At 44.4% G+C, this 57671-nt stretch carries 56 protein-coding genes (2 of these 56 running past the window's edge); 44 read left to right on the forward strand and 12 right to left on the reverse strand.

The window, feature by feature from the left end; all coding sequences use genetic code 11:
- The 14 genes from PAN94_RS08140 to PAN94_RS08205 all read left to right on the forward strand — a co-directional run.
- Nucleotides 1–668, forward strand: partial view of a helix-turn-helix transcriptional regulator gene (locus tag PAN94_RS08140; RefSeq protein WP_285875441.1) — the 3' portion only. 232 nt of this gene lie to the left of the window's left edge; only the last 668 of its 900 coding nucleotides appear in the window; the start codon falls outside the window, past its left edge; the stop codon is at nt 666–668.
- Nucleotides 669–728: 60 nt separating this feature from the next.
- On the forward strand, nt 729–1343 hold the full coding sequence (locus PAN94_RS08145; protein WP_285875442.1) for a GyrI-like domain-containing protein: 615 nt from the start codon (nt 729–731) through the stop codon (nt 1341–1343).
- Nucleotides 1344–1355: 12 nt separating this feature from the next.
- Nucleotides 1356–1904: a ClbS/DfsB family four-helix bundle protein gene (locus PAN94_RS08150; RefSeq protein WP_285875443.1), complete on the forward strand. Its 549-nt coding sequence runs from the start codon at nt 1356–1358 to the stop codon at nt 1902–1904.
- A gap of 196 nt (nt 1905–2100) precedes the next feature.
- On the forward strand, nt 2101–3135 hold the full coding sequence (hrcA, locus tag PAN94_RS08155) for a heat-inducible transcriptional repressor HrcA (RefSeq protein WP_061910670.1): 1035 nt from the start codon (nt 2101–2103) through the stop codon (nt 3133–3135).
- Between the two features lie 38 nt (nt 3136–3173).
- The gene (gene grpE / locus PAN94_RS08160; protein WP_285875444.1) at nt 3174–3740 is read left to right on the forward strand and encodes a nucleotide exchange factor GrpE; all 567 of its coding nucleotides are present in this window, start codon (nt 3174–3176) and stop codon (nt 3738–3740) included.
- 338 nt (nt 3741–4078) lie between these two features.
- A complete protein-coding gene (gene dnaK / locus PAN94_RS08165) occupies nt 4079–5902 on the forward strand; it encodes a molecular chaperone DnaK (protein WP_285875445.1) in 1824 nt (607 codons plus the stop codon).
- A gap of 23 nt (nt 5903–5925) precedes the next feature.
- A complete protein-coding gene (locus tag PAN94_RS08170) occupies nt 5926–6144 on the forward strand; it encodes a hypothetical protein (protein ID WP_285875446.1) in 219 nt (72 codons plus the stop codon).
- Between the two features lie 270 nt (nt 6145–6414).
- A complete protein-coding gene (dnaJ, locus tag PAN94_RS08175) occupies nt 6415–7548 on the forward strand; it encodes a molecular chaperone DnaJ (protein ID WP_045497925.1) in 1134 nt (377 codons plus the stop codon).
- Nucleotides 7549–7783: 235 nt separating this feature from the next.
- Nucleotides 7784–12544, forward strand: a complete 4761-nt coding sequence (locus PAN94_RS08180; protein ID WP_285875447.1) for an endo-beta-N-acetylglucosaminidase — start codon at nt 7784–7786, stop codon at nt 12542–12544.
- A gap of 401 nt (nt 12545–12945) precedes the next feature.
- The gene (strH, locus tag PAN94_RS08185; protein ID WP_285875492.1) at nt 12946–16542 is read left to right on the forward strand and encodes an LPXTG-anchored beta-N-acetylhexosaminidase StrH; all 3597 of its coding nucleotides are present in this window, start codon (nt 12946–12948) and stop codon (nt 16540–16542) included.
- A gap of 140 nt (nt 16543–16682) precedes the next feature.
- Entirely contained in the window at nt 16683–17087 is a 405-nt protein-coding gene (locus PAN94_RS08190; protein ID WP_187421753.1) for a GNAT family N-acetyltransferase, read from the forward strand.
- A 103-nt stretch (nt 17088–17190) separates the two neighbouring features.
- A complete protein-coding gene (locus tag PAN94_RS08195) occupies nt 17191–17610 on the forward strand; it encodes a VOC family protein (RefSeq protein ID WP_187421752.1) in 420 nt (139 codons plus the stop codon).
- Complete coding sequence (locus PAN94_RS08200; protein WP_187421751.1) at nt 17603–18190, forward strand: TetR/AcrR family transcriptional regulator; 588 nt, start codon at nt 17603–17605, stop codon at nt 18188–18190. Before PAN94_RS08195 ends, PAN94_RS08200 begins: the two co-directional genes overlap by 8 nt.
- Entirely contained in the window at nt 18174–18920 is a 747-nt protein-coding gene (locus PAN94_RS08205; protein WP_239192584.1) for a DNA alkylation repair protein, read from the forward strand. The genes PAN94_RS08200 and PAN94_RS08205 overlap by 17 nt, the downstream gene beginning before the upstream one ends.
- 28 nt (nt 18921–18948) lie before the next feature.
- Here the strand turns inward: PAN94_RS08205 and rnjA are convergent, their stop codons facing one another.
- Both rnjA and PAN94_RS08215 read right to left on the reverse strand, forming a co-directional pair.
- Nucleotides 18949–20631, reverse strand: a complete 1683-nt coding sequence (rnjA, locus tag PAN94_RS08210) for a ribonuclease J1 (RefSeq protein ID WP_125371596.1) — start codon at nt 20629–20631, stop codon at nt 18949–18951.
- A 3-nt stretch (nt 20632–20634) separates the two neighbouring features.
- Nucleotides 20635–20865 (reverse strand): DNA-dependent RNA polymerase subunit epsilon, encoded by a 231-nt coding sequence (locus PAN94_RS08215; protein WP_285875448.1) that lies wholly within the window; start codon nt 20863–20865, stop codon nt 20635–20637.
- Between the two features lie 287 nt (nt 20866–21152).
- On the opposite strand from PAN94_RS08215, the gene tsaB reads away from it, so the two are divergent.
- The 7 genes from tsaB (at nt 21153) to PAN94_RS08250 (ending at nt 26038) form a co-directional block, all read left to right on the forward strand.
- Nucleotides 21153–21839, forward strand: coding sequence for a tRNA (adenosine(37)-N6)-threonylcarbamoyltransferase complex dimerization subunit type 1 TsaB (gene tsaB / locus PAN94_RS08220; RefSeq protein ID WP_285875494.1), 687 nt, complete (start codon nt 21153–21155; stop codon nt 21837–21839).
- The gene (rimI, locus tag PAN94_RS08225; protein WP_285875449.1) at nt 21836–22288 is read left to right on the forward strand and encodes a ribosomal protein S18-alanine N-acetyltransferase; all 453 of its coding nucleotides are present in this window, start codon (nt 21836–21838) and stop codon (nt 22286–22288) included. The genes tsaB and rimI overlap by 4 nt, the downstream gene beginning before the upstream one ends.
- Nucleotides 22278–23288 carry a tRNA (adenosine(37)-N6)-threonylcarbamoyltransferase complex transferase subunit TsaD gene (tsaD, locus tag PAN94_RS08230; RefSeq protein WP_285875450.1) on the forward strand — a complete coding sequence of 337 codons (1011 nt, stop codon included), beginning with the start codon at nt 22278–22280 and terminating at the stop codon, nt 23286–23288. Before rimI ends, tsaD begins: the two co-directional genes overlap by 11 nt.
- Before the next feature lie 9 nt (nt 23289–23297).
- The gene (locus PAN94_RS08235; RefSeq protein WP_285875451.1) at nt 23298–23993 is read left to right on the forward strand and encodes an AzlC family ABC transporter permease; all 696 of its coding nucleotides are present in this window, start codon (nt 23298–23300) and stop codon (nt 23991–23993) included.
- A complete protein-coding gene (locus PAN94_RS08240; RefSeq protein ID WP_285875452.1) occupies nt 23983–24321 on the forward strand; it encodes an AzlD domain-containing protein in 339 nt (112 codons plus the stop codon). The genes PAN94_RS08235 and PAN94_RS08240 overlap by 11 nt, the downstream gene beginning before the upstream one ends.
- Nucleotides 24322–24446: 125 nt before the next feature.
- Complete coding sequence (locus PAN94_RS08245; RefSeq protein WP_285875453.1) at nt 24447–25193, forward strand: class I SAM-dependent methyltransferase; 747 nt, start codon at nt 24447–24449, stop codon at nt 25191–25193.
- Nucleotides 25194–25297: 104 nt separating this feature from the next.
- Nucleotides 25298–26038 carry a MerR family transcriptional regulator gene (locus PAN94_RS08250; protein WP_285875454.1) on the forward strand — a complete coding sequence of 247 codons (741 nt, stop codon included), beginning with the start codon at nt 25298–25300 and terminating at the stop codon, nt 26036–26038.
- A 182-nt stretch (nt 26039–26220) separates the two neighbouring features.
- Here PAN94_RS08250 and PAN94_RS08255 read toward each other — a convergent pair whose 3' ends face one another.
- From PAN94_RS08255 to PAN94_RS08270, 4 genes are all read right to left on the reverse strand, one after another.
- On the reverse strand, nt 26221–26676 hold the full coding sequence (locus PAN94_RS08255) for an 8-oxo-dGTP diphosphatase (protein WP_285875455.1): 456 nt from the start codon (nt 26674–26676) through the stop codon (nt 26221–26223).
- A gap of 9 nt (nt 26677–26685) precedes the next feature.
- Nucleotides 26686–27207, reverse strand: a complete 522-nt coding sequence (locus PAN94_RS08260; RefSeq protein WP_149556213.1) for a DUF1697 domain-containing protein — start codon at nt 27205–27207, stop codon at nt 26686–26688.
- A gap of 13 nt (nt 27208–27220) precedes the next feature.
- Entirely contained in the window at nt 27221–28402 is a 1182-nt protein-coding gene (gene aao / locus PAN94_RS08265) for an aminoacetone oxidase (protein WP_285875456.1), read from the reverse strand.
- A gap of 161 nt (nt 28403–28563) precedes the next feature.
- Complete coding sequence (locus PAN94_RS08270; RefSeq protein ID WP_285875457.1) at nt 28564–29490, reverse strand: aldo/keto reductase; 927 nt, start codon at nt 29488–29490, stop codon at nt 28564–28566.
- A 274-nt stretch (nt 29491–29764) separates the two neighbouring features.
- On the opposite strand from PAN94_RS08270, the gene rpsO reads away from it, so the two are divergent.
- The 10 genes from rpsO (at nt 29765) to PAN94_RS08320 (ending at nt 40999) form a co-directional block, all read left to right on the forward strand.
- Entirely contained in the window at nt 29765–30034 is a 270-nt protein-coding gene (gene rpsO / locus PAN94_RS08275; RefSeq protein ID WP_001018251.1) for a 30S ribosomal protein S15, read from the forward strand.
- A 389-nt stretch (nt 30035–30423) separates the two neighbouring features.
- The gene (locus PAN94_RS08280) at nt 30424–30837 is read left to right on the forward strand and encodes a YjdF family protein (protein ID WP_285875458.1); all 414 of its coding nucleotides are present in this window, start codon (nt 30424–30426) and stop codon (nt 30835–30837) included.
- Nucleotides 30838–31058: 221 nt separating this feature from the next.
- The gene (glmS, locus tag PAN94_RS08285) at nt 31059–32870 is read left to right on the forward strand and encodes a glutamine--fructose-6-phosphate transaminase (isomerizing) (RefSeq protein ID WP_285875460.1); all 1812 of its coding nucleotides are present in this window, start codon (nt 31059–31061) and stop codon (nt 32868–32870) included.
- Nucleotides 32871–33082: 212 nt separating this feature from the next.
- A complete protein-coding gene (locus tag PAN94_RS08290) occupies nt 33083–34132 on the forward strand; it encodes an LLM class flavin-dependent oxidoreductase (RefSeq protein ID WP_285875461.1) in 1050 nt (349 codons plus the stop codon).
- Between the two features lie 251 nt (nt 34133–34383).
- Nucleotides 34384–35382 (forward strand): uroporphyrinogen decarboxylase family protein, encoded by a 999-nt coding sequence (locus PAN94_RS08295; protein WP_285875463.1) that lies wholly within the window; start codon nt 34384–34386, stop codon nt 35380–35382.
- 15 nt (nt 35383–35397) lie between these two features.
- Entirely contained in the window at nt 35398–36282 is an 885-nt protein-coding gene (locus PAN94_RS08300) for a transporter substrate-binding domain-containing protein (protein ID WP_285875464.1), read from the forward strand.
- Nucleotides 36283–36303: 21 nt separating this feature from the next.
- Complete coding sequence (locus tag PAN94_RS08305) at nt 36304–36996, forward strand: amino acid ABC transporter permease (RefSeq protein WP_285875465.1); 693 nt, start codon at nt 36304–36306, stop codon at nt 36994–36996.
- Nucleotides 36997–36999: 3 nt separating this feature from the next.
- Nucleotides 37000–37686, forward strand: a complete 687-nt coding sequence (locus PAN94_RS08310) for an amino acid ABC transporter permease (protein WP_285875466.1) — start codon at nt 37000–37002, stop codon at nt 37684–37686.
- Between the two features lie 12 nt (nt 37687–37698).
- Complete coding sequence (locus PAN94_RS08315; RefSeq protein ID WP_285875467.1) at nt 37699–38463, forward strand: amino acid ABC transporter ATP-binding protein; 765 nt, start codon at nt 37699–37701, stop codon at nt 38461–38463.
- 424 nt (nt 38464–38887) lie between these two features.
- Nucleotides 38888–40999, forward strand: a complete 2112-nt coding sequence (locus tag PAN94_RS08320) for an ATP-dependent Clp protease ATP-binding subunit (RefSeq protein WP_285875496.1) — start codon at nt 38888–38890, stop codon at nt 40997–40999.
- Between the two features lie 109 nt (nt 41000–41108).
- Here the strand turns inward: PAN94_RS08320 and PAN94_RS08325 are convergent, their stop codons facing one another.
- Both PAN94_RS08325 and PAN94_RS08330 read right to left on the reverse strand, forming a co-directional pair.
- The gene (locus PAN94_RS08325; protein ID WP_285875468.1) at nt 41109–41981 is read right to left on the reverse strand and encodes an AraC family transcriptional regulator; all 873 of its coding nucleotides are present in this window, start codon (nt 41979–41981) and stop codon (nt 41109–41111) included.
- A gap of 266 nt (nt 41982–42247) precedes the next feature.
- Nucleotides 42248–42598 (reverse strand): hypothetical protein, encoded by a 351-nt coding sequence (locus PAN94_RS08330; RefSeq protein ID WP_062005058.1) that lies wholly within the window; start codon nt 42596–42598, stop codon nt 42248–42250.
- Nucleotides 42599–42886: 288 nt separating this feature from the next.
- Here PAN94_RS08330 and PAN94_RS08335 point away from each other — a divergent pair, with 288 nt between their 5' ends.
- From PAN94_RS08335 to PAN94_RS08375, 9 genes are all read left to right on the forward strand, one after another.
- On the forward strand, nt 42887–43345 hold the full coding sequence (locus PAN94_RS08335) for a CtsR family transcriptional regulator (RefSeq protein ID WP_148887242.1): 459 nt from the start codon (nt 42887–42889) through the stop codon (nt 43343–43345).
- A 4-nt stretch (nt 43346–43349) separates the two neighbouring features.
- Nucleotides 43350–45779 carry an ATP-dependent Clp protease ATP-binding subunit gene (locus PAN94_RS08340; RefSeq protein WP_148887241.1) on the forward strand — a complete coding sequence of 810 codons (2430 nt, stop codon included), beginning with the start codon at nt 43350–43352 and terminating at the stop codon, nt 45777–45779.
- Nucleotides 45780–45793: 14 nt separating this feature from the next.
- Nucleotides 45794–46234, forward strand: a complete 441-nt coding sequence (locus tag PAN94_RS08345; RefSeq protein WP_005591148.1) for a GNAT family N-acetyltransferase — start codon at nt 45794–45796, stop codon at nt 46232–46234.
- A gap of 84 nt (nt 46235–46318) precedes the next feature.
- Complete coding sequence (locus PAN94_RS08350) at nt 46319–46801, forward strand: ECF transporter S component (RefSeq protein WP_148887240.1); 483 nt, start codon at nt 46319–46321, stop codon at nt 46799–46801.
- The gene (locus PAN94_RS08355; protein WP_285875473.1) at nt 46785–47186 is read left to right on the forward strand and encodes a DUF4430 domain-containing protein; all 402 of its coding nucleotides are present in this window, start codon (nt 46785–46787) and stop codon (nt 47184–47186) included. Before PAN94_RS08350 ends, PAN94_RS08355 begins: the two co-directional genes overlap by 17 nt.
- A gap of 178 nt (nt 47187–47364) precedes the next feature.
- On the forward strand, nt 47365–48423 hold the full coding sequence (locus PAN94_RS08360) for an AAA family ATPase (RefSeq protein ID WP_005591145.1): 1059 nt from the start codon (nt 47365–47367) through the stop codon (nt 48421–48423).
- Nucleotides 48424–48444: 21 nt separating this feature from the next.
- Nucleotides 48445–49260, forward strand: coding sequence for a nicotinamide riboside transporter PnuC (gene pnuC / locus PAN94_RS08365; protein WP_005591144.1), 816 nt, complete (start codon nt 48445–48447; stop codon nt 49258–49260).
- A gap of 57 nt (nt 49261–49317) precedes the next feature.
- Nucleotides 49318–50106: an NUDIX domain-containing protein gene (locus PAN94_RS08370; RefSeq protein ID WP_125383460.1), complete on the forward strand. Its 789-nt coding sequence runs from the start codon at nt 49318–49320 to the stop codon at nt 50104–50106.
- Between the two features lie 235 nt (nt 50107–50341).
- A complete protein-coding gene (locus PAN94_RS08375) occupies nt 50342–51103 on the forward strand; it encodes a hypothetical protein (protein ID WP_125383459.1) in 762 nt (253 codons plus the stop codon).
- 55 nt (nt 51104–51158) lie between these two features.
- On the opposite strand, the gene dusB is transcribed toward PAN94_RS08375, so the two are convergent.
- The gene (gene dusB, locus PAN94_RS08380) at nt 51159–52136 is read right to left on the reverse strand and encodes a tRNA dihydrouridine synthase DusB (RefSeq protein WP_148887239.1); all 978 of its coding nucleotides are present in this window, start codon (nt 52134–52136) and stop codon (nt 51159–51161) included.
- Nucleotides 52123–52995 (reverse strand): Hsp33 family molecular chaperone HslO, encoded by an 873-nt coding sequence (gene hslO, locus PAN94_RS08385; RefSeq protein WP_285875476.1) that lies wholly within the window; start codon nt 52993–52995, stop codon nt 52123–52125. Before hslO ends, dusB begins: the two co-directional genes overlap by 14 nt.
- A 236-nt stretch (nt 52996–53231) precedes the next feature.
- Between hslO and PAN94_RS08390 the strand changes: the two genes are divergently transcribed.
- Together PAN94_RS08390 and trxA are read left to right on the forward strand one after the other, a co-directional pair.
- The gene (locus PAN94_RS08390; RefSeq protein ID WP_045497807.1) at nt 53232–53453 is read left to right on the forward strand and encodes a DUF4649 family protein; all 222 of its coding nucleotides are present in this window, start codon (nt 53232–53234) and stop codon (nt 53451–53453) included.
- 14 nt (nt 53454–53467) lie between these two features.
- Nucleotides 53468–53782, forward strand: coding sequence for a thioredoxin (gene trxA, locus PAN94_RS08395; RefSeq protein ID WP_001029581.1), 315 nt, complete (start codon nt 53468–53470; stop codon nt 53780–53782).
- Between the two features lie 89 nt (nt 53783–53871).
- On the opposite strand, the gene PAN94_RS08400 is transcribed toward trxA, so the two are convergent.
- The gene (locus tag PAN94_RS08400; RefSeq protein ID WP_285875477.1) at nt 53872–54540 is read right to left on the reverse strand and encodes an MIP/aquaporin family protein; all 669 of its coding nucleotides are present in this window, start codon (nt 54538–54540) and stop codon (nt 53872–53874) included.
- 220 nt (nt 54541–54760) lie between these two features.
- Between PAN94_RS08400 and PAN94_RS08405 the strand changes: the two genes are divergently transcribed.
- On the forward strand, nt 54761–55105 hold the full coding sequence (locus PAN94_RS08405) for a hypothetical protein (protein WP_148887237.1): 345 nt from the start codon (nt 54761–54763) through the stop codon (nt 55103–55105).
- A gap of 86 nt (nt 55106–55191) precedes the next feature.
- Here PAN94_RS08405 and pepF read toward each other — a convergent pair whose 3' ends face one another.
- Nucleotides 55192–56988 carry an oligoendopeptidase F gene (pepF, locus tag PAN94_RS08410; protein WP_285875479.1) on the reverse strand — a complete coding sequence of 599 codons (1797 nt, stop codon included), beginning with the start codon at nt 56986–56988 and terminating at the stop codon, nt 55192–55194.
- 436 nt (nt 56989–57424) lie between these two features.
- On the opposite strand from pepF, the gene pnp reads away from it, so the two are divergent.
- On the forward strand, nt 57425–57671 hold the 5' end (the start) of the coding sequence (gene pnp, locus PAN94_RS08415; RefSeq protein ID WP_285875480.1) for a polyribonucleotide nucleotidyltransferase. Its footprint extends 1952 nt past the window's final position; 247 of the gene's 2199 nt are visible here — the first part of the coding sequence; the start codon lies at nt 57425–57427; the stop codon falls past the right edge of the window.

Here is a 57671-nt window from a genome sequence, read left to right on the forward strand (position 1 = left end):
AGCAGATCATGGCTGCCCTGCAAGGCCTGGAGAGCACCAGCCAGCTTTACCAGAGTGACCTACTTACAAAGCTTTCGGCACTTTTTCAAATTAAAAATCCCAACTGGATCGAAATCGATTTTAATCACTGGCAAAATGATACAGCATATGAAGAAACCTTTCATCAATTGAAAACTGCAATTCTAGGCAAGCACCTTGTTTCTTTTTCTTACTTTGCTAGTGATGAGCGGGAGACAAATCGCCGTGTCAAGCCTGTACGCTTGTTCTTTAAAAGTCAGAATTGGTATCTTTATGCTTTCTGCCTCTTGCGACAGGAATTCAGGTATTTTAAGCTATCTCGGATGAAAAATTTGGAGCGGCTGGAGGAGAGATTTGAGGACAGCTTTGAAGATGTCGTCTTGGAAAAAGAACTGACCTATGAAAATACCATTAAACTGACAGTCAAGTTTGATCGCAAAGTAGCCTTCAGGGTTTATGATGAACTAAGCGGAGACATTCGGGCAGATGCGGAAGGAAATCTGTACACAGAAATCGACATTCCCAATGACCACCGTCTATATAGTTACATCCTATCCTTTGGAGACGCTGTGGAGGTCTTAGATCCTTCTGAAATCCGAGTGAAAATGAAAGAAATGATTCATCAGCTGGCAGAAAAATATAAAACTTGACATAGGGTGTCAGGTATCTTCTTGTATACTAATGGTAAGAAGAGAAAAGGAGGCAGCAAGATGAAATATGAATGGAGAAAGGGCGAGAAAGGCCTTTATGGAGCCAAGCAAAAGCCAGAGCTAGTAGAGGTGCCGAGTCAACAGTTCATTGTAATCGAAGGAGCGGGTGACCCCAATGAAGCGGATTTCTCTGAGCGGGTATCTGACCTTTATTCACTGGCCTATTCCATAAAAATGCTCTTTAAATCCATGATGAAAGATGAGGCGGAGGATAAGGTGACGGATTTCACGGTTTATCCTTTGGAAGGTATCTGGGAAAAAGCTGCTGGGGAAGGCTTCGATAAAAGTCGACTTCGCTATCAGCTCATGATTCAGCAGCCTAATGTCATCGATCAGGATATATTTGCGGCAGCGCTTGAGAATGTCCGCAAGAAAAAGCCTAATCCTCTCTACGACGACATTTGTTTTCAAAGATTGCCAGAGGAGCGGGCCATTCAGGTATTACACGTAGGAAGTTATGACAGTGAGCCGGCCTCTTTTGAGAAAATGGATGAGCTGGCAAACAGCTTGGGACTGGAAAGATGCGACCAAGTTCACAGAGAGATTTACTTGAGCAACAAAAATAGGACACCAGAAGAAAAGTTGAAAACCATCTTAAGGTATTCCGTCAGATAGGAGGAATTTGTCATGCCAAGACCTACAACAAAAAACGATTTGCTGGCTGCAGCTACAGAAAATTTCGAAAAACTGAATCTGCTCATTTCGAACATGACAGCAGAAGAGTTGGCGAGGCCCTTTGATTTTTCAAAGGATGAGAAAAAGAAAGAAGCCCACTGGAAGCGCGATCGGAATCTGAGGGATGTCTTAATCCATCTTTATGAATGGCACCAGTTGCTGCTCAACTGGGTGCAGGCCAATCAAAGGGGAGAAGAGAAGTCCTTCTTGCCAGCTCCCTACAACTGGAGAACTTATGGTGAGATGAATGTCGCATTTTGGGAAAAGCACCAGCAGACCTCTCTTGAGGAGGCAAGTTCTTTACTGGCTAGTTCACATAAAGCTGTCCTGGACCTAGCCGCAACCTTAACCAATGAAGAATTGTTTTCCAAGGGAGTTTATAAATGGACAGGCGGAACGACTTTGGGTTCTTATTTTGTCAGCGCCACATCCAGTCACTATGATTGGGCTATGAAAAAGCTTAAAGCTCATCAAAAGAATTGTAAAATGAATCCCATCTAATAAAGTTTTCTAGGACTTGAGACTGATTTTTAGCACTCTTGCAAAAAGAGTGCTAATTTTTTGGTTTTTTGTCTTGACATTCATTTTTAAGAGTGTATAATAGAATCATAACTTAGCACTCGATGTGTTAGAGTGCTAAATATAAAAAATAAAATCTCGCCAGTGGCTGGAAATTTTCTAAAGAGAGGTGAGGTCCTTGGTAACAGAACGCCAAAATGAGATTTTAAATCTAATTATTGATATCTTTACCAAGACGCATGAGCCTGTCGGTTCTAAAGCCTTGCAAGAGTCTATCCAGTCTTCGAGTGCCACCATTCGGAATGATATGGCAGCCTTGGAAAAGGAAGGGTTGCTAGAAAAGGCTCATACATCGAGTGGGCGCAAGCCCAGTGTAGCAGGTTTCCAGTATTTTGTCCGTCATTCCTTGACCTTTGATCAGCTGGCGGAAAATGAGCTCTACGAGGTTGTCAAAGCTTTCGACCAAGAATTCTTCAAGCTGGAGGATATCCTGCAGCGGGCAGCGGACGTCTTGGCAGAGTTGAGTGATTGCACGGTTGTAGCTCTTGACGTCGAGCCTAGTCGGCAACGGCTGACGGCTTTTGATATCGTTGTTATTAGCCAGCACGCAGCTTTAGCTGTCTTTACTCTGGATGAGTCCAATACACTGACCAGTCAGTTCATGATTCCTAGGAATTTTCTCCAGGATGACCTACTGCGCTTGAGGGATATGATTCAGGAGCGCTTTTTGGGACAGACGGTCTTAGATATTCACTACAAGATTCGGACGGAGATTCCGCAGATTATCCAGCGTTACTTTACGACGACGGACAATGTTCTCGATCTCTTTGAGCATATTTTTGCTCAGATGTTTTCGGAAAAAGTAGCTGTAGCTGGCAAAGTCCAGTTGCTACGTTTTGCGGATCTTGAGGCTTATCAGTTCTTTGATGATCGTCAGAAGGTGGCTTTTGAAATCCGTGATAGTCTAGCTGAGGATCAGATGCAAAATGTCCGAGTCGCAGCTAGCCAAGAGGACTGTCTGGCCAATCTAACCTTGATTTCCAGTAAATTTTTAATTCCCTATCGGGGCTTTGGTATGCTGGCAGTGGTCGGTCCAGTCAATCTGGATTACCAAAAAGTGGTCAGTCAACTCAATGTTGTCAATCGAGTCTTGACTATGAAACTCACAGATTTCTACCGATATCTGAGTAGCAATCATTATGAGGTGAGTTGAACATGAAATTACATAAATTCCTAAAAAGGAGGCGAAAAATGTCTGAGGAAACAAAAAACGAAGAAGTAAAAGAAGAGGAAGTGGTAGAAGCTGCTGAAGAAGCTGTAGAAACTACAGAAGAAAAGGTAGAAACCGCTAAAGAAGCGGATGAAACTACTCCAGAAAAATCAGAACTAGAACTAGCAAATGAGCGTGCAGAAGACTTTGAAAATAAATACCTTCGCGCTCATGCAGAAATGCAAAATATCCAACGTCGTGCCAATGAAGAGCGCCAACTCTTGCAACGCTATCGTAGCCAAGATTTGGCAAAAGCGATTCTCCCTTCTTTGGACAACCTTGAGCGTGCGCTTGCCGTCGAAGGATTGACAGACGATGTCAAAAAAGGCTTGGAAATGGTACAAGAAAGCCTGATTCATGCTTTGAAAGAAGAAGGAATTGAAGAAATCGCAGCGGACGGAGCATTTGACCATAACTACCATATGGCCATCCAAACTCTCCCAGCAGACGATGAACATCCAGCTGATACTATCGCACAAGTCTTCCAAAAAGGCTACAAACTCCATGACCGCATTCTAAGACCAGCAATGGTGGTTGTTTATAATTAGGCGGTAAGTCAGAAATCTGTGATTTCGTTGACGCACCCCCGCAAGGGTGATTAGGCTGGTCACGAGCGTTTGCGAAGTGAACTGCCAATCAGCTACTGCGTAAACCTTGTCCGAAACGACACTAAACTATGAAGAAAGATAAAAAATTGTTCAGCTTTGCAACAGTGAGCGAAGCGAACCAAAGACGATATTCTTCGCCGTGGCGTTATTTGCGCAAACTTTGAGACTTAGGCTCAAAGTTTAGTCAAAGAGATTGACGAAGTCAAGCTCTGACGGCGCCGCCACCTAAGAAGAGTATTAAAAAGAAAAACAGAAAATAAATTTAAGGAGAAAAACACATGTCTAAAATTATCGGTATTGACTTAGGTACAACAAACTCAGCAGTTGCGGTTCTTGAAGGAACTGAAAGCAAAATCATCGCAAACCCAGAAGGAAACCGCACAACTCCATCTGTAGTGTCATTCAAAAATGGTGAAATCATCGTTGGTGATGCAGCAAAACGTCAAGCAGTAACAAACCCAGATACAGTAATCTCTATCAAATCTAAGATGGGAACTTCTGAAAAAGTTTCTGCAAACGGTAAAGAATACACTCCGCAAGAAATTTCAGCTATGATCCTTCAATACTTGAAAGGCTATGCTGAAGATTACCTTGGTGAAAAAGTAACCAAAGCAGTTATCACAGTTCCAGCTTACTTCAACGACGCTCAACGTCAAGCAACAAAAGATGCTGGTAAAATCGCTGGTCTTGAAGTAGAGCGTATCGTAAACGAACCAACTGCGGCGGCTCTTGCTTACGGTTTGGACAAGACTGACAAAGAAGAAAAAATCTTGGTATTCGACCTTGGTGGTGGTACATTTGACGTATCTATCCTTGAATTGGGTGACGGTGTCTTTGATGTATTGGCAACTGCAGGGGACAACAAACTCGGTGGTGACGACTTTGACCAAAAGATTATCGACCACTTGGTAGCAGAATTCAAGAAAGAAAATGGTATTGACTTGTCTACTGACAAGATGGCAATGCAACGTTTGAAGGATGCGGCTGAAAAAGCTAAGAAAGACCTTTCTGGTGTAACTTCAACACAAATCAGCTTGCCATTCATCACTGCTGGTGAGGCTGGACCTCTTCACTTGGAAATGACTTTAACTCGTGCGAAATTTGACGATTTGACTCGTGACCTTGTAGAACGTACAAAAGTTCCAGTTCGTCAAGCCCTTTCAGACGCAGGTTTGAGCTTGTCAGATATCGACGAAGTGATCCTTGTTGGTGGTTCAACTCGTATCCCAGCCGTTGTAGAAGCTGTGAAGGCTGAAACTGGTAAAGAACCAAACAAATCAGTTAACCCTGATGAAGTGGTTGCCATGGGTGCGGCTATCCAAGGTGGTGTGATCACTGGTGATGTCAAAGATGTTGTCCTTCTTGATGTGACACCATTGTCACTTGGTATCGAAACAATGGGTGGCGTCTTCACAAAACTCATCGATCGCAACACTACTATTCCAACATCTAAATCACAAGTCTTCTCAACTGCAGCGGACAACCAACCAGCCGTTGATATCCACGTTCTTCAAGGTGAACGCCCAATGGCAGCAGATAACAAGACTCTTGGACGTTTCCAATTGACAGATATCCCAGCTGCACCTCGTGGTATCCCACAAATCGAAGTAACCTTTGACATCGATAAGAACGGTATCGTATCTGTTAAGGCCAAAGACCTTGGAACTCAAAAAGAGCAAACAATCGTTATCCAATCTAACTCAGGTTTGACAGACGAAGAGATCGACCGCATGATGAAAGATGCAGAAGCAAACGCTGAAGCAGACAAGAAACGTAAAGAAGAAGTTGATCTTCGTAACGAAGTTGACCAAGCTATCTTTGCGACTGAAAAGACAATCAAGGAAACTGAAGGCAAAGGCTTCGATGCAGAACGTGATGCTGCACAAGCTGCCCTTGATGACCTTAAGAAAGCTCAAGAAGACAACAACTTGGACGAAATGAAAGCAAAACTTGAAGCGTTGAACGAAAAAGCTCAAGCCCTTGCAGTGAAACTCTACGAACAAGCCGCAGCAGCACAACAAGCTCAAGCAGGAGCAGAAGGCGCACAAGCAACAGGAAACGCAGGCGATGACGTCGTAGACGGAGAGTTTACTGAGAAGTAAAATAATTTATAGGAGGGGAGTTTATGCCCACTATTTACACTACTAATGAGTGGAAGGGACACGGAAAGAGTTATTACTGGAATGAATATCGTTTAGAAGGCGATACAGTTGTAAAATATAAGTGTTCTCGCAGTAAATTTTTTGATGGTGATGAAAATGTCTGGAGTGAGGATGAACATGAGATTGAATCTTGGAGTCTTGATGACGATTCTATGCCAGATTGGTTGAGGAACTATCTATAAATTTTTTAACAGAGGTTGCAACCCAGCCTCTGTTTTTCGGTAAAAAGAGTTGGAACGTAAATTTTTGGTCCTTCTTTAAACTAAGTTAGAAAGGAACTGAACCCTATCTAAATCGAGGTTTCGTTCCGCAATATTAACAGAAAGGAACAAGGGTGTTCGTAATTGAACCCGAGCGGAAAGCTTGGAAATTAGATAAACCTCCTAAGAAATCAGGATTTCTTGTCGGTTTCCTAAATTTCAGTCGCTTTCTGTTCGCTCTTGGTATCTTAAATGAACAATACTGAATTTTATGATCGTTTAGGTGTCTCTAAGAATGCTTCTCAGGATGAGATTAAGAGAGCCTATCGGAAATTATCTAAAAAATATCACCCAGATATCAATAAGGAGCCTGGGGCGGAAGATAAATATAAGGAAGTCCAGGAGGCTTATGAAACGCTGAGCGATGAGCAAAAGCGGGCGGCCTATGACCAATATGGCGCGGCGGGTGCCAATGGTGGCTTTGGCGGCGGTGCAGGCGGCTTCGGTGGCTTTGATGGCTCTGGTTTTGGTGGCTTCGAAGATATCTTTTCTAGCTTCTTTGGCGGTGGCGCGACTCGTAATCCAAACGCTCCGCGTCAAGGAGACGATCTCCAGTATCGGGTAAATCTCCGCTTTGAAGAGGCTATTTTCGGTACAGAAAAAGAAGTGAAATACAATCGTGAAGCTAGCTGTCGGACTTGTCATGGTTCAGGTGCTAAGCCAGGAACTAGCCCAGTAACTTGTGGTCGCTGTCACGGCTCTGGTGTTATTAACGTCGATACTCAGACACCACTAGGTATGATGCGTCGTCAAGTAACCTGTGACGTCTGTCATGGTCGCGGACAAGAAATCAAAAGTCCATGTGAAACCTGCCATGGAACAGGACATGAAAAGCAAGCGCATAGCGTTCATGTAAAAATTCCAGCTGGTGTGGAAACAGGTCAACGAGTTCGCTTGGCGGGACAAGGTGAGGCAGGCTTTAATGGCGGTCCTTACGGAGACCTATATGTAGTGGTGAACGTTGAGCCAAGCGATAAATTTGAACGTGACGGTTCTACCATTTACTACAAGCTCAACCTCAACTTTGTGCAAGCAGCTCTGGGTGACAGTGTGGAAATCCCAACTGTCCATGGAAATGTTGAACTGACAATCCCAGAAGGAACCCAGACGGGCAAACGTTTCCGTCTGCGTGGCAAGGGAGCACCAAATCTGCGCGATGGAAGTGTAGGTGACCAATATGTCACTGTCAATGTCGTAACGCCGACAGGCCTCAATGACCGTCAAAAGGCGGCTCTTAAGGATTTTGCGGCAGCTGGAGACATCACAGTGAGCCCTAAGAAGAAAGGCTTCTTTGATAAGATGAAAGATGTCTTTGAAGGGGAATAAAGAGGGAAAAGAGAGACTATCTCTCTTTTTTTGTACTATTTTTAGAGATTTAATCTCTATTTATAGGACAAGATAGAATGAATTGACAAGGCAAGCTCGCGCAAGGTAGAATGATTTTAAGTGAATCTTTCTTTTTTTATGCAAAAGTGTAAGCGATTACCTTTTGAAAGGAGCGACCAGGGAGGAGGCAGCAAGTGCACGAAAAAAGAAAAGAAGAGAAGGAGTTAAGGTAAAAATGCAATTTGATAAGAAACAAAGATTTAGTATCCGTAAGTTGAGTTTAGGCGTTTGCTCTGTTTTGGTCGGAATAGCGCTGTTTGGAGCTGGTCATGCTTTAGCAGAAGAAACTAGCCCAGCAGCCTCACAAGCTACTACTAGCGTCCTTGCCAAGGAGGAAGCTCAGACAGAAGTGGCAACTGAAGAGACGAAAGTCAGTGAAGCACCTGTCGAGGCTGTCCAAGGTCTGGCGACAGAAGCTGAAAAGCAAGCTCTTGCTTCTGAGACTCCAGTAGCTGAGAGCAAGGAAGTAACGGCTGGCAAGGAAAAAGAAGTCAAGGAAGAAGCACCTGCCAGCAAAGAGACAAAAGTCGTAGAGGACTTACCAAGTCAAGAAGATAAAAAGCTCAAACCCAAAGAAATCAAGTTTGATACTTGGCAAGAACTGCTTGACTGGAAGCCAGGAGCTCGTGAAGATGATGAAATCAACCGGGCTAGCGTGCCTCTGGCTGAGCGTTATCAGGGACACCAAATCAACCAACAAGCCAATCCAGAAGCGAAAGTACAGGCTCTGTCTAATATGAACTCTAAAGCTAAGGATCATGCTTCTATTGGTGGGGAAGAATTCAAGGCCTATGCTTTCGATTACTGGCAATATTTGCATTCTATGGTGTACTGGGATGGTTTAGTTCCGACGCCAGATGTTATTGATGCGGCCCATAGAAATGGTGTGCCAATCTACGGGACTCTCTTCTTCAATTGGTCGTCAAGTGCTAAGGATCAAGAACGTTTTGCAGAAGCCTTGAAAGAAGATTCTGAAGGCTCAAAGACCTTCCCAATTGCCCGTAAATTAGTCGAATTGGCTAAATATTATGGCTATGATGGCTATTTTATCAACCAGGAAACGACAGGTAGCCAAGTAGAGCCACTTGGTCCCAAAATGCGTGACTTCTTGCTCTATACCAAAGAGTACGCACGTTCTTTGAATTACCCCGTTAAATATTCTTGGTATGATGCCATGACCTACGAATATGGTCGCTACCATGAAAATGCCCTTGGCGAATATAATTATCAATTTATGCAGCCTAAAGATGGAGAAAATCCAGTGGACACCTTCTTTGCCAATTTTAACTGGGGCAAGGCAGAGACAGACTATTCCATCAGTACGGCAAAATGGATCAAACGGGATCCTTACGATGTTTTGGCGGGGATAGAGCTGCAAAAGGGTGGTTCTTACAAGACTAATGTGGACTGGGATGCGATTTTGGATGAAAATGGCAAACTTCGTCTGTCTCTAGGTCTATATGCGCCTGATACGATCACTGGTTTAGGTAAGACGGGTGAGGGCTACCATACTCATGAAAACTACTTCTGGACAGGCTTCCAAGGCGATCCTAGCAAGGGCAAACCAGCAGACCAATCTTGGTATGGAATGTCCAACTTGGTGGTTGATAAAACAGCTATCACCAAGCCTGATTTTAATACTTCCTTTAATACAGGACACGGAAAACGTTGGTTTGTAGATGGGAAAGTCTCAAAAGACGGCGAGTGGAACTATCGTTCTGTGTCTGGTTTCTTGCCGACTTGGCGTTGGTGGATCCGACATGCGGAAGGCAGTGCACCGCTCAAAGGACGCTATGACTTTGACGAAGCCTACAACGGCGGAAATTCACTGGCTTTTGAGGGTGACTTGGCTGCAAACAGCAACCAGAATGTCATGCTCTACTCGACCAAGATTCCAGTTAGTGACAAGACCAAGCTGACCCTGACCCATAAGGGTGGCCAAGGAACAAGCACTTGGGTGGCACTTGCGACGAAGCCAGACTATTCTGAGTACGAGTGGAAAGAACTCAGTCCGAGCAAGGACTGGAAGACAGAGACCTTTGACTTATCTTCATTAGCTGGTAAAACCATTTATGGCGTGAAAATGTACTTCGACCATGACAAGGATGTCAAGGACTATAAGTTTAACCTAGGTCAATTGTCCATCTATTCTAATCAAGAGAAGCCAGCTGCACCAAAAGATGTGGTGGTCAAGGCTAAGCGTCTTCAAAATGCGCAGGAAGCAGAAGCTTTACTACAGTTTAAAGGCAGTGCAGATGCGGATTACTACGAAATCTACGAGAAAGACGGCGACCAATGGCGTCTAGTGGCAGGAACCTCTAGCACATCCGCTTATTTGGCTAAAGTGAGCCGTTCAGCTAGTGCCAAGGGCAGCAAGCAAGAGTTGAAAGTCGTTGCAGTAGGAAAGAATGGTTTGCGTTCAGATGCTGGGACAGTTGACTTTGACTGGGGGATGCAGGTTTCTGATACAAGCTTGCCAAAACCTTTGGCAGAAAATGTGGTGTTGGGTGCAAAAGTAATTGGTACAACCTTCTCTGATGCGGATGGTAGCGAAGGCGTCGAAGGAATGCTGAATGGCACCATTACCAGTTTGTCAGACAAGTGGTCTTCCGCCCAACTTAGTGGTACGGTAGATATTCGTTTGACTCAGCCTCGGACAGTGACTCGCTGGGTTATGGAGCATGCTGGTGCAGGCGGAGAGTCTGTTGACGACGGCAAGATGAATACACGCGACTTTGACCTGTATTATAAGGATGAGGCGGGCGAGTGGAAATTAGCCAAGGCCGTTCGTGGCAATAAAGATCATGTGTCAGATATCGTTTTGGATAAGCCAATTCGAGCACAAGACTGGCGTTTGGATGTCATTACAGCCGACAATGGAACTCCGTGGCGGGCAATCCGAATCTACAACTGGAAGATGTATGAAAGTTTGGATACGGAAACAGTTAACGTGCCGATGAAAGATGCTGCTGCGCGTGTTCTTGGAAATGGATATGTCCAAGTAGGCTTCAAAGATGTACCAGCTAAGACGACGGTATCCCTCTATGACAGCAGCGATGCGACAAAACCGATTGCAACTATGACGGCGGACAAAGACGGCAATCTCATCTTCAAACCACTTGCTTTTGCTAAACTCCCTAGCCTCTTGTATTACCGCTCACAAGTAGCTGGTAAAGATATTAGTAATGTACTAGCTATTGAAGTGCCTAAAGAAGACAAGGAAATTTCGAAGGTTGAGCTTGAAACAGCGCCAGAAAGAAAAGTCTATCGTCAAGGAGATGCTCTGTCTCTGAAAGGTGGTACAATTCGTGTCAGCTTTAAGGATGGCCAGCCAGACCAATTGGTTCAACTTTCAAACAGTGGGGTGGAAGTGACGGGCTATGATCCATCTAAGCTAGGAGAGCAGCATTTGCAACTGTCCTATCTGGGACAAAAACTGGATCAAGTGCTGACGGTCTTTGTCGTTAGTCATAGCGAAGCAGGCGAGAAGACTCCTGTAGGCCTAGAAGTAATCGAAAAACCTAAGACAGACTATATCGTGGGAGAAAGCCTTGAGACTACAGGAGGACGTTTCCGTCTGGTCTTTGATGATGAAACGACCGAAGAGCATACTTTTGATGAAGCAGGTGTGCAAGTCTCAGGCTATGATAGTCACAAAGAAGGCCGTCAAACTATTTCGGTCAACTATCGTGGTGTGACGACAACGTACGATGTCTTTGTATCACCAAAACCAACCTTGAACGATGAATATCTGAAGCAAAAGCTAGCAGAAACAGCGAGTGTTCAAAACAAGGTTGACTTTAGCTTTGCGACTCCAGAAGTCAAAGAAGCCTTGCTCAAGGAAATTGCATCTGCTGAGCAAATTCTAAAAGACCACGATACGAGCACGCAGGACCAAGTCGATGAAAGTCTAGCAAAACTGACTCAGGCATTTAAGGCTCTGGATGGACGCAAGAATTTTGCGGACAAGACGGCTGAATTGGATACTTTAAGCAAAGAAGCGCAGACCTTGCTGGAACAAAAACCAAACCATCCGTCAGGCGACGCTCTCCTCAGCTTGTTGAGCAAGAATAAAGACTTGTTGGCTTCAGCTGAAGTGACACCAGCCTCACTTGAAACTGCCAAGGCCTCTCTGCAAGAGCTCATTGCCCAGCTTCAGGAAGATAAGCCAGCTGTATTTGTAGATGAATCTACAGGTGTGGAAGTTCAATTCTCAAACAAGGAGTTAACTCCAATCAAGGGCTTGAAAGTAGCAGTTGTTGAGCCAAATGCTGCCGAAAAAGAAACCTTGGATGGTAGACTTGGTAAGGTTTATGATGTGGCAGGAGTGGACAAAGACGGGCACAACGTTGCTACTCAGCACACTAGTCTGGTTAAAATCCCTGTAGAAGCTGGCAAGGAAGTCGAGCAAGTTCTTTCCTTTGTAGACAATCAGCCAGGCCAGCCTCTTGACTTTGAGCGTGTCGGTGATACAGTTGTCTTCACAGCGTCTCACCTTGCTCACTATGCTGTGATTTACAAGGCTGAAAAGAGTGATTTGCCAGGGCAAGATAATCCAGCAGAAACTCCAAAACCAAGTCAACCACAGGGACCAGAAACTAATCAGCCAGCAGGGGAAAATAAACCAGCAACTGAGGGACAAAAACCAGAGCTAGGTCAGACAAAACCAAGTGATGAAGTCGAAAAACTAGAGCTAGGTCAAATAAAACCAAGTGTTGAAGCTGAAAAATCTGAAAGAGGTCAGAAAGCGCAAGAACCACTGGCACATTCTAAGGAATCAGGCTTGGCAACAGCTTCACCAGAGCAAGCAGAGGCTCCTAAGACAGCTCAACTTCCGAAGACAGCTACATCTACTAGCCTTTTGGCTACTGTATCAGGACTTTTAGCCCTCGTTGCTAGCTGGCTTCTATTCACACGAAAAAAAGAAGACCAATAATTTAGCGCTTTTGTCCAGTTTAGAAAAGTAAGCTTGACAAATCGTTAATCTTAGATTAAGTTAAATGTTCTTGCCCTGAAAGGAAGCTAGAGTTTCCTCTTGGCAGCGGTGGCAGGAAAACTTGGAGAAGACTATTCAGTCTTCTCTTTTTTGATTTTGGTGGCTTATCTAGCTTGCCTCAGGCTTTCAAACGAGATGAATAGAGCAAAATAGCTAGGCAATTTTGACATCTGTTTTAGTAACGATTTACCTTATAAAAATATGGCTCTAGATTTAATCTATTTGTCATTTAACTATAGAATCTCGCGGAGACAATATTGATGAAAGGTAGGGGATACACTATAATAGAAGAAGAAACCGCTTGCATAAAGAGGCGGAACATTTTAAAAGGAGATTTTATGATGATCTTTAATAGAAAGCAACGTTTTTCTATTCGGAAACTTTCAATCGGGGCAGCATCTGTCTTAGTCGGCTTTTGTTTGGCAGGACAAGTCGTTTCAGCTGACGAGGTACAAGCAGCACCTACAAGTCTTGTAGCTACGACAGGACCGGCTGTAGCCAGTGCGGGAGAAGGGGGGCAGGAAGTTGCTCCTGTGGAAGCCCAGGCTAGCAGCGAAGCCTTGCCAGAAGCAGTTGCTGAAAATAGTGAGGAAGTTAAGCCTCAAGCTGTGGCAGCAGAGGCTCCAGCAGAAAAACCAGTAACAGAGGAGCCAAAACTAGAAACAGTCGCTGAAAAATCAGTGACTACAACAGAAAGTGCTTCCATAAATTCTGATGAGTCAAAGGCAACTCTTCCTAGTGAAACTCCTAAAACGGAGAAAGCTAGTCAGGTCGATGAAAAGCTGGCTATGCGGAAAATGGTTTCGATTGATGCAGGCCGTAAGTATTTTAGCCCTGAGCAACTGAAGGAAATCGTAGACAAGGCGAAACGCTTTGGCTTCACGGACATGCATTTGCTGGTGGGGAATGATGGCCTACGCTTCCAATTGGATGATATGTCCTTGACTGTTGGTGATAAGACTTATGCCAGTGAGGATGTCAAGAAAGCCATTGAAAAAGGAACCAATGCGTATTACAATGATCCAAATGGCAATCACTTGACGCAAGCTCAAATGACGGACTTGATTGACTATGCTAAAAAGCAAGGTATCGGTCTCGTTCCGACCATCAATAGCCCTGGTCACATGGATGCTATCTTGCATGCTATGAAGGAGTTGGGAATTAAAAATCCAAACTTTAACTACTTTGGCAAGGAATCTGCACGGACAGTTGACTTAAATAATCAGACAGCTATTGATTTCACCAAGGCTTTGATTGACAAATATGCAGGCTATTTTGCAGGGAAGACGGACATTTTCAATATTGGTTTGGACGAGTATGCCAATGATGCAACCAATGCTAAGGGATGGCAGGTTCTACAAGCAGACAAGTACTATCCAGGAGAAGGTTATCCAGAAAAGGGCTACGAAAAATTCATCACTTATGCCAATGACCTAGCTAAAATTGTTAAGAGTCATGGCTTGAAGCCAATGGCCTTTAATGACGGTATTTACTATAATTCTGACCAAACTTTTGGCGAATTTGACAAGGATATTATTGTTTCTTACTGGACTGGTGGCTGGGGTGGCTATGATGTAGCTTCTTCTAAACTTTTGTCTGAAAAAGGCCACCAAATCTTGAATACCAATGATGCTTGGTATTATGTCTTGGGGCGCAATGCGGATGGCCAAGGCTGGTACAATTTGGATCAAGGCTTGAAAGGAATTGCCTCCACTCCAATTACCAGCGTTCCTAAATCAGAGGGGGCAGATATTCCGATTATGGGAGGCATGGTAGCTGCTTGGGCTGATGAGCCTTCTGCTCGTTTTTCTGCATCCCGACTCTATAAATTGATGCGTCGCTTTGCGGATCGCAATGCAGAATATTTTGCGGCCAATTACCAAGATGCAGCTGCAGAATTAAAAGCTATTCCAAGTGACTTAGCAGCTAAATATACAGAGGAAAGTATTGCTCGACTCAAGGAAGCTGAAAAAGCGGTCAGAGCCTTGGATGAAAACCTGAGCCGCGCGCAACAAGACACCATCAATCAGGCTGTTGCTGAGCTAAAAGCGGCCCGTGAAAATCTCAAACCAACAGAAGCTTACCAAAAGATTTTGGACAAGCAAGCAGCCCGTGAAAAAGTAGCTAAGAGCAAGGTCATTTCCATTGATGCAGGCCGTAAATACTTCTCGCTAGATCAGCTTAAGAGAATTGTCGACAAGGCTAGTGAGTTGGGCTACTCTGATTTGCACTTGCTGGTCGGAAATGACGGTATGCGCTTCATGCTGGACGATATGACCATTGAGGCCAATGGGAAGACTTACCAGAGTGACCAAGTCAAGGAAGCTATCACTGAAGGTACTAAGTCCTACTACGATGATCCAAATGGCAATGCTCTGAGCCAGAAAGAAATGGATGAGTTGATCAGCTATGCCAAACAAAAGGGAATCGGGGTGATTCCAGCGCTCAATAGCCCTGGTCATATGGACGCTCTTTTGGTGGCTATGGAAAAATTAGGCATTCAGAACCCGCAGGCTTATTTTGACAATCTTTCTAAGACCACTATGGACTTGGAAAATGAAGAAGCAAAAGCTTTCACCAAAGCCTTGATTGGCAAGTACATGGATTACTTTGCAGGAAAATCAAAGATTTTCAACTATGGTACAGATGAGTATGCCAACGATGCGACCAATGCTCAGGGTTGGTATTATCTGAAATACTACAACCTCTATGGCAAGTTTGCAGAATATGCCAACACGCTTGCTGCTATGGCTAAAGAGCGAGGCCTTCAGCCAATGGCCTTCAACGATGGCTTCTACTATGAAGACAAGGATGATGTTGAGTTTGACAAGGATGTCTTGATCTCTTACTGGTCTAAGGGATGGTGGGGTTACAACCTTGCATCACCTCAGTATCTAGCAAGCAAGGGCTATAAATTCCTCAATACCAATGGGGACTGGTACTATATCTTAGGGCAAAAACCGGAAGATGGTGGTGGTTTCTTACAGAAAGCACTTGAAAATACTGAAAAGACACCATTTAACCAACTAGCGTCTACCAAGTATCCAGAAGTATCTCTCCCAACAGTCGGCAGCATGCTTGCTGTCTGGGCAGATAGACCACAGGCTGAGTACAAGGAAGAAGAGATTTTCAAATTGATGACTGCATTTGCTGATCACAATAAAGATTACTTCAAGGCCAACTATGAGTCTATCCGAGATGAATTGGCCAAGGTTCCTAGCGATTTGAGCATCTATACGCCAGAGTCTGTTGCTAGTCTGAAGGCTGCCCAAGATGATATCGACTGGGAATTGAATCGAAATAAACAGGCTGAGGTAGATAAACTGGTCGCTAAACTTCGAGCTGCGCGTGAAAATCTGAAGCCACTTAGCCACAATGGCAGCACAGCTCAGGATGAGAAAGCTGCTTTAGTTGAAGATAAGCCATATCTGGATATCCAAACAGAAGAGCTTGCTTTTGAGACAAAAGAAATATTGAATCCAGAGCTTGAAAAAGGCCAACGAAAAGTTGTTCAGACAGGAAGCAAGGGCGAAAAAATGAATCTAGTGGAAGTATCTGCGCTAGATGGCAGCCGAAAGGTTGTTGAGTCTTCCGTTTCTAAAGCACCAGTGGATGAGCTAGTAGAAGTGGGCACTAAAGAAACGAAACCTAGTCTTGGTCAAATCGAAGTGCCGATCGTTCAGCCTGCTCCATCAGTGACTCCTCTTGCCAAAGATAAGCCAGCTGAGCGCCCAGTAACCCCAGCAACTCCAACTGATTCAGCGCCTTCAGCAGAGCAGAAAGTAGCTGAGACAAAGGTTGCTAAATCTTCAGAGGTAGCTGTTTCTAAGGCTGCTAAACTTCCTCAAACTGGGACATCATCAGCTTGGACGATGACTTTACTAGGCACTGTCTTGGCCTTCCTAGGCTTAGTTGGAAGCAAGAAAAAGGAGCAATAATCCTTCTGACGGATTATCTATGATCTACCATTCGGGCTTGGCGTGTTAAATAGCTGAGCCCGATTGTACTTGGTTTAGCAAGTAGGATTTCCCTATATCGGTTTAGGAAAATGCGATAAGGATTCTGAAAGGAGCAAGAAATGACAGAATTTCAAGACTTTATCAAGCAAGTTTTCAAGGAGCAATATGAGGCTTCTTTTGGGGCAGCTAGGCTTGAAGAACTTGAGCCCAAAGATTATTATCTGACACGTGAAGAGGAAGGGCGCTTAATTGCCTTGCTCCATGCCCATCAAGTGTTGGAAAATATCCATATCAAGGCCTTAGTAGTAGATAAGGAACATCAGAAAAAGGGCTTGGGAGCTAGTCTGCTGGCAGAATTAGAAGAAAAGGCTGAGAAAGCGGGAGTCAGTAGCATCACCTTGTCCACCAAATCTTATCAGGCCAGGGATTTTTACGTCAAGCAAGGCTATGAAATCTATGCCAGTCTGGAAGATGTACCCCAAAGAGGTGTGACTAAATACCACTTCATCAAGTGGTTAAAGTGAGCTATTCTCAATAGATAGAAGTCAATTTGGCTTCTGTTTTTTAATAGTTATTTGCATACATTCGGTATGTATGTTAAAATAAAGTTTAAGAAAAGGAGAACAAATGATTACCAGTTTATACCCCGTTTTAATGAGCGAAGATGTCCATCAAGCGGCACAATTTTTTATTGAGCATTTCCAATTTCAGGAAACCTTCCGTTCAGATTGGTATATTAGTTTAAAGAATATCAAGAGTGGTTTTGAGCTTGCTTTTATTGATAGTAAGCATGGGACAGTGCCACAAGCTTACCAGTCTAAGGCGAGTGGCCTAATCATCAATATCGAAGTTGACAATGTGGATTGTCTTTATGAAGAATTGCGTCAGCAAGGAGAAATGGAGTTCCTTCTTCCCATTAAGAGTGAAGATTTTGGTCAGCGCCATTTCATTGTGAAAGCGCCGGGTTCTGTTTTGGTTGATGTCATTCAAGTCATTCCACCTAGTGCTGAGTTTGCGGCAAATTATTTGGAGAGTGAAGATGAATAAAAAGCAGCAGGCTTCTCTAGAGACAAGCAAGAAAATATTAGCTATCGCACGGAAACATTTTTCTTTAAAGGGCTATGCAGAAACTTCCTTGGAAGAAATTGTAGATGAGTTGGGAATGACAAGAGGCGCACTTTATCATCATTTCGGGAATAAGAAAACTTTATTTACCGCCGTACTAGCACAAATTCAATTCGAACTGGGATCTTATGTAGAAAAAAACGCCCTGGAAGCACACGATTCTTGGGAGCAGTTGATGGAAGGCTGTGTTGCTTTTGTTCGTTTTGCGACCTTGACCGAAAATAAACGTATTCTCCTGCTTGATGGTCCCAATGTCGTTGAGTGGAAAGAGTGGCGTCGTCAGGACGAGGCTAATTCTTTCTTTCATTTGAGAGAACAATTAGACATTTTATCTAAAGAAGGAAGACTTATCTCTATTAATCTGGATATGGCAGCTCATATGATTTCAGGTGCCTTGAATGAATTGTCTCTTTTTCTGGCTGAGAAAGAGGAAGAAGCAGAAGTCAGAGAAGCAGTGAAAAGTCTGTTAAGGGGATTTAAAAATCATGGCGAAAAAGGTTAAAGATTATTATGATTTGGTTTATGCGGAGGACTTGAGCCGTCGCCTGCAAGAAGTCACAGATAAGTTTGAAGCTCAGCATTTTATGTCTCTAGTTGAAAGCGACTTAGAGGCTTTGGAATTTACTCAGCGTCAAGAGCTTTTGGCAAAGAGTATCAAAGAATGCTTGCCGCTTTCTTATGCTGATTCTCTGAAGGTTTTTGAGCAGATACTTGGTCCGGAGTTAGAGGGCGGCCTGGGGATGTTCTCAGAGGGGTACTGGTTGTGGCCGATTGGCAAATACGTAGAATTTTACGGAGGTCAGGAATTTGATCTGAGTGCAGCCTTCAGTAAGGAATTAACCAAGCGATTTACTGGAGAATTTTCTATGCGGCCCTTACTGGCCAATTTTCCTAAAGCTACGATGGATTTACTGTTAGAGTGGAGTAAAGACGAGAATATGCGCGTCCGTAGATTAGCCAGCGAGTGTATGCGAATCCGTCTGCCTTGGGCTAAGAAGCAGACTGTGGTCTTAGATTATTTTGATGAATTTACCGCTATTTTAAGGAATCTAAAGGATAATGCGGATAAATCAATCAGAAAAAGTGTCGCGAATAACCTGAATGATTTATATAAAGAAGATCCTGAAAAGTTTGAGTGTATCATTCAAGCTTGGCAAAAGGAAGAATTGAGTCCGAGTTGCGCTTGGATTATCAAGCATGCTTCGCGAACAAAAAATAAAGCAGAAAAATAAGCTTTGCTAGTCTAGCAAAGCTTATTTTTTAGTTGTCTTCATCTGGTGTAAGCACCATCGGAATGATAATCGGTTCGCGCTCGGTGCTTTCGTAGAGGAAAGGCCGCAAGGCGTTGACGATAGCGCCGCTGACAGATTGGACGCTGGCATCTTTATTCTTAAGGGCAATGCGAATAGCATTGAAGAGGATGCGCTGGCTTTGGCGAATGAGATCACCTGATTCGCGCATGTAGATAAAGCCACGGCTGAGAATATCTGGGCCAGCCAAAATCATCTGGGACTCGAAGTCAACCGTTGCGACAGCCAGTACCACACCGTCTTCTGACAGGTCTTTACGATCGCGCAGGACAGCGGCTCCGATTTCACCAATGCGGTTCCCATCAACATAAATATCCTGAGCGTTGAAGCTGCCGGCAATACGAGCTGAGTCAGCTGTCAGAGCCAGTACATCACCATTGCTCATGATGAAGATATTGTCTTTTGGTACTCCAGTATCAACGGCTAGACCTGCATGGACTTTCTGCATACGGTATTCACCATGGACTGGCATGAAATATTTAGGCTTGATCAAGCGGAGCATGAGTTTCTGCTCTTGCTGACCACCGTGTCCAGAGGTGTGGATGTTGTTAATCTTACCGTGAATCACTTCTACACCAGCTTCGGAAATGATGTTAATCAGCTTGTTCACGCTGGTCGTATTACCAGGGATAGGGCTAGATGAGAAGATGACTGTATCTCCAGGCTGGAGCTGAACCTGACGGTGGGTACCATTGGCAATCCGAGACAGGGCTGCCATCGGCTCACCCTGACTTCCGGTACACATAATCAGCACTTCGCCAGCTGGATAGTCCTTGAGTTCATTTGGCTCGATAAAGGTATCTTTGGGAACCTTGATGTAGCCCAGCTCAATCCCGTTGACAATAGCCTTTTCCATAGAGCGGCCAAAGACCGCAATCTTACGTCCAGTCTTGACAGCAGCCTCAGCAGCTTGCTGGAGGCGGAAGATGTTTGAAGCAAAGGAAGCGAAAATAATCCGTCCATGAATGCCTTCGATGATCTTCATGATAGACTGCCCAACTACTTTTTCGGAATTGGTGAAGGTCGGAACTTCAGCATTGGTCGAGTCAGACAGGAGGCAGAGGACGCCTTCCTCGCCCAGAGCGGCCATGCGGTGCAAATCAGCTGGCTCACCGACTGGTGTAAAGTCAAATTTGAAGTCACCGGTACAGACAATCTTGCCTTGTGGCGTATGAATGACAATCCCCAAAGGTTCTGGAATAGAGTGGGTTGTGCGGAAGAAGGTCGCCTTCAGATTTTTAAAGGTCAACTCTGTATTTTGATTGATTTCATAGAGCTTGGCATCACGCAAAAGTCCATGCTCTTCTAGCTTGCCCCGAATGAGAGCCAGAGCCAAAGGGCCAGCATAGATGGGAACATTGGCTTGCTTGAGCAGGAAAGGAATGCCGCCGATATGGTCCTCGTGCCCGTGGGTGATGAGGACAGCTTTCACGCGGTCAATATTTTCTACGATATAAGAGTAGTCGGGAATGACATAGTCAATTCCTAACAGGTCGTCTTCTGGGAACTTGATGCCGGCATCCACGATAATGATTTCATCTTGATACTCAATTCCGTAGGTGTTTTTACCGATTTCGCCCAGACCGCCGATGGCGAAAACACCAACTTCTTCTTTCTTTAAGTTATATGCCATAGGTTACAACTCCGTCAATTCGAAGGCGCCTGACTCTTTTTCGTACTCCAAATGTTTGTCAGACAAGAGTTCGATAAATTCAATATTGTAAGGAGTCTTTTCTTCGACCAATTTGCGGGCTTTGATGCGACCTTCTAATTCATCGGTTGCTTCTATATCTAAGCAAAGGGCACGTGTTTGTTCACGGCGTGGGCTGCGTTCTTTTGTTTCTTGATAAAAAATTTTGTAAATCATTTTGTTTCCTTCCATTTTTCACGATCAAGCTACAGAAAACGACAGCTAATCAGCTGTTTTCTTTTATTCAGTTTTATGAGTAGTAGATTGACCTTGATTCGATATAATTCTAACCAATTATATCATAAAACCAGCTTTTAGTAAAAGACATAGCCGAGAAAATCTTGTGGAGATTTTCAGAAAAGCCTTTGAGGACAATCTGGGTAACCAAATGACTGCCTCTCTCTACCCTTGTCGCTGCTTTTATAGTATAATAAGAAGCAAACACTCGAGTAAGGAAGAACATGATGAAAATTTTAGCGATGGATACGTCAAATAAGGCTCTGTCTCTAGCGATTTTAGAGAATGAGGAGCTCTTGGGGCGGGTGACGCTCAATATCAAGAAAAATCATAGCATTACCCTTATGCCAGCTATTGATTTTCTGATGAATAGCCTGGATATGAAGCCGACGGATTTGGATCGGATCGTGGTGGCGCAGGGGCCGGGCAGTTACACAGGTCTGAGAATTGCGGTGGCGACAGCCAAGACTCTAGCCCATACCCTCAAGATTGAGCTGGTCGGTGTGTCTAGTTTGCTGGCTTTAGTCCCAGAGCAGGTGGAAGGCTTGGTCATTCCCATCATGGATGCCCGCCGCAACAATGTCTATGCTGGCTTTTACCAGTCGGGTCAGGCTGTGCGGTCGGAAGCTCACCTGCCTTTGGCAGAGGTTTTGGAAATGGCTGGCGCTACTAATCAGCCAGTTACTTTTGTCGGAGAGACCGCAGCTTTTGCGGAGCAGATCAAAGATGCTCTTCCTCAGGCTGCCATTCAGTCAACTTTGCCAGATGCCGCAGCTATTGGTCGTCTCGGTCTAGACTTGCCAGCCCAGTCCATTCATGACTTTGTTCCTAACTATCTCAAGCGGGTAGAAGCCGAGGAAAATTGGCTCAAGACCCACCAGGAATCCAGCGATTCTTACATTCAGCGCCTATGATTAAGTTGAGAAAATGGAGCGCCAACTCGGGTCTGGACGCGGCAGTTCTGGCAGAAGAGCTGGAACAGCTCTTATTTGCAGTCTATGAGGTCAGTCCTTGGACAGCGAGCCAAGTGGAAGAAGTTCTGCGCTCGGATGTGAATAGCTGTGCGCTAGCAGAAGATGAAAGTAAGCTGGTCGGTTTTTTAGTCTGGCAGGAGACAGACTTTGAAGCAGAAGTTCTGCAGATTGCTGTATTGCCTAGCTATCAGGGGCAGAAAATCGCGACAGCCTTGTTTGACTTTTTGCCAGTAGGCAAAGAAATTTTCCTCGAAGTGAGGGAGTCCAACAAGCCAGCTCTGCTATTTTACAAAAAAGAAAAATTTGAAGAAATCGCGCGGCGGAGGTCCTACTACCATGCGCCGGTGGAAGATGCGATTATCATGAAAAGAGAGATCCATGAAAGATAGATATATTTTAGCTTTTGAGACGTCTTGTGACGAGACCAGTGTGGCGGTTCTGAAGAATGAGACGGAGCTTTTGAGCAATGTTATTGCCAGCCAGATTGAGAGCCACAAGCGTTTTGGCGGAGTGGTACCGGAAGTTGCCAGCCGCCACCATGTGGAAGTCATTACGGTTTGCATTGAGGAGGCCTTGGCAGAAGCGGGGATTAGTGAGGAGCAAGTGACAGCAGTGGCCGTTACCTATGGTCCTGGTCTGGTTGGGGCGCTTTTAGTCGGTTTGGCAGCGGCCAAGTCCTTTGCCTGGGCTCATGATATTCCCCTGATTCCAGTCAATCATATGGCTGGGCACCTGATGGCAGCCCAGAGTGTGGAGCCCTTGGAATTTCCCTTGTTGGCTCTCTTGGTTAGCGGCGGCCATACTGAGTTGGTCTATGTCAGTCAGGCTGGTGATTATAAGATTGTGGGTGAAACTCGCGATGATGCGGTCGGTGAAGCCTATGATAAGGTCGGTCGAGTCATGGGCCTGACCTATCCAGCAGGCCGAGAGATTGATCAGCTGGCTCATGAGGGGCAGGACATTTATAATTTTCCGCGGGCCATGATCAAGGAAGACAATCTGGAATTTTCTTTTTCCGGTCTCAAGTCGGCCTTTATCAATCTGCACCACAATGCCCAGCAAAAAGGAGAGATTTTGTCTAATCAAGACTTGTCTGCTAGCTTTCAGGCGGCGGTCATGGATATTCTCATGGCCAAGACTAAAAAGGCACTGGAGAAATATCCAGTCAAGACCCTGGTCGTGGCGGGCGGTGTTGCGGCCAATCAAGGCCTGAGAGAGCGCTTGGCAGCTGAGATTCAGGATGTCAAGGTGATTATTCCGCCACTGCGCCTCTGCGGTGACAATGCTGGTATGATTGCCTATGCCAGTGTCAGTGAGTGGAATAAGGAAAATTTTGCCAGTCTGGATCTGAATGCTAAGCCGAGTCTGGCTTTTGAAACGATGGAGTAAAGGAGAAGAATGCGCGGACAGACATTTAAACAGGGTGCAAAAGCAGCTGTGCCAACAGCTCTGGGCTATATTGGGATTGGCTTGGCCTGCGGCATCATGGCGGCGCCTTATATGAATCCCTTGGAGATGGGGCTGATGAGTATTCTGGTTTATGCAGGCAGTGCCCAGTTTGCCATGATTGGCTTATTTGCCCAGCAGGCGCCGGTCTTGGCTATCGCACTGACCGTTTTTCTGATAAATATTCGGCATCTTTTGCTCTGTCTGCATGCCTCAACCCTTTTTCGTAAGTCTAGCTTGGCTCAGAATATTGTCATTGGCTCTTTTTTGACGGACGAATCTTATGGGGTCTTGATGGGAGAGCAGGTGCATACAGAAGAGATTGCGGCTAGCTGGATGATGGGTAACAATTTCATGAGTTATGCTTCTTGGATTTTGGGTACTATTTTAGGAACTGCCCTCGGCGCCCTTCTGCCCAATCCTGAGAGCTTTGGCCTGGACTTTGCCCTGGTCGCCATGTTTATTGGTATTTTCTCTTCTCAGTTTACAATCATGCTGCGACGGGTCAAGATAAAGAAGCTCTTTTTGGTCTTAGGTGTGGTGGGCCTTGCCTACTTGATCCTGACCATGCTGCTTCAAAATTCGCTAGCGGTGCTTTTTGCAACCTTGCTCGGCTGTACAGTGGGGGTGATTTTAGATGATAAGTAAGTATATTTTACTGGCCATTCTTTTGTCGGCTCTGGTCACTTGGATGCCGCGGGTTTTACCCTTTATCCTAGTCAAGTACAAGGGACTTCCGCCTATGGTAGAGCGTTTCCTCAAATATCTGCCAGTTTCCATCATCTTTGCCCTCATCCTGTCCAGTGTCACCAATGCTAAAACAGGCCAGTTACCAAGTTTTAAATGGTTGGATTTGCTGGCCGTTTTTCCGACGACTTATGTAGCTTTTAAGTATAAGAACTTAATTGCAACTGTTGTATTTGGTGTAGTCTTGGTGGCCTTGCTACGCTATTTGGCTGGATTTCTTGGGTTGTAAAGAGATACAAGACAGATTGAATCGGTTGATTCGGTCTGTTTTTTTTTTGCCGAATTCTAAGAATTATCTGAAAATATAATATTTTATGCTATAATGGAAGCAATCAAAATCATGGAGGTTCGGAAATGGCAGAAGCAGGGCATAAATTTTTAGCAAAGTTAGGAAAGAAACGCCTTCGTCCCGGTGGTAAGCTGGCAACCGACTGGCTGATTGAGCAGGGGCAGTTTTCCAGCGATAAGAAAGTTCTAGAGGTTGCTTGCAATATGGGAACCACAACAATCGAGCTGGCTAAAAGATATGGCTGCCAGATTACTGCAGTTGATTTGGATAAGGCTGCGCTGGCTCAGGCTAAGCTTAATGGAGACAAAGCTGGTGTGAGTGAACTCGTCACATTTGAGCAGGCTAATGCTATGAAGCTACCTTATGCTGACAATTCTTTTGATATCGTTATCAATGAAGCTATGCTAACCATGCAGACGGATAAGGGGAAGGCCAAATGTATGGAGGAGTACTACCGGGTGCTGAAGCCAGGCGGAGTGCTCCTTACCCACGATGTTATGCTCAAGCAAAAAGATGAGAATGTCCGAGAAGAGCTATCTCGTGCGATTAACGTCAATGTTGGTCCGCTGACAGAAGGCTCTTGGATTCAGCTGGCGCGTTCTCACGCTTTTGACCGTGTGGACACCTTTGTCGGCGAAATGACCTTGATGAGCCTTCGAGGGATGATATATGACGAAGGACTGGGCGGCACACTGAAAATCTGCTTTAATGCCCTCAAGAAAGAAAATTACGGCCAATTTATGAAGATGTTTAAGATGTTCCAAAAGAATCAAGAAAAACTGGGCTTCATAGCCATGGTTTCTCGCAAATAAATACTAGCTACTTTGGAAAATTTAAAGTGATTTAAAAAATTTCATAAAAAGCTTGACTCTGCCCTAAGGTCAGGGCTTATACTATAAGGGCAAGGAGGTTTTTTATGTATCATATCAAAGAAGCTGCGCAGCTTTCGGGTGTCTCTGTCAAAACCCTACATCACTACGACAAAATCGGTCTTTTGGTCCCTCAAAAATCAGAAAATGGTTATCGGACATACTGCCAAGCTGATCTAGAGCGGCTACAGGTCATCCTTTACTATAAGTATCTGGGCTTTTCCTTGGAGAAAATAGCAGAGCTACTGAGTCAGGACGATCAGACCTTATTGCCGCATCTGGTGAGGCAGTTGGAATATTTGCAGCAGGAAAGAGACCGCTTGGATACCTTGATTTCCACCTTGCGAAAAACCATCCAAGAAGAAAAAGGAGAAAGAAAGATGACAATGAAAGAAAAATTCGCAGGCTTTACCTACGAAGACAATCAAAAATACCACCAAAAGGCTGTAGAGGAATATGGTCAAGAAGTCATGTCGGAAGCACTGACTCGTCAAAATGGACGGGAAGAAGAATCTGCCGCAGCCTTCAATCAAGTTTTTCAAAGTCTGGCAGAGAATATGCAGCAAGCCTTGCCAGTTGAGGCAGCAGAAAATCAAGAACAGGCAGCTCAACTCTTGCAGGCCATCCGTACTTATGGCTTTGACTGCTCTATTGAGGTGTTCGGTCATATCGGTAAAGGATACGTCTACAATCCAGAGTTTAAGGAAAATATCGACAAATTTGGTTCAGGCACAGCCCAGTACACATCAGATGTGATTGCAGCTTACGTTCGGACAAATGCAGAATAAATGAGAGTGGGACAGAAATCAGGAATTCGTTAGACTTCGATTTCGTCGTCCCACCTCCGCACAGTTGAGTAAGGCTGTAAAAGCTGATGAAATCAGCGTAGTAGAGCCCACTCAACCACTGCGTCTTGCTCGACAATCCAAAGACAATTGAGAGGCTAGGACTTTTGTCCCAGCCTCATTTTTTACTTCAAATCATAAAGCCAATTGTCGCCATCTTTATAGTAAAAGAATTCACTTAAATCGTCTTCTAGAAAAACGCGAAGCATGTCAGACATATCCTCAGTTGCAAGTTTCAGATGAGACAGATTTCCCAAGTCTTCCCACCAGACCTTTCCTTCATCAGAGGATTGCAGCACACCGGAATAATGCTCTGTCTTGTAGAGCAGGACGACATAACGGTAATCCTTGTCATCATACCAATCCTTGATGCCACAAAGTTGGGGTTTGGATATGGTCAGTCCAGTTTCTTCTTTGACTTCTCTGATAACTGCCTCGGTAAAAGATTCCCCGCGCTCTACATGCCCACCGGGAAAGGTAATACCGGGCCAGTCGGGACTAACTCGGTCTTGGACCAGAACTTTTTCTCCGTCATAAATCATACACATGTTGACGAATTCGACTGTTTCGCATCTGTTCATCTTGTTCTCCTATTTTGTTAGTAACTTTTCCACTACGTTTAACTTTCTCATGGTCAGATCCACGCCAAACAATTTTTCAAGATAGTTAGTATTGAGCTTTTTTCGTTTTGCAGTTCTAGGAAGATAGAGGTAGAGACAGTGATCGCCTACACAAATTTCTTCTTCACCGTAGTCAGCTTTCAATTTTTCTAGTGGCAGACTTTGGATAAGTCCTTGATAAAGAATCACATGTACACGATCATGAAGATAGTCTTCTCTAAATGGATTCTCGTGAACAATCTTTTCAAAATCGTTCTTATTCTTGATAACCATTTTTAAGTCGGCCCCAATTTTTTCCTTTATCAGAGTATGAACGCGTTCTCGTATTTCTTCTAAATCTAAGTCACTTTCAAGAATGATATTCCCGCTTTGAATATAGGTTCGAACGTGTTGAAAACCAGCTTCTGTCAAAATATCTACCAAATAAGACATTTTCGGAATAGCATTCTTTCCATTAGGAGTAACACCTCTTAGTAAAATAATATGTTCCAAAAGACTTCCTTTCTTATTTGGTACTTATTGGATTTGAGCCTGCCACCCAGCCGGTACAGAGGGCAGATGTGATGTTGAAACCGCCCGTGTGGGCATTGATGTCTAAAACTTCGCCAGCAAAGTGGAGTCCAGGGACTAGCTTACTTTCCAGAGTTTTAGGATTGATCTCCTTGAGGCTGATGCCACCCTTGGTAACAAAGGACTTGGCAAGGGACATTTTGCCAGTCACAGGGATTTCGAGTGCTTTGATAGACTGGAGAAGTTGTTCTCGTTCCTTTTCAGTCAGTTGTTTGACTTTTTCAGGATAGCCTTGCACAAAAAATTCTGCCAAGCGTTCTGGTAGCAAGGTTTTTAAAGCATTTTTTAAAGATTTTTCCCGATGTTCTTCTAGAAATGCCACCAAGTCGCTCTCAGAAAGTTGTGGCAAGACATCCAAAGAAAGGACTTCCCCGCCCTTGACAAAACTAGACATACGCAGGGCAGCAGGACCTGACAAACCAAAGTGGGTAAAGAGCAGATCATGAGTGATAACATGCTTGCCATAACTTAAAGTCACATCGTCCAGCGAAATCCCCTGAAGCGCTTTGTGAGGAAAATCTGTCAACAATGGACTTTCAGCGGCCTCAAGTTCGGTCACAGTATGCTTAAAGTGTCGGGCAATATCGTGACCGAAGCCTGTCGAGCCAGTTGAAGGGTAGGACTTGCCGCCAGTTGTCACAATCAATTTCTGGCAGGTCCAAGTCTGGTCGCTGGATCTGACAGTGAAAAGTCCATCAGATTTTTTGACGGAGACGATTTCAGTATTGGTGATGACAGTGCCACCCAGCTCTGTAATCTTCTTTTCCAAGGCTTCGATAATGGTGCGGGACTTGTCTGTCGCTGGGAAAACACGGCCGTGGTCTTCAACCTTGAGTTTGACACCGTTCTCTGTAAAGAAGTTGATGATATCATGGTTGTCAAACTGGGAAAAGACGCTGTAAAGAAAGCGTCCGTTGCCCGGAATACCGGCCATGAGGTCATCTAGGTTTCCGTTGTTGGTCACATTGCAGCGCCCGCCGCCTGTACCAGCTAGTTTCTTGCCCAATCGTTTATTCTTCTCAAGAAGCAGGGTCTTCTGCCCGTAGAAAGAACTGGAAATGGCAGCCATCATACCAGCTGGTCCTCCGCCGATGATGATTGTGTCGAAATGGTTCATGTATCTTTTCCTTTCGTGAAATAGGAATTTTATGTGCTAGCTAATCTTGCGCAAGGTGATTTGCCCTTTAAGCTATACAGTGGACATGATCTGGTCAGCTTTTCTGTCAGTCCTTCAGCTAGCATCTTGGTAGAAGATTAATCGGATTTCAGGCTCATTTTTTAAGGAAGATCTTTTCCAGACGCCAAGTAGATTTCGTACCATTCTTTTCTAGTCAGTTCAATATCTGCTGCCTTGGCTGATTCGATGATGCGGCTAGCCTTGGTCGTGCCGATGACCGCTTGCATGTGGGCTGGATAGCGTAGCGCCCAAGCAATAGCCACTGCCGATGGTGATATTTGGTATTTGTCGGCCAGTCGGTTTAAGACAGCATTGAGCTTGGGGTATTTATCCGAACCGACAAAAACGCCTTCGAAATAGCCGTGCTGGAGGACAGACCAGGCTTGAATCACGACGTCGTTGAGGCGGCAGTATTCGAAAATACTACCGTCACGCATATTTGCGGCTGTTCCCTCCATGTTGACGTGGAAGCTGGACTCAAAAGCAGGTGAAAAAGCTGCGCTCAATTGGAGCTGATTTGCCACCAAAGGCTGCTTGACTTCTTTTTTGAGAAGTTCCATCATCATAGGATTCTGGTTGGACACTCCAAAATCAAGGACCTTTCCTTGAGACTTGAGTAGATCAAAAGCCTCGGCGATTTCACTGGGCTCCATCAGGGCATCTGGTCGATGCAAGAGCAGAGAGTCCAGATGATCCACACCCAGACGCTGTAAAATACCGTTTGTTGCCTCTAGGATATAGTCTTTGGAAAAGTCAAAGTAGGTAAATTCTTCTACGCGGATTCCCACTTTGGACTGAATCCACATCTTAGCCCGCAGGTCAGGTCGATTTTTAAGCACTTGTCCCAAAATTTCTTCGCACTTGCTTCCACCGTAGATATCGGCTAAGTCAAAAGCATTAATTCCGACTGACAAGGCTGTTTCGACCAGTTCTTCCACCTCTTTGGGTGCCATTTGGGCAATTCGCATCAGCCCTATGATAATCTGGGAAATTTCTCGCTTGCTTTCTCCAAATTCAAGATATTTCATAAGCTCTTCTCCTCGTGTCATCTTAATCCCAGTATAAGCTAAACCTGCTCCAAAGTCAAAAAGCGACTAGCTAGATCGAGCCTTGGAGCAAATGCGTGGAAAATTCTCATTTTGGCTAATGAAATTTGGCTGACTTTGTCGGAAAAGTAGAAGATTTGACAAAAACTTGGCTTCCTGATAGAATAAGGATGTCTTAAAGACAAATAACTTCTTCTTGGTTGCAGGAATTGCCAAGCCTGTCACTCGGATGAAGCGTAAAGAAAAGGAGCTTATCATGGCAATCTCAAAAGAGAAAAAAAATGAAATCATCGCACAATATGCACGTCACGAAGGTGATACAGGTTCAGTAGAGGTTCAAGTTGCTGTCCTTACTTGGGAAATCAACCACCTTAACGAACACATCAAACAACACAAAAAAGACCACGCTACTTACCGTGGATTGATGAAGAAAATCGGTCGCCGTCGTAACTTGCTTGCATACTTGCGTAAAAACGACGTTAACCGTTACCGTGAGTTGATCAACTCTCTAGGACTTCGTCGTTAATCATGATGCTAAGGGCGTTAAAAATCCGTATGAAAATAGGGAAACGACAAAGTGTTCGATGAACACAAGGAGTTTCATCTTTTTCACTAGGATTTTAGCCCGAGCTCAAATCGGCTCTCTGATCTCAGAGGGCTTTTTTATTTTTACTAAGATTTTAGAACAATCTCAAAATTACTTTTGAATTCAGATGTTTTTCGTTAGCCTTACTTTGTCTTCTATCAGTACAATTTTTAGCTCTCCTTGAATTTTTTATAAAATCTTGCTAGACTGTAGCTACTAAGATAAAAACACAGTTCTGGTTGGTAGTCCAGACGCAAAAATCCATTTTTTGTCAGTAACCTTCCTCCTTGGTTGTCCATTCTTAGGGATTTTTTAAAGGAGGTACTGTCATGGATAAGATTTCAATGACGCTGACAGTTTACTTTGAAGAGGGATTTTGGCACGGTCTTTTCGAGCAGGAACATGCTCAATCTTATAGAGTCTGCCGAGTCACCTTTGGTGTAGAGCCTAGCACGCAGGAATTGTTGGATTTTCTAAACCGTTATTATCATCGGTTGCAGTTTAGTCCTAGCATCAGGGTGAAGGAGAAGACTAAGTCGGTCAGTCCTAAACGCCTGCAGAGACAGGCTAAAAAAGAGCAGATGGCTTCACGTTCTTCAAAGTCTCAGGAAGCGCTGAAGCTGCAATTTGAAGAGCAAAAGCAAATCGCTCGCATCAAGCGCAAGCAGCAGAAAGAACTGGCTCAGCAAAGGAAATTCGAACTCAAACAGCAAAAACGGTTGGAAAAGCACAAGGGGCATTGAGCCTGGTTTTTCTTATTTATATGGGAAAGTCTTCCGATGGGAGGCTTTTTTGTTTTTAAATAAGTTTTTCTTTCCTTGCGACTATACCAATTTTATGTTGACAAATGTTAAATTGCTGTGTATAATGTTTTCGTCTCTCGATAAAAAGATAAATAAGACTATACCAATTTTTAAAAAAGGAGGAACTAGCTTTTTGCCAGCAAAGGGCTAGAAATAAATCTATGTGTGGAATCGTCGGAGTTGTGGGAAACCGCAATGCAACAGATATTTTAATGCAAGGGCTTGAAAAATTAGAGTACCGAGGCTATGATTCGGCTGGAATTTTTGTGACAACAGGAGAAAAATCTAGCCTAGTCAAGTCTGTAGGTCGGATTGCAGATCTTCGTGCTAAGATTGGCATGGATGTAGCGGGTTCAACAGGTATTGGGCATACGCGTTGGGCAACCCACGGAAAACCAAGTGAGAATAACGCCCATCCTCACACTTCTCAGACAGGCCGTTTTGTTTTGGTTCATAACGGTGTGATTGAAAATTACCTGGATATCAAAAATAACTATCTTGCTGGTCATGATTTTAAAGGCCAGACAGATACAGAAATTACAGTTCATTTGATTGGGAAATTCGCGGAAGAAGACGGACTCTCTGTTCTTGACGCTTTCCGAAAGGCCCTTCACATTATCGAAGGTTCCTACGCTTTTGCCTTGGTAGATGCCCAAGATCCTTCTACGATCTACGTTGCCAAAAACAAATCTCCGCTTTTGATTGGCTTAGGCGAAGGCTATAACATGGTCTGCTCCGATGCCATGGCTATGATTCGTGAGACCAGCGAATATATGGAAATCCATGATAAAGAGCTGGTCATCGTGACGGCTAATAGCGTAGAAGTGCAAGACTACGAAGGCAATGTTCTTGAACGTGGCAGCTATACTGCTGAGCTGGACCTGTCTGATATCGGCAAAGGCACTTATCCTTACTACATGCTGAAGGAAATTGATGAGCAGCCGACCGTGATGCGTAAGCTGATCAGCACTTATGCGGATGAAAATAATAAGATGCTGATTGATCCTGCCATTATCAAGACAGTCCAAGAAGCGGATCGCATTTATATCATTGCTGCTGGAACTTCTTATCATGCGGGTTACGCTTCTAAACGAATGTTGGAAGAGCTGACAGATACGCCAGTTGAGCTGGGTATTTCTTCTGAATGGGGCTATGCTATGCCGCTTCTGAGCAAGAAGCCACTTTTCATCTTTATCAGCCAATCTGGTGAGACAGCTGATAGTCGCCAAGTCTTGGTCAAGGCCAATGAACTGGGCATTCCTAGCTTGACAGTGACCAATGTGCCAGGCTCAACCTTGTCTCGTGAAGCCAAGCACACCCTGCTTCTCCATGCTGGACCAGAAATTGCCGTGGCTTCAACCAAAGCCTACACTGCACAGATCGCTGCCCTAGCTTTCTTGGCCAAGGCGGTCGGTGATGCCAATGGTAACGAAAAAGCCAAGAATTTTGATTTGGTTCATGAGCTGTCTATCGTAGCCCAGTCTATCGAGTCTACACTTTCTGAGAAAGAATTGATCGAAAGCAAGGTTCGTGACTTATTGGCGGAAACTCGCAGCGCCTTTTATATTGGCCGTGGTCAAGATTATTATGTGGCGATGGAAGCCAGCCTTAAGCTTAAGGAAATTTCCTACATTCAGTGTGAAGGCTTTGCGGCAGGAGAGCTCAAGCATGGTACTATTTCTCTGATTGAAGAGGGAACACCTGTTTTAGCTCTGCTTTCAGACGAAGTCTTGGCTAGCCATACTCGCGGAAATGTTTCTGAAGTTGTGGCGCGTGGAGCCAAAGTTTTGACTATTGCGGAGGAAAATGTGGCTAAGGATGGAGACGATATTGTCCTGAGCCAAGTTCACCCTTATTTGTCACCAATCTCTATGGTGGTGCCAACTCAATTGATTGCATATTTTGCAACCTTGCATCGCGGATTGGATGTGGATAAACCACGCAATCTCGCTAAATCTGTAACGGTAGAATAACCGTCTTAATGAATCTCGATAAGAATACCAAGCCTCAGATTTTTCTGGGGCTTTTGGTATGGTATTTGGTGATGGTGCTTTTTAGAAGTCTCTTTCTATCATGATAAAACCATGTTATTCTATGCAGATGGACAATAGGTTGAGCATCATTTTTGTATATACCACTAATTAGTGATAAAATATTTTCATCTTAAATATCAGGAGGACAGAACATGGTGGAATTAGGTATTTCTACTTTTGGAGAGACAACGCCACTGGAGGGTACAGGGCAGACCTATACTCATGACGAACGGATTCGGCAGCTGGTAGCAGAGATTGAGCTGGCAGACAAGGTAGGGCTGGACGTGTATGGTATTGGAGAGCATCACCGAGAGGACTTTGCCGTCTCTGCACCGGAGATTGTGCTGGCGGCTGGTGCGGTCAAGACAGAGAAGATTCGCTTGACTAGTGCTGTCAGTGTCTTGTCGAGCTTGGATCCTATCCGAGTCTACCAGCAGTATGCGACGATTGATGCTTTGTCAAATGGCAGAGCAGAGGTCATGGCTGGCCGTGGCTCTTTTATCGAGTCCTTTCCGCTCTTTGGCTATGACTTGAAGGATTATGAAGAGCTTTTTGATGAAAAGCTGGACCTGCTCCTCTATGCCAATGCTGAGACGCGGTTGAATTGGAAGGGCAAGCTGACGCAGACTATTGAAAATCGGGAAGTCTACCCACGGGCTGTACAAGAAACACTGCCGGTTTGGGTAGCGACAGGGGGAAATGCCGAGTCCACCATTAAGGTCGCCCAGAAAGGCCTGCCAATTGCGTATGCCATTATCGGTGGACAGCCTAAGCGCTTCAAGCCCCTGCTGGATGCATATCGCCGGATTGGGCAGAAAAGTGGCCACTCAGATGAAAAGTTGAAGATCGCTGCCCACTCTTGGGGCTGGGTCATGGAGGACAATGAGGAGGCGATCCGGACTTACTTCCATCCGACCAAGCAGGTAGTGGACGCTATATCCAAGGACCGCCCTCACTGGCGGGAGATGACCTATGAGCAATACCTAGATCAGGTAGGACCAGAGGGGGCCATGTTTGTCGGCAGTCCTGAAAAGGTCGCTCAGAAATTGATCAAGATGATAGAGGAGCTGGGACTGGACCGCTTCATGCTGCATCTGCCGTTGGGATCGCTTCCGCATGAGCAGGTTCTCCAGTCTATCGAACTCTTTGGCACCAAGGTTGCACCGCTTGTGCGGGAGTATTTCGCAGCTAAGGGTAAGTAAGATCGAAGTAGAGGTCTTTTGATAAAGATTGCCTATCTCTCCCATAGAAAATATATATCTTGTCTTTCTAAAAATAGTAAGAAAAACAGGTTTTTCATCGAAAGCTGAAAAAACTTGGTAAAGCTAGCTTGAGCTAGCTTTTTTAATATACTCTTATAAATATTTTTAATCGGGCTGATAGGAAATATATATTTGGAAAGCTCACTTTTCAGTGATATGATAATAGCAATCAAATTGAAAAGGAGCAAGATATGTCTAAAAGAGAGTTGGTTTTAAAAGCCTTTAAGGGGGAAAAAGTTGACCGAGTGCCAGTTGGTTTCTGGCATCATTTTACCAGCGAGGATGAGTGGCTGGCTGGTTTTGGCAATCAGACTATTATTGAGAAAAATCTGGCAGGTCATCAAGCGTTTCTATCAGAAGTCAAGCCAGACTTTGTCAAACTGATGAGCGATGGTTATTTTGCCTATCCGAATGAGCGCTTGAAAAAAGTTCAATCTATCAAGGACTTGGCAGATATAGAGCCGTTAGGCGCTGACCATTCTTGGATCAGTGAGCAGGTGGAGCTGGTTCAAAAGATTAGGGCCGGCTTCACAGAGGACTTGGTTGCTATTTACAATATTTTTGCGCCGGTGACCTACTTCAAATGGCTAGTTGGCAAGGTCGCTGGAGGAGATGACATTATTGCAGATTTTCTAGCAGAAGATGCGGAAGTGACAAAGCGGGTGCTGGATGTGATTGCTCAAGATATTGCGGCTCTGACAGAACGCATTATCAAGGAAGCTGGTGCGGATGGAATTTACCTCAGCGTTCAGAGCATTCAGGATGCGCGGGTGTCGGCTGAAGACTATAAGGCTTTTATTGCTCCTAGTGAATTGGCGGTGCTGGAAGCAGCCAATGCAGCTGGCGGAGTAAATATTCTGCATATTTGTGGCTACGAAGGCGCGCGAAACGATGTTCATCTTTTCACCGATTATCCAGCTCAGGTTATTAACTGGGCAGTTGGGCCAGAAGGTATCAGTTTGGCGGAAGGTCGTAAATTATTCGGCGGTCGAACCGTTCTCGGTGGTTTTGAAAACGGCAAGGATGGCCTGCTCTACACAGGTAGCCAAGAAGCTATTCAAAATGAAACCAAGCGCTTGATAGCAGAGGCTGGTAAGGATGCTTTGATTATTGGAGCTGACTGCACCATCCCAAGCGATATTGATCCAGAGCGGATTGAGTGGGTTCGCCAAGCAGCGAGTTTAGCATAAAAAGGAGACGAAAGAATGAGTAAGAAAAAATGGATTATCGGTGGAGTAGCTGTGATTGCTATTGTCGCTGCGACTTATTTGGGACGGACCTTGACGGGGGCTTCATCCAGCAAGGCGAGTAGTTCGACATCAGGCAGTGACAAGGTCACGACTTTAAAAGTAGCTCATACGCAAAACTACGCTCCTTACGACTTTTTGGACGAAAAAGGCCAGTCAGATGGGTATGAAGTAGCAGTACTCAAGGCCATTGATGAAAAATTGCCAGATTATCAGTTCGAATATACTGGCACCAGTGACGAAGATCTTTTGATTGGTTTGGAATCTGGGAAATATGATATCGGAACCAAGGGAGCTTGGTACACGGAAGAGCGGGCGAAGAAGTTCATCATTCCAGAAAGTCCTATCGGAGCTAGTATCATCGGCTTTACCATCCGAAAAGCGGATGCAAATAAATTTAAAAATATTGATGATTTTGCCAAAGAAAAAGGTAAATTGGTGCCGATTTCACCACAGAATGCTCAATGGACAGTGATTGAAGAGTACAACAAAAAGCACAATGCTAGTCCAATTGAGTTGACCGCAGCAGAGTCTTTTCAGATAGCTGATGCCTATGCTTGGGTCTTGGAAGGTCGCTATGATGCCTTCTTTGATATCAAATTGTCCTTTGAAAAAGCTGTCACAGACAAGGCAGGTTCCTATCATCAGTATGCGGACCAGTTGAGCTGGTTCCCTTATAAGGGTATCCCTACTTATCCACTCATTCATAAAGATAAAAAGAATGAAAAGTTTGCCAAAGCCTATGAAAAGGCTATTAAAGAGCTAGAAAAAGATGGGACACTTTCTAAATTATCGGAAAAATACTTTGGTGAAGATGTCTTTTCTTATGTAGATAAAGACTAAAAGCTGGAGAAAGGAGACCGTATGGTCGCTTATGATTTGTCCCGTGTTTTTGTCCTACTGCCTGGTTTGTTACAGGCCTTGCCGACTACTTTATGGATTATGTTCGTGACGGTTTTGGTTGGATCCTTGCTAGGTGGCCTGTTGGCCTGGGCTCAGATTGCGGAGGAGCCGACTTTTGCTGGTCTAGCTAGAGGATATATATTTATCCTTAGGTGTACACCGCCTATTGTCTTGCTCTTCTTGGTCTTCTATGGCATTCCAGAGTTTTTAAAATGGTGGTTGGGACTGGATATCAACAATTGGTCACGGACCGTATTTGTCATTATTACCATGATTCTGCTCTTTGCGGCCATGATTGCAGAAGTCTTCAAGGCAGCCTATCTAGCTGTTCCCAAGGGACAGACCGAGGCGGGTCTCAGTATTGGTTTGACACCCGTGCAGACATTTCTGCGCATCATTCTGCCACAAGCTTTTCGTATTGCCCTGCCCAATTTGACTACCGCCTTTCTTAATCTCATGCGGGATGCTGCGCTGGCCTATACGATTGGGGCAGTTGATGTCATGGGAGCGGGACAAAATCTCATCAGCCGGAATCTGGGCAATTATTCCCTCGAAACCTATACAGCGGTGGCCTTGATTTACTGGGGGATTGCTCTAGTGGTTTCGCTGGCTTCCCAGCTTCTGGAAAAAAGTCTGACAGTCAAGGAGAGGTAAAGCATGGATTTGAATTATATTGTAAAAACCTTTCTGGTTACTTTGAAAGGCATACCGGTAACCCTGATCATTATGGTAGTGGCTATTCTGCTCAGCTTTATTCCAGCCCTTCTCTTAGCTCTAGGTCAGATTTATAAAGTTCGAGGTGTGCGAACCTTTTCGGTGGTTTATCTGGCCTTCATTCGGGCGACGCCGCCCATTTTACTTATCCTCTTTTTCTACAGTCTATTTCCTAGCTTGCTGAATCAATTTTTCAAAAGTCTAGGCAGTCAGGTAGATGTCTTTAAGTTCAATCCGCTTTACTATGCTTTCATCATTTATAGTCTGATGACGACAGGCAGTTTATCGGAAATCTTGCGCTCTGCTATTTTGACAGTAGATAAAGGACAGTTGGAGGCGGCTCAGGCGATTGGGTTAACGAATTTTCAAGCTTATCGGAGGATTGTTTTTCCTCAGGCATTGCGCTCTGCCCTGCCCAATCTGGCCAATCTGGTTATCAATCTAGTCAAGGGGACCTCACTGGTATTTGTCATGACAGTGAAAGATATTACTGCTTTGGCCAAGGTTGAAGCCTCTCATTCATATCAGTATTCAGAGTCTTACTTAGTGATTTTTGTTATTTATCTCATTATCTGTGGCTTGATTCAGTGGATGTTTAGGGGCTTGGAAAAGCGCTACGCTCTTGCTTAGGAAGGAAAGATTATGTTAGAAGTAAAACATATCTCCAAACGATTTGGAGAGCACCAGGTGCTGGCAGATGTCAGTCTCAAGGTCAATCAAGGTGACGTTGTGGTTATTCTGGGACCCTCAGGCTCTGGGAAAACAACATTTCTGCGCTGTCTGAATCACTTAGAAAAGGCGGATGGCGGCCAGCTGACTTTGGCTGGTAAGGACTATGATTTGGCCAAACTTAGCAAAAAGGAGATTTTGGAAATACGCAGAAAGACGGCCTTTGTCTTCCAGCATTATAATCTCTTTGCCAATAAAACGGCCCTTGAAAATATCTTAGAGGGCTTAGTGATCGCTCGTAAGATACCGAGGGAAGAAGCGCTTGAGATTGCGGAAGAGTCCTTGAAGCGCGTGGGCCTCTTAGCCTACAAGAACTATTATCCTTCGCAGCTATCAGGCGGCCAGCAGCAGCGGATTGGAATTGCCCGTGCCATTGCTGTCAAGCCAGATGTCATCCTGCTGGATGAACCAACTTCGGCTCTAGATCCGGAACTGGTCGGTGAAGTTCTCAGCGTCATGAAACAGCTGGCTCAGGAGGGAGTGACCATGGTCGTTGTGACCCACGAGATGAGCTTTGCTCGTGATGTGGCCAACCATGTCATCTTTATGGACGGAGGTCATATCGTCGAAGAAAATCCTCCTCAGGAATTCTTCAGCAGTCCCAAAGAAGAGCGAACTAAGCAGTTTCTGTCCCGCATTCTGTCGGATGCCAGCTATAGTGTGGAGTATATGATTTAACTTGTATCAAAATAGAGAAGCTTTCTTCACATTTCTATGTGGGGGAAGTTTTTTGACTTTTAAAAAATTATGTAAATTTTTTATTAAAACCTATTGACAAGGGGTAAAAAAGGATGTATAATTACAACTGTAAACAAAAAGTTTACACAGAATTTATTCAGAAGATGAGGATATAGCCAATAGGCGATTATTTTTGGGAGGATTAAAAATTATGTAACATCATATTCTTCTGAAATAGATCCAACTCATCCATAAAACAAGATACTGAAGGAGTCTTAATTTTTGGAAATAGAATAAGTTATGTAAAATAATAGATAGGAGAAGATCTCCGATATGAACATAAATGTATAGTAAGTAAGAAAGAGATTTCTTATCTGAGACTTTAGCAAATGATATAAAAACGTATAAAAAGTGAGGAAAAATGATGAACAACAATTACAACAATTTTAACAATATGGACGACCTTTTCAACCAACTCATGGGGCGCATGGGTGGCTACAACAGCGAACACCGTCGCTACTTGATCAATGGTAGAGAGGTCACACCGGAAGAGTTTGCTCAGTATCGTGCTACTGGTAAGCTCCCTGGTCAAATGGCCAGCGAACAGGATTTGCAAGCTGGAGCGCATGGGCCTAAGCAAGATGGAATTCTAGCTAAGCTAGGTCGCAATCTGACTCAGGAAGCGCGTGATGGTAAGTTAGATCCGGTTATTGGGCGCAATAAGGAAATCCAAGAAACTGCAGAAATCCTTTCTCGTCGGACTAAGAATAATCCGGTTCTGGTTGGAGATGCCGGAGTTGGTAAGACAGCTGTCGTAGAAGGTTTGGCTCAGGCTATCGTTAATGGTGATGTGCCAGCGGCTATCAAGAACAAGGAAATTATTTCTGTTGATATTTCCGGTCTGGAAGCTGGTACCCAATATCGTGGTAGCTTTGAAGAAAATATCCAAAACTTAGTCAATGAAGTCAAGGAAGCCGGCAATGTTATCCTCTTCTTTGATGAAATCCATCAAATCTTAGGAGCAGGAAGCACAGGAGGAGATAGCGGTTCTAAGGGCTTGGCGGATATTCTTAAGCCAGCGCTTTCTCGTGGTGAGCTGACCGTTATCGGGGCTACCACTCAGGACGAGTATCGCAATACTATCCTTAAAAATGCAGCTTTGGCTCGTCGTTTCAATGAAGTCAAGGTCAATGCACCGTCTGCCGAAGATACCTATCAGATTCTTCGAGGTATCCGGGACTTGTACGAAAAACACCACAATGTCATCCTGCCAGATGAAGTATTGAAAGCGGCTGTGGACTACTCAGTTCAGTATATTCCACAACGGAGCCTACCAGACAAGGCGATTGATCTGGTCGATGTGACTGCTGCCCACTTGGCAGCCCAGCATCCAGTAACTGATGTCCATGCGGTTGAGCATGAGATTGCTGAGCAGAAGGCTAAGCAGGAAACAGCTGTTGAAAAAGAAGATTATGAAGCAGCTCTGAATGCCAAGACTCGCATTGAAGAGCTGGAAAAGAAAATTCAAAATCACACTGAGGATATGAAGGTAACGGCGACAGTCAATGATGTGGCAGAATCTGTTGAACGGATGACGGGTGTGCCTGTATCTCAAATGGGCGCTAGCGACATTGAGCGCCTCAAGGGCATGAATGACCGTCTCAAAGCCAAGGTGATCGGCCAAGACAAGGCTGTAGAAGCTGTGGCTAGAGCTATCCGCCGTAACCGTGCAGGTTTTGACGAAGGTAATCGCCCAATTGGTAGTTTCCTCTTTGTTGGTCCTACAGGTGTTGGTAAGACTGAGCTTGCTAAGCAACTAGCTTTGGATATGTTTGGTACTAAAGAGGCTATTATCCGTCTGGATATGTCTGAATACTCTGACCGCACCGCTGTTTCCAAGCTGATTGGTACCACTGCTGGTTATGTCGGCTATGATGATAACAACAACACTCTGACCGAGCGCGTGCGCCGCAATCCATACTCTATCATTCTCTTGGATGAAATTGAAAAGGCGGATCCACAGGTGATTACCCTTCTTCTTCAAGTTCTGGATGATGGTCGCTTGACAGATGGACAAGGAAATACAGTCAACTTCAAGAACACGGTTATTATCGCGACTTCCAATGCAGGCTTTGGCTATGAAGCAGGTCTGGAAGAGGATGCAGAAAAGCCTGAGCTGATGGATCGACTCAAAGCTTATTTCCGTCCAGAATTCCTCAATCGTTTCAATGCGGTGATTGAGTTCTCTCATCTCAAGAAAGAAGACCTGATGGAAATTGTGAATCTCATGCTGGTTGAAGTAAATCAAACTTTGAGCAAGAAGGAAATTGATCTGGCTGTATCTGATGCAGCTAAGGAATTCCTACGTGATGCTGGTTATGACCAAGTCATGGGCGTTCGTCCGCTCCGCCGTGTCATCGAGCAGCAAATTCGTGACAAGGTGACCGACTTCCACTTGGATAATCTAGATGCTAAGCACTTGACGGCCGATTTGGAAGATGGAACTTTGGTGATCCGTGAAAAATCAGCAGAATAAATACCTATCAATCTTATAATTTCGTAAAACGAACAGATATTTAGTCTGTTCGTTTTTTTATTAATCAAGTTCAGATAAAAAATCTCCAATCAGCTGACTGGAGATTTCCTTATTTTCTTCGATACTGACTGGGTGTCATTTGATAGTATTTTTTAAATTGCCGGTTGAAATTAGAAAGGTTATTAAAACCAGACTGGTTGGAGATTTCTAGAACCGACAGAGTAGAGTGCTGGAGGAGCTCGGCAGCCTTGCGCAGGCGGAATTGAATCAGATATTCAATGCAAGAAACACCCAGATGTTTTTTGAAGAAATTCATGAAGTGCGTAGGACTGTAGCCGCAAATACCAGACAGCTGATCAATAGAGAGTTCTTCCTGATAATGCTCATTGATATAGTCGATGATAGACCGAATTTTCTCTTCCTTGCGGTAGCCCTCGGCAGATAGCTCCTTAGAAACGATATAGTCGTTCTCAAAGAGCAAGTAGAAGAGCTGATTGAGCTGGGCCTTGAGCTGAAATTCATAGTATTTCTTTTGGAAATAACCCGTTTCCATAGTGGTCAGTAGGCATTGACGAATTTCCTCATAGGCTTGATCAGTCGGCTTGATGACATGGACAAAGTCCAGTTGACCATTGTAGAGAGGCTGTAAGTAGTGGATACTAGCATGGTCCATGGCCGAATAGCCCATTAAGTCCAAGTGAAAGTTAATGGCATCCATGTAGTGGCGCTGCTGCTCAATCGGATGAATGGAGTGGAGGGCATTGGGACGAATCAGGACAATATCGCCCTTGTGACTGTTAAAATAATGATCGTCGATATGAAATTGGGCACTTCCTTCGTGGACGTAAATGATTTCAACATCTGTGTGCCAGTGGAAAAGGATGTCAGGCTGTCCGTTTTCCGTAATGGTCCGCGTCAGAGAATAGGGGGTCCCTTGATTCTTATATTCAGTAGTTTTGTGCAATTGGTCCAAATTCATCATAGCGCCCTCCTTCGTAGAATACTATCATTTTTTAAAGTAATTAGATTAGAAAATGTGTTTTCTAAATATTATAATATAATTAAAAAGAAAATGAAAGTAGGAAAATAAAGAGAAGGAAATTTTCTGAAAGTCTAGTTTAGGCTGGCAGCGTGGGCGAATCATTTAAGAATTTTTGGCTACCATCCAGCTCCTTATAGAATAAGAAAAGTGTGGAATCCATGGCTCTTTCGAGCTCATGTTGCTTCCACACTTTTTATTGGATAGCTTTATCTAGCGGCCTTTTGTTCTTTATGTTTGTGAAGGATAAAGGAGTTTGAAAAACTCAGGCTTGCTAGTACAAAAAGAAGAAGGGTTGTTGCTGGATAGCTAAGGGAGATATGATTGGTTTTGATGATAAAGAGAAGGGCAAAGGCAAGAATGGCAAAGAAGATGCTAAGGCTCCAAGTCATTCGGCGACTGAATAAATGCTGCTCAAAGAGCAGAGGAATGAGGAGACAGCCTAGAAGAAGGCTCGTTGGGAAAACGACATACTCGGCAGAAAAAATTGTCAAGATACTCAGAGTGACAAACAGGCAGCTAAGTACATGATGGGTATAGTTGAGCCAATTTATTTTCATTGGAAAACCTCCTTTTGATGATGATTGTTTGGATACGGTTGATGGTGTAAACACCACATTTTCACACCTTTATTATAAGTCTTTAAAAGTAAAAAGCAAGCGATTACAATCGTATTTACTCAGTCTATCAATCTTTTTCATTACTCTGAATTATCAGATATTTTCAAGCTTTCTGAGACTTCTTTTTCTTTCAAAAAATAGATTTTTTCGGTATAATAGTCAAAGATAGTCAATGTTAGAGAAGACTTGAATGCTTATTTTTAGATATAACAGATAGAAAGGTATATCATGGGCATCAAAAATACCTCGGATAGTATAGAAGAATATATCAAAACAATTTTAGCGCAGGCGGGTATGGTCGAGCTGAAGCGCAGTGAGTTAGCTAATGTTTTTCAGGTGGTTCCGAGTCAGATCAATTATGTGATTAAGACACGCTTTACGGAGAGTCGGGGTTATATCGTCGAAAGCAAGCGCGGTGGCGGGGGCTATATCAGGATTGGTAAGATTGAATTTTCCGATCGGCACCAGATGTTGTCGGATTTGTTGACCAATGTCGGTGAGTCGCTCAGCCAGCCAGTTTTTTCAGATATTTTGCAGTGGCTCTTTGATGAAAAAATTATCAGTCAGCGTGAGGGAGATCTGCTTCTGGCTAGTGCCAGCGATGCTGTCTTGGGGGCAGAGGCTCCGAGGATTCGAGCCAGAATGTTACGGAAAATTTTGCAGCAATTAGATAGAAAAGGAAATTAAGAATATGAACTATTCAAAAGCTTTAGTAGAAAGCTTAGAAGCGGCTCAGCTTTTAGCTGGTCATTTTGCTACAGATTATTTAGAATCGTGGCAGATGCTGATGGCTCTAGCTAATAATCCCTACAGCGTTGCAGGCTCGGCTCTAAATGAATTCCCTATTGAAGTGGATAAACTGGAAGAAGCAGCCTTTGACATTACTGGAAAAGAGTATCAAAAACAAGGCGGTTTTGACTTATTGCCTTTCTCTCACCGTTTGGAGGAGCTCTTTACTCAAGCAGGGCAGATTGCGGAAGCCGTCCACGCTAAAAGCCTAGGGACAGAACATCTTCTCCTAGCCATACTATTTGATCGTGGGATCTTGGCAGCTCGTGTGCTAGAAGCTGCAGGTTTCGGCTATGATGATAAGAGTTCAGCCCCTCGGTTCAGTGATTTACGAAAGGTTTTAGAGCAGCGTGCTGGCTGGGGCAGAGAGGAAATCAAATCGATCCGCTCGCTAAATAAAAACACGGCCTCTGCCAAGCAAACCATGGCAAATATGATGGGTATGCCTCCTTCAACTAGTGGCGGTCTGGAAGACTATACTCGGGATTTGACAGAGCTGGCTCGGGCTGGTCGTCTGGAACCAGTTATCGGTCGGGATGAGGAAATTTCTCGGATGATTCAGATCCTCAGCCGCAAGACAAAGAATAATCCAGTGCTAGTTGGTGATGCGGGGGTTGGTAAGACAGCTCTGGCGCTAGGTTTGGCTCAACGCGTAGCAGCTGGTCAGGTTCCAGCAGAACTTGCCAAGATGCGCGTCTTGGAACTAGACTTGATGAATGTTGTCGCTGGGACTCGTTTCCGCGGAGACTTTGAAGAGCGGATGAACAATATCATCAATGACATCGAAGAAGACGGCCATGTCATCCTCTTTATCGATGAGCTGCATACCATCATGGGTTCTGGCAGCGGGATTGATTCGACCTTGGATGCGGCCAATATCCTGAAACCTGCTCTGGCTCGGGGAACCTTGCGGACAGTTGGTGCTACGACGCAGGAAGAGTATCAGAAACATATCGAAAAAGATGCTGCTCTGTCTCGGCGTTTTGCCAAGGTCACTATTGAAGAACCTACTGTGGCCGACAGCATTGCTATTCTGCAGGGTTTGAGAAAGAGCTATGAGAATCATCACAAGGTGCAGATTAGTGATCAGGCCATTGAAACAGCAGTCAAGTATGCACATCGCTATCTGACCAGCAAGCATTTGCCAGACTCTGCCATTGACCTTTTGGATGAAGCTAGTGCAACGGTGCAGAATAAAGGACCGCAGAATTATAAACAGTCGGATTTGACGCCTGTGGATCAGGCTTTGATGGCTGGAAAGTTGAAAAAAGTCGGTCAGCTACTCGCAAAAGAGCAGGAACCAACTGTTTACAAGCTGAAAGTGGAAGCAGAGGATATCTTAGAGACTCTCAGTCGCTTGTCTGGTATTCCTGTGCAGAAATTAACTCAGACAGATGCCAAAAAATATCTCAACTTGGAAAAAGAACTACACAAGCGAGTTATCGGGCAGGATGCAGCAGTTTCGGCTGTCAGCCGAGCTATTCGTCGCAATCAATCGGGCATTCGCACTGGTAAACGCCCAATTGGTTCTTTTATGTTCCTAGGGCCAACGGGTGTCGGAAAGACAGAGCTGGCTAAGGCCTTGGCAGAAGTTCTCTTTGATGATGAATCCGCCCTGATTCGCTTTGACATGAGTGAATATATGGAGAAATTCGCAGCCAGTCGTCTTAACGGGGCGCCTCCAGGCTATGTAGGCTATGAGGAAGGCGGCGAATTGACGGAAAAGGTTCGCAACCGTCCATATTCAGTTCTTCTCTTTGACGAGGTAGAAAAGGCTCATCCAGATATTTTCAATGTCCTCTTGCAGGTCTTGGATGATGGTCAGCTGACCGATAGCAAGGGCCGCAAGGTGGACTTCTCCAATACGATCATTATCATGACCAGCAATCTGGGGGCAACAGCCCTGCGGGATGATAAGACGGTTGGTTTTGGGGCGCGTGACATCCGCTTTGATCAGGCTAATATGGAAAAACGTATTCTGGAAGAATTGAAGAAGACCTACCGGCCTGAATTTATCAACCGGATTGATGAAAAGGTGGTCTTCCACAGTCTGTCTGCTGAGGATATGCAGGAAGTGGTCAAGATTATGGTGCAACCGTTGATTAGGAGTCTGGCAGAGCAAGGCATCGTGCTTAAATTCCAAGCTAGTGCCCTGAAATTGCTGGCTCAGGAAGGTTACGTTCCAGAAATGGGAGCGCGGCCGCTGCGCCGTACCCTGCAGACGCAGGTGGAGGACAAGCTATCTGAGTTGCTCCTGACTGGAGATTTGGCAGCTGGTCAAACGCTTAAAGTTGGTGTCAAAGGTGGCCAACTCAAATTTGAAATGGCTTAGGGAGGATGTGTGCAATGGAAATTCGTGTGATGACAGAAAAGGATTATGCCTCTGTTTACCAGCTGTGGCTCTCTTGCGCTGGTATGGGGCTCAATAACTTAGATGACTCTGAAGAAGGGATTGCCCGCTTTTTGAAGCGCAATCCTGAGACCTGTCTGGTTGCCTTGGAAGGGGAGAGCTTTATAGGTGCTATTCTAGTTGGCACAGATGGACGTAGAGCGTACATTTATCATACAGCTGTCCATCCATATTTTCGTAGAAAAGGAGTAGGCAGAGCTCTGGTCGAACAGGCCTTGTCAGCAGTGAAAAGACTTGGTATCCATAAAGTATCGCTGGTCGTTTTTGAAAGAAATGAACTGGGCAACCGTTTTTGGCAGGAGCTGGGATTTTCAGTTAGAAATGATCTGCTTTACCGAGATCAAGGACTAACGGAGATGATTCGACAGGATACGTAAAAAGCTGATTTACTTAGCATTCTTGCTAGGCTAGTCAGAACCGTGTTATCCTACTGAAGAATATCGTTTAGAAAGGCAGAAACTGTGTCTCTTCGTTATCTTGCTCGAATAGCTCTTCTGGCGGCTGTCTGCGTCGTGCTTCGTTATGCTTTTGCTGGTCTGCCCAATATCAAGCCGATTACAGCGCTGTATTTTCTCTTGGTGGATTTTGAGGACTTGAAGGGCTCTCTTCTAGTCATGTCTATCAGTATCTTTGTATCTTCTTTCCTCTTTGGAATGGGACAATGGGTTCTTTTCCAGATCTTATCCTTTACGGTGGTTATTTTCCTATGGTACCTACTGTATCGGCGACTAGGCTTGTTTGGCCAGAGTATGTTGGCCTTGCTTTTAGCCTTTAGCTATGGTCTTGTGATTGATGGTATCACAGCCTTGCTTTATCAAATGCCTTGGTGGACCTATGTGGCAGCGGGAGTGGGCTTCAATCTAGCCCACGCCTGGTCCACGATGCTCTTCTATCCTATTTTGTATTTTATTTTAAGGAGACTTTATCATGAAAAAAATCTTTAGTTTACTTACGCTTGCCTTTGCTCTCTTTTTAGTGGGCTGTAGCAATAATCAAACAAAAAACGATACCAACTCTAGTTCTGCTGCTTCTTCCGTCAAAAAGGAACTGAAAATCAGCATCAGTATTGCACCAGAAGGTCAGGAGAAGAGCGAGAAAACGGTGGCTGTTGCAGAAGGAAAGACAGCGATGGATGCTTTGAAGAAGGCCTATAAGGTCGAAGAAAAAGATGGTTTTATCACTTCGATTGACGGTCATGCTCAGGATGAAGCAAAGGGCCTCTACTGGATGTTTAAGGTCAACGGAGAAATGGCTCCTAAGGGTGCCAATCAAATCACGCTCAAGGATGGAGACAAGCTGGAATTCTACCAAGAAGTCTATCAGCAATAAATCTTGTAGAAAAAGAATCTGATGCTTAAGACATTAGGTTCTTTTTTTGCGCTTAATGCAGTTTTAAAGTGTCTGAAAAATATTTTTATAAAATTTTATAAAAAACTATTGACAAAAGAAAAATATAGTTTATAATAAAACCATAGAAATAATAAAATATAATAAAAAGGTTAAGCGTATGAAAGAAAAAATTGCAATCGTCTTTGGAACCTTTGCTCCCTTGCATCAGGGGCATATCGATTTGATTCAGAAGGCGAAGCGTTCTTACGACAAGGTGCGCGTGGTGGTTTCTGGTTATCAGGAAGACCGTGGAGAGGAAGCAGGTCTGTCTCTGCAGAAGCGATTCCGTTATACTCGTGAGACCTTCGCAGATGATGAACTGACTCAGGTTTATAAACTAGACGAAACGTCTTTTCCCCGCTATCCTCTGGGTTGGGACAAGTGGCTGTCGACTTTATTAGAGTTGGTGGGCTATGATGCAGAAGGTGAAGAGCTGATTTTCTTTGTCGGAGAGGCTGATTATCAGGCCGAGTTGGAAAAGCGTGGCTTCAAAACTTCTTTTGAGGAGCGACAGTTTGGGATTTCAGCTACGATGATTCGGGAAAATCCTAGCCTTTATTGGAAATATATCGCCCAACCTTTCCGCCGTCACTTTACCAAGAAAGTGCTGATTATGGGTAGCGCCAGTAATGGTAAAACGACCTTGGCTAAGGATTTGGCTCGCTACTATGATGCTCCAGTTAGTCTAGAATATGCTCGAGAATACCAGATTCAAAATAACGTACGAGACGATGAGTTGACACCTAAGGATTACTATTATCTACTTCTGGGGCAATACGCTCAGACTTCTCGCCTCATTGACAGCAACGCAAACCGTGGTCTGGTCGTGGCCGATACAAATTCGCTAGTAACCAAGGCCTACTATGACTACTATCTGAAAGAAAGTCCCGTTCAAGACGAGGAGACAGATACCTTTGACAATCTCTTTGCCAGCATTTTGTCTAAGGAAAAATGGGATTTGATTCTCTTTGCTGAGCCGGTCGGAGCCTATGTCAACGATGGCTTTCGCGATATGAGCATGGCAGACGAGGCTATCCGCAGTGATTTTTCTAGCTATTTGAAAAGGCTGAAAGAGGAGTGTTTAGCTCATATTCCGACGGTCTATCTGGCTGGCAGTTATTTTGACAATTATCAGGCGGCTAAAGAAGCGATCGACATGATTTATCAAGCAGATTAAAAAAGAAAGTGGTAAAATAGAATGGTAGTAAAAAATCAAAAACTCTCACCTGCAGCTCTCTCCGCAGGACTAAAACAAAAATCTCAAACCTTTGCTCGGAATTTTCAGAATGTCTGTGCAGCAGCTAAAGAACAGGGCTTTAGCGGTATTGCCAAATTGCTCTGGCAGGATTTATTTGGCGGGCGTAGCTTGTCTCAATGGCTCTACTTGATTGCTCTTTCCAGTCTGCCCTTCATTCTGGAGTTTACCAGTGGGCAGGAGCAGCATGACTGGTTGGGACTCTTTGCTTCCTGGACAGGCATCGTCTGCGTCATCCTAGTAGCTGAGGGGCGGGCCAGCAATTACCTCTTTGGAGCTGTTAATTCGGCGATTTATCTCATTTTGTCCTTCCAGGCTAGCTTTTATGGAGAAGTGCTGACTACGGTTTACTTCTTTATCATGCAGCCGATTGGCCTTTATACTTGGCTGTCCAACCGAGTCAATGAACAAGATAAGACAGAGCCTTCTCATTTTGAAGCTAAGAAGTTAGACTGGCGTGGCTGGCTTAAATATTTGGCCTTGACTGCCTTGATTTGGATTGGCATGGGCTTTGCTTATAAGAGCATTCACAGTCACCGGCCTTTCCGCGATAGTGTGACAGATGCGACCAATGGAATCGGCCAGCTTCTCATGACGGGGCTCTATCGCGAGCAATGGATTTTCTGGATTGCGACCAATCTCTTCAGTATCTACCTCTGGTGGGGTAGCAACCTTCATATCCAGGCCATGTACTGGGTCTATACCCTCAATAGTATCGTCGGCTGGTATCAGTGGACCAAGGCAGTGAAGAAAGCTTAGAGCAAGATTTGGAGGATTTTTGATAGAAAAAATAGCTTAGGAAAGGAAGAAAAATTCATGACCAAACAGGATATCCCAGCGGGAATGTCGGAAAAAGAGTATTACGAAACAATGGCGGATGAGTCCGCCTTTTTAGCATGGTACAAGACACAGGATTTGCCCAAGTATGAGACACCTAGCGTAACAGCAGATATGGTGGCTTATTGTTTTGTGGAAGGCCAGATAAAACTCTTGGTTATTAAGCGCAAGGCCCATCCTTATCAGAATAAATATGCTCTGGTCGGAGGTTTTGTGGACAAAAATGAGGATGCCTATCAAGCCTGCATTCGGGAGGTCAAGGAAGAAGTAGACCTCGAGATACCGCTGGAAAAGGTGGAGCAGCTGATGACGGTTTCCACTCCAGGACGCGATCCGCGTGGTTGGGTTATCACCATTGCCCATCTGGTCTATCTGCCGGCAATCGCTATCAACCAAGTCAAGGCTGGTGATGATGCTAAGGAAGTCACCTTCCTTAATGTGGACTTTAAGACAAGGAGTTTTAGAGATGGCGAGCGGCTTCTAACAGCAGAGGACTTTGCCTTTGACCACTACCAAATCCTGCTGGAGTCTATCAAGCGGATTCAGGGGCGACTGGACTGGAATCCAACTTTTCTTCATTTGCTAGAATCGCCGTTTACTGTTTATGAAGGGACTGAGTTGGTCAATCTCATCACGCCTAGACGCCCCATCGTCAGCAATAATTTTCTCGTAAAATTTGGAGAATATTTGGAAGAGGCTGGCGTTAAGCGCGTGCCAAAGAAGAAACCAAGAAAAGTTTATAAACTGAAGACAGAAAAATCAGATTAAAAGAAAATTGATGATATAGTTTACTTGCAGGACAAAGATGTTCTGCTTTTTTTATTTTTATTACGAATATAAAAGTAGCGACATATCTGCTGAAGAAGAGAGGAGGCCTAAGTTCCGGATGCTATTTGCTTCAAAAATTTTTGAAAAATTCCATTTATCTAGTTGACATACTTTATTGCAAGTGTTACAATAATATTACAAAAAGATTTCCGAATGTTACAAAGGAGAAGAAAAAATGAAAACTAAGACTTATACAAAATTGATGGCTGCTACTGTTCTAGCTTCTAGCTTACTTTTAGGGGCTTGTGGTCACAAAGAAGAAACCAAGACTAGCGCAAGTGCTAATAAGACAGTACAAACTTCTTCTAGCTCTAAAGTTACTTCATCTAGCAAAGCTAGCAGCGCTCCAAAAGCCAGCAGCAATGCTTCTTCAAACAAAACAGTAGGACAAGCAGAACAAGTACAGAAAGCCGTGGAATCCGTTCAACCTTCACAAAATCAAACTCAACAAGGAGTGGATCAGCAAGTTCAAGCTCAACAAAATACACGGGCTCAACCAAGCCAATCTCAACAAGCTCCTAGTCAACAAGCTACGCCGACTCAACCAACTAAACCAAATCAAGCAACTCAGCCAGCCCAACCGAGTCAACCAGCTCAAAATCCAGCAACTGATCGTCAGCTTCAAAACAAGCAGGCAGAAACAAATGCTCGCTATAAAGGCGTTTTGAATATGGTGGATGGAGATTTCTCTGCAGCTGCTGGTAGTTGGACAGATGCAGGAGGTAGTACAGTGACTGTTTCAGCAGGCGGACAATTTAGCGTCAAGTCAGCGAATGGAACTGTCAATACTTACCATGTTGCTTCATATGCCTATACTTTGGATGATGGTCGCTATACAGCTCAGCTGGGTTCTGCTGAGTCATCTGCTCCTAAATTGGGCATCCAAATCACTACTGGCGCTGATGGTAAAGTAGCTAGTGTTCAATTGATCAAATAAGAAAAAAGAAATAAAAAAGGAGGCACCTTTGTAGATGCTTCCTTTTTTTATTTCTTTAATCTTGGAGTTGCAAGAGTTCTTCAATCTCTGCCAATGTGCTGGCCTGTGAAATGGCACCGCGAAGTTTAGCTGCACCAGATGTTCCACGAAGGTAGTGAGGAGCGAGTCCGCGGAATTCACGAACGGCTACGTTTTCTCCTTTGAGGTTAATCAAGCGTTTGAGATGTTCATAAGCAATCTTCATCTTATCTTCAAAGGTCAAGTCTGGCAGGATTTCGCCTGTTTCAAAATAGTGATTGATTTGGTTGAAGAGGTAGGGATTTCCCATAGCTGCACGGCCAATCATGACAGCGTCAGCACCAACCTCTTCGATACGTTGTTTGGCTTCTTGCACGCTGCGGATATCACCGTTAGCGATGAAAGGAATCTTGGTCAGGGCTTGGGCTACGTCGTGCAAGGTCTCGAGGTCTGCGTGACCTGTATACATTTGCTCACGGGTGCGACCGTGCATGGCTAAAGCTGAAACACCAGCCGCTTCGGCTGCCAGAGCATTTTCTACAGCCAGTGAGCTGTCGGACCAACCTGTCCGCATCTTGACTGTCAGAGGGATATCCAAAACGGACTGAACCTTGTTGATAATTTTATAGATTTTCTCAGGATCCTTGAGCCACATAGCGCCAGCTTCGTTTTTGACGATTTTGTTAACAGGGCAGCCCATGTTGATATCGACGATATCTGTCTTGGTATTTTCTTGGATAAATTCCGCTGCGCGGGCCAGGCTGTCTTCGTCACTACCGAAAAGCTGGATAGAAACGGGATTTTCGCCTTCATCGATGTGAAGCATGTGAAGGGTTTTTTCGTTGTTGTACTGGATGCCCTTGTCAGAGACCATTTCCATCACGACCAGGCCTGCTCCTAGCTCTTTGGCAATGGTTCGGAAAGCAGAGTTGGTTACGCCAGCCATAGGCGCCAGAACCGTACGGTTGGGAATTTCGACATTTCCAATCATAAAAGGGGTATTAAGATTTGTCACGAATCAGTTCCTCCAAGTCATTTTGGTCAAAGTGGTAGGCTGTCTGGCAGAATTGACAGATGATTTCAGCCCCGTGGTCTTGGTCACGCATCTCTTCTAAGTCAGCCTTTGGCAGGGTAGCCAAGGCATTCATGAAGCGCTCTTTGCTGCAGTCGCACTGGAAGCGAATTTCTTCTTCAGACAGGCGTTTGTAGGGCTCATCTCCATAGATGGCAGCCAGCAGAGCTTCAATGTGATCATCGGATTCTAACAGCTTAGAGATAGCAGGCATTTCTTGGATCCGCTTCTCGAAGCGAGTAATATCAGCTTCTTTGGCACCAGGCAGAACTTGTACCAAGAAACCACCAGCAACCTTAACTTTATCATGCTCATCCAAGAGAACATTGAGGCCAACGGCAGAAGGAGTCTGCTGGCTTTCAGTCAGATAGAAGGCCAGGTCTTCGCCGATTTCACCAGAAATGAGTGGTGTCATAGAATTGTAGGGATTGCCAGTACCGTAGTCCGTGATAACCAAAAATTGACCAGAGCCGACAAAGGGACCAACCAGAACTTCGCCAGTAGCTGTCTTTTTAATATCGACACCGGGATTTTGCACATAGCCCTTGACATTGCCCTCGGTATCTGCCACGGTGATGATGGCGCCTAGCGAGCTGGTCCCGAGAACCTTGACGGTGATCTTGGTCTGGCCCTTTTCATTAGCCGCCAAAATCTGGCTGGCAATCAGTGTGCGACCAAGTGCAACGGTAGAGCTTGCTTGAGTTTGATGTTTTTCTTGAGCGGTCCGAACCGTCTCTGTGCTATCCAGCACATAAGCACGGAAAGAACCATTTTCTGAGATAGTTTTAATAATTTTGTCCATACCTTTTATTTTAACATAAAAATAAAAACAAACGTAGCCTTTGTGCTTGTTTTGTCAAAGATTTCTTCTTTACATTGTTCTAGAATCAAGTTAAACAAAAGGAGAAGATTGATCAATCAGGATTCAAAGGCATCCTTTTACGATCTAGCAGTAGCGGATGCGTTTGATTTGACAAATGTAACAAATTTGGTTACAATTGAATCATAAATTACGAATGGAATCAAAAAGGAGAGCATATGATTGAAATTACCTATCTAGATGCAGCTAAGTCAGAACGGAAGATAACTTTCGAGTCTTATGAGGAGTTTGAACTATCACAGCAAGCCTGCCTGATCGGGGTGGCGGATTATCATCCAGTTAAAAAGTTAGTTTATAATGGTCATGATTTGGACTACCATGGGACTTATGGAGATGTTTACTTTTTCCTGATGAAACAGGATTTGAGCCAATATAAGTAAAAAGGAGAACTACAATGGCAAAAGCAATTACAGATGCAACATTTGAACAGGAAACAAAAGACGGTTTGGTCTTGGTAGATTTCTGGGCAACTTGGTGTGGCCCATGTCGTATGCAAGGTCCAATCTTGGATAAATTGTCTGAAGAGCTTTCAGAAGATGTCTTGAAAATCGTCAAAATGGATGTTGATGAAAATCCAAACACAGCTCGTGCCTTTGGAATCATGTCTATCCCAACCCTTCTCTTCAAAAAAGACGGTCAAGTGGTCAAGCAAGTCGCTGGTGTTCACACAGCAGAACAAATCAAGGCCATCGTTGCTGAATTGAGCTAAAAGTAAAGCACTCCCATTCGAAACGGGGAGTGTTTTTGCATAGAAAAAGCCCTGTTCCTCAAATTGAGGACAGGACTCTTTTTCGTTTCTTATTCTTCTGTGCCAAGGCAGTTTTTAGCAACAAGAGCTGCAAGAACACCACCAACGATTGGAGCAAGGATGAAAATCCAAACTTGTTGAAGGGCCGCGCCACCTACCAATACAGCAGGCGCTAAGCTACGAGCTGGATTCACTGAAAGTCCAGTGATGTTCAATCCCACAAGGATCATAGCTGTCAAGGACAAACCAATCACCAAACCAGCAATCGCACCATTTCCCTTGCTTTCTGAAGTCACGGTCATGATCACCAAAACAAACAAGAAAGTTGCGATGACTTCAAACAGGAAACCACCAAAGACAGTTACACCACTTGCCAAGGCATTTTCACCAAGACTAGCAGTTGACATGCCTGAGTTTGCCAAGAGGAAGAAGACTGCACCTGATGCAAGGAAAGCTCCAACCACTTGTCCAAGGATGTAGTTGACAAGGTCTTTCGATGACAAGCGTTTGTTTACAAACATAGCGATTGAAACAGCTGGGTTCAAGTGAGCACCTGAAACAGTTCCGATTGAGAAAGCTGCTACCACGATTGCCAAACCAAATGCCAAAGCAATTCCAAGGTGTCCAAGACCTTTAACACCATTTCCAAAAACAACAGCTCCTGTTCCGATGAACACAAGCATGAAAGTACCGATTAATTCAGCGACAAATTTTTTCATTTTCTATCTCCTTTTTAAAAAATCTATGTATTAGTCTATCAAAACAGACAGGTGGATTCAAGAAAAGTGCTCTGAACACACATTTTGGTTGGAATATACTTGGTTATTATAGGTGATAATAGAGGAAATAGCCTGACTCTCAGTTTTTTTGTTGGAAAATATAGTTTTTAGGTTATAATAGGAAGAAGGTAAATTACAAGGTATAGAAAGGGCGCTGTTTATGCTTGAGTCATTATCGCAGTTTGGCTTTATTTTGATGGTTTTTACTCCGTTTATTGCGGTGCCGATTTTCTGTTTCTTTGTGGGCTGGATGATTCCTAGGTCGCAGATAACAGAAAAAAGTATCATGCTCGTACTCAGTTTAGTCCTTTTTAGTTTAGTTTTGATTTCTTACTATGCTCCTCAACTGCTGGGAATGTTTTTTTGGGGGCTTATCTGGTTCTTTATTGGCCTCCTACGTGCTAAAAATTATAGCAAGTCACAGTTCTGGATAAGGTGGCTTATATTTAGCGTCTGTTTTACAATCTATATTTTGGTTTATCTATATTTCTTTAAACTTTTTTAAAAATTTGGCTTCAAATTTCATTTTAGGGACAGATTTATTGAATTATGTAAAAACAGACTGAGACAAAAATGTCTCAGTCTGTTTTTTTACTCCCCCAACTCCTCGCTGTAAGCAATAATCTGATCAACTGTGTCTGACAAGAACTGAATGGTGTCGCGGAGTGGTTTATCCGTCGAAATATCTGCTCCGATAATCATAGCTGACTCAAGCGGCGTTTTGCTGCCGCCAGATTTGAGCAGCTCCAGCCAGTCACGGGCACCATTTTCGTCATTTTTCAAATGTAGGTAGCCGGCGGTAGAGATGACCAAGCCTGCGGAGTAAGTGTAGCTGTACAGTCCCATGTAGTAGTGGGCTTGGCGCATCCAAGTCAGGGCAGCATCATCGTCAATCTCAACGGCATCGCCCCAGAAGTCCGTCAAGACATCTTTCATGATAGCGTTGAGTTTGCTTGCGCCGAAGGTTCCGCCTTCTTCAATCAAAGTATAGACCTTGCGTTGGAAGGCAGCTTCCAGCAAGTGAGTAATGAAGTTGTGGAAGTAAGTATCCGTCAGACGGTGAGCCAGGGCAAAGCGTTTCTGGCGTGGGTTATCAAACTGGCGTTCCAGATAGTCACTGAGCAGGAGCTCGTTAAAGGTAGACGGTGCTTCCACATAGTAGGTGGACATGTGGGCGTTGAAGTAGCTTTGGTGATTGTCAGAGAAGATAAACTGACCAGAGTGGCCAATCTCGTGAATCAGAGTATAGACATCACTCATACGTCCAGTCCAGCTCATGAGGACATAAGGGTGAACCCGATAAGGATCCGCAGCATAGCCGCCAGAATCCTTTCCAGCATTGGCCGCAAAGTCGACCCAGCGTTCTTCCTTATAGCGGGCAACTTCTTGACAATACTCTTGTCCAAGTGGCTCGACTGACTTCATGACGAGGTCATAGGCATCGTCAATGCTGACTTCAGGATTGAGCTCGCTGTCCAAGTCCAGCTTCCAGTCGGCAAAGGTCATTTTTTCAAGTCCGTTGACCTTAGCTACATGCTTGAGGTATTTCTGAGCTACTGGAGCAAATTCGCTCATAATCAAGTCAATCTGCCGGTCAAACATAGAGCGATCAACTTCTTGCTCAGCTAGTAAGTAGTCAAAGACAGAGTCATAGCCCTTCATGTCAGCCAGTAATTTTTCAGACTTGACTTGAGCCAGATAGGCAGCTGCAGCAGCGTTTTGATGCTGACGAAGTCCTTCTGAGAAAGAGCGGAAAGCTTTTTCGCGGATTTCTGCATTTTCATGGTTTTGATAGAAATTCTCATAGGTGACAAAGCTGTTTTTGTAAACTTTGCCATCTACTTCAAAGTCAGCCATGGCAAAGTCGCCGGCCCGCATCTTGGTGTAAATATCCTGTGGACTGTAGAAGACTTCGCCTAGATTGGTCAAGGCTTTTTCGACATCTGCTCCCAGATAGTGGGCTTTTTTGATTTTAGCCTGGCGGATAGCTGAAGTCAAATGGGGTTCTTGGTCTAGTTTCTCCAAGACAGCTTCATCTGCACCGACCAGGGCGTCGTCAAAGAAGCTGAGTGCGACATTGGCCTCAGTCTCAAACTCCATAGCTGCTTGGGCAATCTGCGCAAAGCTCTCGTCACCAAAGTCAGTGGTCTGTGGCATAAAACCGTAGTTGCCGATGTGGCTGATTTGGATATAAATCTGCTCTAACTCAGCAAATGCCCGCTCAAAATCTTCGAAAGTGCTAAGCTTGCCTTGGTAATCCCGGACGAATTTCTGGATGTCCTCTCTGGCCTTTTCGATGGCCCGCAGGAAGTCCTCTTGGTCTTGGTAAAGGGCCGTTAGGTCCCAGAGTTCATTTTCTGGAAATTCAGAACGATGTTTTTGTTCCATAGTTTACTCCTTTTGATTAAATAACTATATTCAGTATAGCAAAAATTCCTTCAGAATGCCTTGTTTTTAGGAAAGAATCAGGAAAATCCGCTTTTAGCTGTCTGCTTATAAAAAAGAAAAATATATTTTCGACACTTTTATAGAAAAAAAGCCATTTCCATCCTTTTTCTTTTGGCTGAAATTGTGGTAAAATAGGGTCTGTACGTGCTTGATACAAAGATGAGGATATAATAAGCTACTAAGACTATGATATTAAAGTCACAGTGCTAACTGAACACGCCCTAGGCTTTTTGTAAAAAAAGATAAATCTATCTAGGAGCAGTCGCTCCGTCGTTCGCTTTCCTATGTTTACATTGCTTTTGACGGTCTTAATATCTTGATCTTTGTAGCCAAGGCGTATGAAAAAATTTGAGCATGTGCTCGGCAAGGAGTCTTTATGACAAAACAAGTTTTTAAAACCGTTTTTGCAGGTCGTGAGCTGGTAGTTGAAACCGGTCAGGTTGCAAAGCAGGCAAATGGCAGCGCCGTTGTTCGATATGGAGAAAGCACTGTTTTAACTGCGGCGACCATGTCCCAAAAGATGGCTACTGGTGACTTTTTCCCATTGCAGGTCAATTATGAGGAAAAAATGTATGCAGCTGGGAAATATCCTGGTGGCTTTAACAAACGTGAAGGCCGTCCAT

Source organism: Streptococcus sp. SC1, assembly GCF_030272855.1.
Classification (GTDB): Bacteria; Bacillota; Bacilli; order Lactobacillales; family Streptococcaceae; genus Streptococcus.

Excerpts from the sequence above, each read along its gene's own strand:
- PAN94_RS08145 (WP_285875442.1), top strand. The coding sequence starts at position 729 with ATGAAATATGAATGGAGAAAGGGCGAGAAAGGCCTTTATGGAGCCAAG.
- PAN94_RS08150 (WP_285875443.1), top strand. The coding sequence starts at position 1,356 with ATGCCAAGACCTACAACAAAAAACGATTTGCTGGCTGCAGCTACAGAA.
- grpE (WP_285875444.1), top strand. The coding sequence starts at position 3,174 with ATGTCTGAGGAAACAAAAAACGAAGAAGTAAAAGAAGAGGAAGTGGTA.
- dnaK (WP_285875445.1), top strand. The coding sequence starts at position 4,079 with ATGTCTAAAATTATCGGTATTGACTTAGGTACAACAAACTCAGCAGTT.
- PAN94_RS08170 (WP_285875446.1), top strand. The coding sequence starts at position 5,926 with ATGCCCACTATTTACACTACTAATGAGTGGAAGGGACACGGAAAGAGT.
- dnaJ (WP_045497925.1), top strand. The coding sequence starts at position 6,415 with ATGAACAATACTGAATTTTATGATCGTTTAGGTGTCTCTAAGAATGCT.
- PAN94_RS08180 (WP_285875447.1), top strand. The coding sequence starts at position 7,784 with ATGCAATTTGATAAGAAACAAAGATTTAGTATCCGTAAGTTGAGTTTA.
- strH (WP_285875492.1), top strand. The coding sequence starts at position 12,946 with ATGATCTTTAATAGAAAGCAACGTTTTTCTATTCGGAAACTTTCAATC.
- PAN94_RS08190 (WP_187421753.1), top strand. The coding sequence starts at position 16,683 with ATGACAGAATTTCAAGACTTTATCAAGCAAGTTTTCAAGGAGCAATAT.
- PAN94_RS08195 (WP_187421752.1), top strand. The coding sequence starts at position 17,191 with ATGATTACCAGTTTATACCCCGTTTTAATGAGCGAAGATGTCCATCAA.
- PAN94_RS08200 (WP_187421751.1), top strand. The coding sequence starts at position 17,603 with ATGAATAAAAAGCAGCAGGCTTCTCTAGAGACAAGCAAGAAAATATTA.
- PAN94_RS08205 (WP_239192584.1), top strand. The coding sequence starts at position 18,174 with ATGGCGAAAAAGGTTAAAGATTATTATGATTTGGTTTATGCGGAGGAC.
- rnjA (WP_125371596.1), bottom strand. The coding sequence starts at position 20,631 with ATGGCATATAACTTAAAGAAAGAAGAAGTTGGTGTTTTCGCCATCGGC.
- PAN94_RS08215 (WP_285875448.1), bottom strand. The coding sequence starts at position 20,865 with ATGATTTACAAAATTTTTTATCAAGAAACAAAAGAACGCAGCCCACGC.
- tsaB (WP_285875494.1), top strand. The coding sequence starts at position 21,153 with ATGAAAATTTTAGCGATGGATACGTCAAATAAGGCTCTGTCTCTAGCG.
- rimI (WP_285875449.1), top strand. The coding sequence starts at position 21,836 with ATGATTAAGTTGAGAAAATGGAGCGCCAACTCGGGTCTGGACGCGGCA.
- tsaD (WP_285875450.1), top strand. The coding sequence starts at position 22,278 with ATGAAAGATAGATATATTTTAGCTTTTGAGACGTCTTGTGACGAGACC.
- PAN94_RS08235 (WP_285875451.1), top strand. The coding sequence starts at position 23,298 with ATGCGCGGACAGACATTTAAACAGGGTGCAAAAGCAGCTGTGCCAACA.
- PAN94_RS08240 (WP_285875452.1), top strand. The coding sequence starts at position 23,983 with ATGATAAGTAAGTATATTTTACTGGCCATTCTTTTGTCGGCTCTGGTC.
- PAN94_RS08245 (WP_285875453.1), top strand. The coding sequence starts at position 24,447 with ATGGCAGAAGCAGGGCATAAATTTTTAGCAAAGTTAGGAAAGAAACGC.
- PAN94_RS08250 (WP_285875454.1), top strand. The coding sequence starts at position 25,298 with ATGTATCATATCAAAGAAGCTGCGCAGCTTTCGGGTGTCTCTGTCAAA.
- PAN94_RS08255 (WP_285875455.1), bottom strand. The coding sequence starts at position 26,676 with ATGAACAGATGCGAAACAGTCGAATTCGTCAACATGTGTATGATTTAT.
- aao (WP_285875456.1), bottom strand. The coding sequence starts at position 28,402 with ATGAACCATTTCGACACAATCATCATCGGCGGAGGACCAGCTGGTATG.
- PAN94_RS08270 (WP_285875457.1), bottom strand. The coding sequence starts at position 29,490 with ATGAAATATCTTGAATTTGGAGAAAGCAAGCGAGAAATTTCCCAGATT.
- rpsO (WP_001018251.1), top strand. The coding sequence starts at position 29,765 with ATGGCAATCTCAAAAGAGAAAAAAAATGAAATCATCGCACAATATGCA.
- PAN94_RS08280 (WP_285875458.1), top strand. The coding sequence starts at position 30,424 with ATGGATAAGATTTCAATGACGCTGACAGTTTACTTTGAAGAGGGATTT.
- glmS (WP_285875460.1), top strand. The coding sequence starts at position 31,059 with ATGTGTGGAATCGTCGGAGTTGTGGGAAACCGCAATGCAACAGATATT.
- PAN94_RS08290 (WP_285875461.1), top strand. The coding sequence starts at position 33,083 with ATGGTGGAATTAGGTATTTCTACTTTTGGAGAGACAACGCCACTGGAG.
- PAN94_RS08295 (WP_285875463.1), top strand. The coding sequence starts at position 34,384 with ATGTCTAAAAGAGAGTTGGTTTTAAAAGCCTTTAAGGGGGAAAAAGTT.
- PAN94_RS08300 (WP_285875464.1), top strand. The coding sequence starts at position 35,398 with ATGAGTAAGAAAAAATGGATTATCGGTGGAGTAGCTGTGATTGCTATT.
- PAN94_RS08305 (WP_285875465.1), top strand. The coding sequence starts at position 36,304 with ATGGTCGCTTATGATTTGTCCCGTGTTTTTGTCCTACTGCCTGGTTTG.
- PAN94_RS08310 (WP_285875466.1), top strand. The coding sequence starts at position 37,000 with ATGGATTTGAATTATATTGTAAAAACCTTTCTGGTTACTTTGAAAGGC.
- PAN94_RS08315 (WP_285875467.1), top strand. The coding sequence starts at position 37,699 with ATGTTAGAAGTAAAACATATCTCCAAACGATTTGGAGAGCACCAGGTG.
- PAN94_RS08320 (WP_285875496.1), top strand. The coding sequence starts at position 38,888 with ATGAACAACAATTACAACAATTTTAACAATATGGACGACCTTTTCAAC.
- PAN94_RS08325 (WP_285875468.1), bottom strand. The coding sequence starts at position 41,981 with ATGATGAATTTGGACCAATTGCACAAAACTACTGAATATAAGAATCAA.
- PAN94_RS08330 (WP_062005058.1), bottom strand. The coding sequence starts at position 42,598 with ATGAAAATAAATTGGCTCAACTATACCCATCATGTACTTAGCTGCCTG.
- PAN94_RS08335 (WP_148887242.1), top strand. The coding sequence starts at position 42,887 with ATGGGCATCAAAAATACCTCGGATAGTATAGAAGAATATATCAAAACA.
- PAN94_RS08340 (WP_148887241.1), top strand. The coding sequence starts at position 43,350 with ATGAACTATTCAAAAGCTTTAGTAGAAAGCTTAGAAGCGGCTCAGCTT.
- PAN94_RS08345 (WP_005591148.1), top strand. The coding sequence starts at position 45,794 with ATGGAAATTCGTGTGATGACAGAAAAGGATTATGCCTCTGTTTACCAG.
- PAN94_RS08355 (WP_285875473.1), top strand. The coding sequence starts at position 46,785 with ATGAAAAAAATCTTTAGTTTACTTACGCTTGCCTTTGCTCTCTTTTTA.
- PAN94_RS08360 (WP_005591145.1), top strand. The coding sequence starts at position 47,365 with ATGAAAGAAAAAATTGCAATCGTCTTTGGAACCTTTGCTCCCTTGCAT.
- pnuC (WP_005591144.1), top strand. The coding sequence starts at position 48,445 with ATGGTAGTAAAAAATCAAAAACTCTCACCTGCAGCTCTCTCCGCAGGA.
- PAN94_RS08370 (WP_125383460.1), top strand. The coding sequence starts at position 49,318 with ATGACCAAACAGGATATCCCAGCGGGAATGTCGGAAAAAGAGTATTAC.
- PAN94_RS08375 (WP_125383459.1), top strand. The coding sequence starts at position 50,342 with ATGAAAACTAAGACTTATACAAAATTGATGGCTGCTACTGTTCTAGCT.
- hslO (WP_285875476.1), bottom strand. The coding sequence starts at position 52,995 with ATGGACAAAATTATTAAAACTATCTCAGAAAATGGTTCTTTCCGTGCT.
- PAN94_RS08390 (WP_045497807.1), top strand. The coding sequence starts at position 53,232 with ATGATTGAAATTACCTATCTAGATGCAGCTAAGTCAGAACGGAAGATA.
- trxA (WP_001029581.1), top strand. The coding sequence starts at position 53,468 with ATGGCAAAAGCAATTACAGATGCAACATTTGAACAGGAAACAAAAGAC.
- PAN94_RS08400 (WP_285875477.1), bottom strand. The coding sequence starts at position 54,540 with ATGAAAAAATTTGTCGCTGAATTAATCGGTACTTTCATGCTTGTGTTC.
- PAN94_RS08405 (WP_148887237.1), top strand. The coding sequence starts at position 54,761 with ATGCTTGAGTCATTATCGCAGTTTGGCTTTATTTTGATGGTTTTTACT.
- pepF (WP_285875479.1), bottom strand. The coding sequence starts at position 56,988 with ATGGAACAAAAACATCGTTCTGAATTTCCAGAAAATGAACTCTGGGAC.